Source organism: Nocardia sp. NPDC003963 (assembly GCF_053605105.1).
In genome coordinates, this window is sequence record NZ_JBSGIP010000039.1 from 1 (window position 1) to 55,428 (window position 55,428).

Below are 55,428 nucleotides of genomic sequence, written 5' to 3' on the forward strand. Positions count from 1 at the left end.
ACGCGCCGGCCGAGGTAGCCGATATCGATTCGATTCGTGAGGTCGGCACAGAACGGTGAACTGTACCGGCGTCCGGAAGACTTCTCGATCAGACATCAGGTTCCATCGATGTTCTCGAAACTCAGGGAGTCATCAGCGGCGAGGAGATGCTGGGCGACGGGAGCCGATTTGGGGCCGCAGATCACCACAGCGTCACCGGCCGGCACATCCTCGGCATCCGGGTCGATTTCGAACCGTGTGGAAGCCAGCGACAAGCGGGCAAGATCAACTTCGACACGCTCCTGAGCCGACTGGTCACTCACGTCGAAGTATCGGCGTTCGCGCCCGTCTTCGACCCCCACTCGGCGGGGAATCCCGACCGCGACCGGGCCGACACCGAAGAACGCGCGTTCGGGCGGCGGCGCGTTCGTCCTGATCTGGCTGATCCGGCCCTTCGTGATCCCGAGCCGCTCGGCGATCTCGGTATAGCTGAGACCGGTCCGGTGGGCTTCTTCGATCGCTTCTTTCCGGAGCCGCGCCAGTTCGACGGCCCGCTGCTGGTAGCGCGTGATCAGTTCGGTGGCCCGCTGCCCACGGCGTACCGGGTCCGGATCGCTTCGGACCTCGTCGAACTCGTTCGCGCCATCCACGCCGTCGAGTTTAGAGCGCCTTGACGACAGGCGGGCGGCGGCCGTATGGTCGTGTTTATACCCCCTCAACCACGCGGGGGCCTTCTCGATTCGGTGTTTATAGCCCATAAACATCGAGCAGTTGCGCGCTCACCCAGCCTTCGTCGGCCCTCGACGCGGGCCGGATATCCCTGTTCAGCACATCGAACCCGCGAGGTCGCACGATGCCCGAACAACGCCCCCCGCTACCCAGCCGAACCGTCAACCGGGCCATGGCCGCAACACTGCGGCTCTGGGAGGACACCTGGTGCACGGATCCGGCGATCCTCGAACAGGTCGCCGCTGGATTACGCGAGTCGATCCGGCACGAACCCCGAAATCAACCATCGCCCAGCACTATTCGAGCCGAGTTGTGCACCGCAGCGAGTTCGGCCGCGCGGATTCCATCACGCCCGGACGAGAGCGGCACCCGGCGACCACCGATCACGGAAAGAACGACATGCCACTGCACGGCGAACCGGACTGCGGATGCCGAATCGCACCCTGGATCCACACCCGAATGCTCGTACCCAAATCATCCCCCGGGCTCTACTACTGCCCGGAAAAGCTGCACTGCCTGCGCGGCACCCGCCTCGAAGGCGGCCGGGTCGCCGACCACCAGCGAAACGTCCCCGGGGAATGCCCCTGGATCGGAATGAAGGTCACCGACAGCCGGGTGTGCGAATGCGGACGGGGGCCGTGGATCGACCTGCGACAGATTCGAATCGTCCTCCGCGAGCGGCTCATCGGACCCGTAACCGCCGTCGGCTGCCCGGGATTGTGTCCGAGAACCCTGGTCTCGGTCGTCGGTGAACACATAGCCGATCATCCGTACGACAGCCGCACCCGGTGCCCGTGGTCGGGTACACGGATCATCCCGACGGGAACTCCCCCACCGCTGTTTCCGCCGCCGCGCTGAGGTCCGGCCACCCGCGGCGCCGCGACCACACCGGCGCCACGGGAATCGGCACCGGGAGCGGGCTCCCGATGGTCCGGGGCGGAGCGTTCCGGCCCGCGTAAGTAAAGAGTAGGTATTGCCCATCCCAAAAATGGTAGTTACTGTCAGATGACAGTAACTACCATTTAGGAGAGGCTGTTATGTCGGCCCTGCTCTATCGAATCGGACGGTTCAGCTTTCGCACCCGGCGACTCGTACTCCCCGTCTGGGTACTGCTCCTGACCGTTCTGGGGGTGGGCACAGCGACCCTGGCCGCCCCCGCCGCGACCTCCTTCAACCTGCCCGGTACCGAATCGCAGGAGGCTTTCGATCTCCTGGAGGAGCGGTTCTCGGAAGTGCCCCTCGACGGCGGATCGGCCTTGATCGTGTTCGTCGCCGAGAACGGCACGGTGACCGATCCCGAACCGCGGCGGCGGATCGCCGAGGTGGTGCGGGAGGCCGCCGGAGCCGCCGAGGTCGCGGCGGTGAAAGGCCCGTTCGACACCGGGCTGATCTCGGCGGATCAGCGGATCTCCGTCGCCGAGGTGACCTACGCGGTGTCCTTCGAAGCGGTACGCGATTCGAGTCGCCAGGAAATGATGGACCTGGTCGAACGGAGCGGCTCGGCCGAGCTGCGCGTCGCGGTGAGCGGCGACGTGATGGAGTTGATGCCCGATGTGAGCAAAGAACTGCTCGGATTGCTCGTCGCCGCCGTGGTTCTCGTGGTCACGTTGGGATCGCTGGTGGCCGCGGGGATGTCGCTGATCGCCGGGATCACCGGTGTGGCGGTCGGCCTGCTGGGCATCCTCACGGCCACTGCCTTCATGGATCTCGGGGTCACGACACCGATCCTCGCGCTCATGCTCGGCCTCGCCGTCGGTATCGACTACGCGCTGTTCATCGTCTCCCGCTACACCCATGAGCTGACCCGGAATCCGGACCCCGAGGAAGCCATCGGACGCGCGGTGGCCACCGCCGGATCGGCTGTCGTCTTCGCGGGGTCGACGGTGGTGATCGCTCTCGCCGGACTCGCTGTGGTGGGTATCGGGCTGCTCACCGAAATGGGTCTCGCGGCGGCGGTCACGGTGGCCGTCGCCGTGCTCGTCGCGATGACGCTGCTACCGGCTCTGCTCGGGTTCGCCGGCCCGCGGGTTCAGCCGCGCGGACAGCGTCGGCGAGTGGCCGCCGAGGGCACCGGGAGCGATACGGACGGGCCGGGCACGGCCGCGCGGCGCTGGGCGTCCGTCACCACCCGCCGGCCGGTGGCGACCCTGATCGTCGCCCTGGCCGGACTCGCCGTCCTGACCCTCCCGGCCCTGGACCTGCGACTCGGCATCCCGGACCAGGGGACCTATCCGGAACACACCTCGCAGCGCCAGGCCTACGACGCCATCGCCGCGGGGTTCGGTCCGGGTTTCAACGGTCCCCTGCTGGTGGTCGCCGACCTGGCCGGCACACCGCAGCCCGCGGACGCCGCGCGGCGGGTCCACGAGCAACTCTCCGGAACCGCCGGGGTCGCCATGGCCGCCCCGCCGGAACTGAACCCGGCCGGTGATACCGCGCTCATCGGGGTCATCCCGCACAGCGGGCCCGACAGCGAACACACCGAGCAGCTGGTCCAACTGCTGCGCGGTGACGTCGCCGATACCGTCGAACGGTTCGGCGCGCGGATCGCCGTCACCGGAACCGCCGCCATCATCATCGATTTCAGCGATCGCATGGCGGATGCGCTGTGGACCTATCTGCTGGTGGTCGTCGGACTGTCGTTCATCCTGCTCACGGCCGTTTTCCGTTCGATCGTCGTCCCTCTGAAGGCCACCGTGGGATTCCTGCTCAGCCTGGGCGCGACCTTCGGCGTCATGGTGGCCACCTTCCAGTGGGGTTGGCTGGAATGGCTGGGCATCCACACCACCGATGTGGTGGTGAGCATGTTGCCGATCTTCATCATCGGTGTGGTGTTCGGCTTGGCCATGGACTACGAGGTGTTCCTGGTGACCCGGATGCGGGAGGAATACGTCCACGGCGCACCGGCGATCTCGGCGGTCCGGACCGGATTCGGGCACGGCGCGCGGGTGGTCGCCGCGGCCGCGATCATCATGGTGAGCGTATTCGCCGGGTTCGCCTCCGGCGACGCGAGCGATATCGTCCAGATCGGCGTGGCCCTCGCCGCCGCGGTCGCCGTCGACGCCTTCGTGGTGCGGATGACCATCGTCCCCGCGGTGCTCGCACTCGTCGGGGACAGGGCATGGTGGTTGCCGAAATGGCTGGACCGGATACTGCCCGACCTGGATGTGGAAGGCCGGAACCTCCCGGGCGCCGCGGCCGCGGATACCCCCCGGGGTGCGGTTGGCCGGCCCGTCGACCGTTCGGCAAGATAAAGGGCATGAGTACCGGTGGTCTTCGAGAACTCAAGAAGAAGCGCACGCGCGAAGCCATCCAGGACCACGCCCTGCGCCTGTACCGGGAGCAGGGCTACGCGAACACGACACTGGAGGAAGTGGCCGCGGCCGCCGAAGTTTCCCCGAGCACGCTGTTCCGCTACTTCCCCACCAAACCGGATACGGTGCTCTTCGACCGTGTGGACCCGCTCTTCATCGAGAAATTTCTCGCCGAGCCCGCCGATGTGCCGCTGCTCGAGGCCGCGCGCAACGCGCTGCTCGCGATCCTCGACAGCGCGGACATGGATATGGACGCCGTGGAGACCACCCGGATGCGGCTCATCGCCTCCGTGCCGGAACTCCGCGTGGCCGTGGCGCACAAAATCGAGACGGATCTGCCACCGTTCCTCGAAGCCGTCGCCCGGCGGACGGGCCGCGAACCCGACGATCCCCAGGTTCGATATTGGCTCGGCGCGGTGGCCGGCGTAGCTCTGATGGCCTATCTCCGCGCGGTCGACAGCGATCAGGACATCTACGCCGTCGTCCGCGAAGCCCTGGAATTCCTGGAGAACGGGATGCCGCTCTGAGGTAGGGAATGCGGCGCCTCCTACTACCGGATGCACGGTCGCCACCGCCGATCCCCGAAATCGCCTTCGACACGACCGAATCCATTGCCCCCGAGCCCGGGTAACGATCGATATGGAGGACTGTGCCGAACCGCTACCGGCACCGGCTTCGACTCCCTACGGCGGGTCTGTTCGCTCGAGCTTGGTCCAGCCGTTCCATCCTCGCTTCGTCAGTAGTTCGGTCAGTCGACGGGCCGGCGGCCAGGTGTCGAACGCCAGCTTGTCCAGCAGTTCGACCAATGGTGGCTCGATATCGGGTTCATCGAGATAGTCCTCGCCCTGTTCCTCGGCTATCTGCGTGATGTACGAGGCCATTTTGTCGGCCAGCTCAACAAGGCTTCGGTCATCGGCCTGATCCAGAGCCCGGCTCAGCGTGAGATAGAAGTCGATGAGCCGCGGGTCCGCGATCTGCTTCTGCTTGCGGGTGATCCACTCCGGGACCCGTTCCGGCGAACGCGCGACCAGCGGGATCCAACCGTCGCGTTCGACCTGGACGATCCGCTCGTCGACGCCGAGTGCCCGCAGTCGGTCGAGGAACTCGACCAGCTCCGGCGGGAGCGCCAAGCTGTCCCCGGCAGCGAGCCGGGCGATCCGTTCGCGCAGCCGCTGCCGCTGCCGGATTTCTGCCCGCAACTGCTTGTCGATATCGGCGACCGCGGCCGCGAATTCCGCTGTGCCGGCCTCGAGGAGCTTCCGCACGCGCGCCAACGGAACCCCGGCCTCGGCGAGCGTCCGGATCCTGATCAGCTCGACCACCGCAGCGGCGTCGTACCTCCGATAACCGGAGTGGTCGCGGTCCGGCTCCGGCAGCAGTCCGATGGCGTGGTAGTGCCGCACCGCTCGTACCGTCACTCCGGCGTAGGAGGCCACCTCGCTGATGGTCAGCATCGGACCGGTCTCCTCGATCCGGAAACTGTCAGGACGCCGGCCGGCACGCGGGGCCCTGCGTTTCCCGGATGATCCGGGCGATCTCCTGGGCGTGGGTCACGAGCAGCCCGTGCCCGGCGTCGAGCCACGTTGTGGAAATACGCGGCCGGTCGCGGACCAGCCGGTCGATACCGGCCCGCCAGTTCTGGTTGCGCCACGGTGCACGCCCTTCGCCGCTGTCGCCGGCCATCGACGCCGACATGATCATGCTGATAGGACAGTGGATCTTCCGATACCGGTCGAGGATTGCGGACCGCACCGCATCCACCTCGAGATTCAGGTCGAGGACGTCCCGCGCGGTGAGCAGCACCTGCCGCGGGGTTCCCTCGGCACCCTCGGTCCATGCCGTGAAGCCGTCGAACATTGCCCGCAACTCCGGCAGATCGGCCTCGGTGACGAATGGTTCGGGGACCGGGTTCGCCCCATCGACGAGAACAATCTCGGCGGCGGTGCCGGGATACTCGCAGGCATAGTGCACGACCAGGTCCGCCCCCAGCGAGTGACCCACGAGCACGGGCGGAGCGGGCAGGCCCAGGTGTCCCACTTCCGCCATCACCGCGACGAAATCGCCCAGGAACGCCTCGAAGGAGTACCGGGCGGCCGCCGAGGAGAGGCCGTGACCGCGCAGGTCGAAGGTCACCACATCATGATCGCGCCGCAGCGACTCGGTCAGCTCGTGCAGATCGGCCTGTGTCGTGAGAAGCCCGGGACACAGGACCAGCGGGCGTCCCCGGCCGCCACGGGACGCCGCGATCGTGACGCCGTCGTGGCGGATCATGAAGTGCTCGGTTTCGGCAGTCATGCCGACCATGCTGCAGGGTTGACCCCGCGTCAGGGTCAACTGCCGAAGCACGATGTCGTCAGCGCATCGCCGACCGGTGCCCCGAGCAACCGACAGCCCCACTTGTGGAGCAGCGATGAATTCGCCGATCTCGGGCAGTCCACCGAAGTATGGATATCGACTCCTTGTTCGTCGGCCTGGCCGTGACGGACTTCGCCGCGGCCGACAGCTGGTACACCCGCCTGTTCGGTCGCGCGCCCGATTTCGTCGTGACGCCGGGAATCGAGGCGATGTGGCAGCTGAGCGACACCGCGTTCGTCTACATCGTGGTCGATCCCGAACACGCCGGTCGGGCGCTGGTCGATACCGCCGTACCGGACCTGACCACCGCCGTGGCCGAAATAGGTTCCCGCGGTCTCGATCCCGGGCCGTTCGTCCTCGTCGGGCCGGGCGGAGCGGCAGGCCGGAAAGCACCGTTCATCGATCCGGACGGCAATTCGATCTTCGCCATCGAGATAGCCGGGGCCTGATCGCGCAACCGAGCCCGCATGCTCGCACCGGAGGGGTGAGCCCGGTGGCCGGGCGAAGCAGCAGCGCCGCTGGCACGACCAGCGCGAGCTGTTCCCGGATGATCTCTGAACACGCACATCCGGTGGGCCGCCAGCGGCGATTTCCCCCTGAACAGAGCAGTCCCCGGTAGTCTTGCCGAACCCTCGAGCATCAGTCGTCGCTGATGACTCCCGTGTTCGACCGGCTTGCCGGGGGCCTGGCCGGATTTCTGAAGTATGTCACCTGCGTTCTCCGGACGTCTCCGTCGAACGTGTCACATACCCCGGTTTTCCGGTGTTCTTCCAGTCTCCTCCGGATGGCACGTCAGTCAAGACCTCCAGCCCGATAATCGGGCGATTGTTCTGCCGGGCGGGACGGTCCGGCGATATCGTCCACCGGACGCCCAGCGCCGCTCAGGCGCTGTCGGGCACGGACCGGCCGACACCTTTCCGACGCGTCGGCGACCTCGGCGAATCGGGATGCCCGCAGCCTGCGTTGTCGTCCCACTGCTACCGGCGCCCGAGGCGTACTGCTCGCAGAACACCGCAGGCTCAACCCTGGAGAAAAGGCTGAACCCGCGGCGTTCCGGCCGGTGTCCGAGCGCGGCGGCTCAGGCCCCGGCCTCACCTAGGACACTGCCACCGTACGGCGGGTTGTCAAGGCCCTGCAGCTGCGGTATCGGGCCCACGTTCAGGGGCTACGAACTCGCGAAGAACGATCGCCATATCGTTCGATCGAAGAGAAATTCGGCGCCGGAACTTTGGCGCATTCTTGCCGATCGGCCGAAAAGAACAGCAGGTCAAGCCTTACTATCAGGCCTGACCTGCTGTTTACGCTCCCCCAACTGGACTCGAACCAGTAACCTGCCGATTAACAGTCGGCTGCTCTGCCAATTGAGCTATAGGGGATTGCTCGGTGACCCCGCCCGTACCGGGCTGGCCGAGAGGAAACTTTAGCGTATTGGTGCGCGCGCGCCCAAATCGCGGGGTCGCGCCGGTGCGAGACGTGGAAACAGGGTCCGAGCGGCGGGTGGGAGTCGGATCGACAGGTGTCGGTGCGGTCGGGCAGGATGGGTCAGCACGGACTACTGGGAGGAGCTCCACCCACATGCTGCGGTTGATCATCGGTATCGCTGCCGGTTATGTACTGGGCAGTAAAGCCGGGCGGGCGCGCTACGAGCAGATCAGCGCGAGTGCGCGCGCGGTCGCGGGGAGCCCGGTGACCCGCAAGCTGGTGCAGGTGAGCCGACAGCGTCTCTCCGACAGATTGAGCACCCGGCCGAAGCTGGAGCCGATGGAGCCACTGGACGAACGCACCACCGTGATGGTGCCGCACGATCAGCTGCGGCGGCGCTAACTCGCGCTGCCGTCCGTAGCCCGCGCACGGCCCGGACGCATGCGGGGGTTCGCGGCGCCCGGCAGCCGTCAGACGGTGCCGAATTCGCTGTTGCCCATGGCCTGTTCGAGCAGACTCTTGCGGTATTGCTCGAGCGCGACCAGGTCGGCGAACAGTGCCATATAGGTATCCGGTTCGTCGACCGAGGAGACCCGGTGCAGCCGTGATTTGAGTTCGGCGATCTGCCGCCCGACCAGGGCTGCCTGAGCGTTGGCGAGCACACCGGTGATGAACCGGGGAATATCGGCGGTGGTTTTCACCGGCAGCGGTTCACTGGCCAGTTCGGATATCAGGGCGCGCAGCGTGAGATCGTCGGTGAGATCGCTGATCGTCCCCACCCAGTCCGCGCCCGACAGCCCGGCCGATACTCCCCCGGCTTCGGCCATGAGGGTGCGTACCGCGATATAGGCCGGGTGGGTGAAAGCGTCGGATTCCAGCGCGTCGAAGGCCGGGCCCGCGATCTCCGGGTACTGGAGACCGGCGGCGATGGCCTGGCGCTGGGAACGCAGCACCGGATCGCGCGGATCGGGGCGGGCAGCCGGCCGGGAAGGACCGATATCGGACTGCTCGCCACGAGGTGCGCGGGTGGGTGGCGCCGCGGCCGCGCCGCGCAATTTACGGGCCTCTTCGTCGACCCGGCGATACACCAGCTGCGGATCCTGCCAGCCGGTCCATTCGGCCAGTTGGGTGGCATAGCGTTTGCGCAGGCCGTGGTCCTTGATCTGGGCGACTATGGGCACCGCCCAGCGCATCACCTCGACCTGGCTGTCGTAGGTGAGCGCGCGAGTGCGGCTGTCCTCGCGTTTGGCGATCTCCTGGCGCAGCGCGAAATCGAACAGGGGTTCGCGGCGGGCGACCATATCGCGCAGGGCCGCGTCGCCGGAATGCTGGCGCATCTCGCACGGGTCCTGACCGTCCGGCGACACCACCACATAGGTCTGCCCGGCCACCTTCTGATCGCCGAGGAACGCTTTGAGCGCGGCGGCCTGACCGGCGGCGTCGCCGTCGAAGGTGAAGATGATCTCGCCCCGCCAGAAGTTGTCGTCCATGAGCAGGCGGCGCAGGATCGCCAGATGGTCGTCACCGAAGGCGGTGCCGCAGGCGGCCACGGCGGTTTTCACCCCGGCCAGATGCATGGCCATCACATCGGTGTAGCCCTCGACGACCACGGCCTGATGCCCTTTGGCGATCTCACGTTTGGCGTGTTCGAGACCGAACAGCACCTGGGACTTCTTGTACAGCAGGGTTTCCGGGGTGTTGACGTACTTACCCGGCATCGTGTCGTCTTCGAAGAGTTTGCGCGCGCCGAAGCCGATCACATCACCGCCGAGGTTGCGGATGGGCCACAGCAACCGCCGGTGGAAGCGGTCGATCGGACCGCGCCGGCCCTGCCGGGACAGACCCGCCGCCTCGAGCTCCTTGAAATCGAACCCGCGGTTCAGCAGATGCTTGGTGAGGGTGTCCCAGCCGTCGGGGGCGTAACCGCAGCCGAACTGCGTCCACGCGGCCTCGTCGAAATTACGGTCGGTGAGATATTTGCGGGCCATGGTCGCATCGGGGCCGCGCAATCGCTCCACATAGAAATCGTGGGCGGCCGCGTTCGCGGCCACCAGCCGTGACCGGGTACCGCGATCGCGCTGGACGGAGGTCCCACCGCCCTCGTAGTTGATCCGGTAGCCGATCCGATCGGCCATCTGCTCGACGGCTTCCACGAAACCGATGTGCTCGATCTTCTGCAGGAAGGCGTACACGTCACCGCCTTCGCTGCACCCGAAGCAGTGGAACAGACCGTGGTTGGGCCGCACATGGAAGGACGGGGACTTCTCGTCGTGGAAGGGGCACAACCCCTTCATCGAATCCGGACCGCCCCGTTTGAGGGCCACGTACTCGCCCACCACATCTTCGATCCGGACGCGCTCCCGAATGGCGGTGATATCGCGAGCAGGTATTCGTCCGGTCACGGAGTCGAGTCTAGGCCAGCGCGGTCACGGCAGAATCCGAGCACCCTCGCGGTGGCGAACACGCCCGGAGGCGGGGAATCAAATACCTCGCGCGACCCGTTCCAGGCGGCTCTCGGTGTAGGAGGCGATCTGATCGACGATCACCCGCACCCGGGCGCTGTCGTCGCTCGCGGCATCCCACCAGGGCAACAGCAGCGCGTCGAGGGCGGCAGGGCCGGTGGCCAGCAGGTGTTCGGCGACAGCGGTGAGGATGTCGCGTTGCTCGGCCTGGCGCAGTTTGTGGTGGGCATCGGACATGACGTAGCGCAGGGCCACCGTTTTCAGCACGGCGACCTCGGCCGCCGCCACCGGCGGTACCACCAGGTCGGCGGAATAGCGGGCCGGCGGGCCGGGGTAGGTCTCGCGCGTCGCCACGACCGCCGCGTTCGCGAACCGGCCGACGAGTTCGCTGGTGAGCCGTTTCAAGGCCACCGAACTCCGCAGGGTGCCGTCGTAGACGAAGGCATCGGCCACCACCGGCAGTTCGGAGAGCCGCTGCGCGGCGGCCACCAGATCGTCGACCGCGAGGCCGCGGTGCTGCACATGTCCGAGTTCGGCGAGGGCCACCCGCTCCACCGGATCCGCCAGAGCCCGCAGGTCGATACGGCCGGCGAGGATACCGTCCTCCACATCGTGCACGGAGTAGGCCACATCGTCGGACCAGTCCATCACCTGGCATTCCAGCGCCGGCCGCCGGTCGGGGGCACCTTTTCGGACCCAGGACAGCCGGTCGGCGTCCGCTTCGTAGGCCCCGAATTTGCCACCGGCCTCGGTGCGGTGCCAGGGGTATTTGATCGCGGCGTCGAGGGCGGCGCGAGTGAGGTTGAGCCCGACGCTGCCGCCGTAGGAGTCGAGCACCTTCGGTTCGAGCCGGGTCAGGATCCGCAGATTCTGGGCATTGCCCTCGAACCCGCCGAAATCGGCGGCGAAGATATCGAGCGCCTTCTCACCGTTGTGCCCGTAGGGCGGGTGGCCGATATCGTGCGCCAGCCCGGCGAGCTCGGCCAGATCGGGGTCACATCCGAGACCGTCGGCGATCCCCCGGCCGATCTGCGCGACCTCCAGTGAATGGGTGAGCCTGGTGCGGGGGGTGTCACCGTCGCGGGGGCCCATCACCTGTGTTTTATCCGCGAGGCGGCGCAGGGCGGCGGAATGCAGCACCCGGGCCCGGTCGCGCGCGAATTCGGTGCGGTGCCCGTTTCCGTGGGCACCGGCCCCGGCCAGCCCGGCGGTTTTGGGCGCCTCGACGACCAAGCGTTCGCGATCGTGCTCGGTGTAGATCACCGCACCCAGTCTGCCACCGAGCGGTGACCGATCGGGGTGTCCGGCACCGGGTGCCGGATTCACTGTCCGGCGGTGTAGTTGAAATCCGCCGAGAAATGCGTGAGCTGATACCAGAGCAGTGCCGCGGTTTCCCGGGCGATCCCGTGGGCCTGCGATTCCCGGGTGTACACGGCGGGGCCGGTGCGGGTGGGCGCGGTCCAGGCGTCCAGTCCGGCGTCGCGGGCCATGGTGCGGGTTCGTAGCGAATGCCACGGATCGCTGACGAGCACCGCCGAACCGAGCCCGCGCTGGTGCATGGCCGCGGCCACGGCCTCGATACTGCGCAGGGTGTCGGAGCCGGTTTCCACCGCGAGGATCGCGTCTTCCGGAACGCCCGCGTCCATCAGGTACATCTTTCCCGAGGCGGCCTCGGTGTACAGGTCGCCCTCCTGTTTCCCGCCGACCGTGACGACCAGATCGGATACGCCCTGTTCGTACAGCTTGGCCGCCTGGTACAGCCGCGCCTCGAACACCGACGACGGGGTCCCGGAGTACTGCGCCGCGCCCAGGACCACGATCGCGTCGGCCCGGGTGTAATCCTCGATCCGAGCGACCTGCCACACCCGCACGGCGGTACCGCACACCAGGATCAGCCCCACCACGAGAGCGCCGCCGATCAGCCGGCCGCCCCAGCGCAGGATCCCGGCGCCGATCCCGCGCGCAGCACCGGAGTCGGCACGCGAATCCGGTCGTGTACGCACTGGCGTCCAAGTCACGAGACAAGTCTGCCAGGCAGGTTCCGGGCCGCGGACACCGCGCGATCGCACGGGCTCCGGACCGCCGCGGCGCGATGGGAATCCGTTCTCGCTGGTCAGCGGACCGCGAATCGGCGGGCGCCGCCGGATATCAGGGCAACCGGACGGTGCGCGGGCGCGACCACCCGCTCGACGAGCGCACCTTGTCGCCCGAATCGTTATCAGCGAACCCTCCCCTGGGCGGGAATGGACCCCTCCGTGGTTCACCCGGCCGTGCACGACCGTGCGGCGATCGGGATCCGCACCGGCCGGTCCGCTGCGTCCTATACGTGGACCTGCACGGTGGACGGTTCTACGAGATCCGGCCACTCCGCCCGGCAGCCGCCACCATCTCCCGAACCACCGAGCAGAGCCACGGGCCCGGCGACCGGACCACTCCCCCGCGGCCACCCCGCGAGCGGCAACCGAACGAGTTGCCCCGGTTGTCGAGCACTCCGCGACACCGAACGAGCGCGGCGCACCGGCCGGACGCCGAAACCGCCGCGAGTGGGCGAATTTCGTGTCGAACCACCGTCCGACGGTGAATATCCCGTTGATCAGGACCGAACACCGGTAGATTCGACTTCCGGAACGGGCGCGGATGTGCTTGGCTATCCCTCGGCGAGATCTGCTGTGTCCCCGATCGATCCATCGGTGTCCACGGACTCGCACCCACACGTCACACCACAAAGGCGTGGCATGCCCGTCGACGGTTTTGGGAATCCTGGGAACAGGTGAACGGCCGGTGGCCGTCTCGGTGAGCACATGGAGTACACGATGTTTTCTGGATGGAAGAGCGCCACCGCCGGAGTAGCGGTAACCCTCGCGTCGGTCCTCGCGCCCGCCGTGGCGACGAATGCCCATGCGGCGCCCGAAGGCTGCCCGAGCCTGTACGTGGTGGCGATCCCCGGCACCTGGGAGACCTCGAAAGCCGAGCCGGGCCGCGGAATGCTCGCCTTGGCCGCCGACAACCTGCCGGGCGACGCCCAGACCGACTACGTCGCCTACACCGCGACCGCCTTCCCCTGGGAGGGCGAGGTCTACGGTCGCTCCAAGAACGAGGCGGTAGCGGGCGCGCGCGGACTGATCTCCGATGTGGCGCGGCGCTGCGGCAACACTCGTTTCGCGCTACTCGGCTACAGCCAGGGCGCCGACGCCGCCGGTGACCTCGCCTCCGAGATCGGTACCGGACTGGGCGTGGTCCCCCCGGATCGGGTGGGCCTGGTCGGACTCATCGCCGACCCGCGCCGTTCTCCGCTCGACAACCTCGTCGGCCCGCCCGTCCCGGGCGCCGGAGCCGGCGGCCCCCGGCTCACCGGATTCGGCTGGCTCAGCAACCGCACCTACACGTTCTGCGCGGTCGGCGACCTGTACTGCTCGACCCCCGACGGCGATTTCGCGGCCCGGATCGCCGGGTTCTTCGCCCAGGTCTCCAACGCCGACCCCACCCAGCTCGGCAACTATCAGACCCTCGGCATGCAGTTGCTCAACGACGCGTTGGCGGCGGGCGGGCTCGGTCTGCTGCACGACCAGCTCAACAACAACGCCTACGAGGAGCGCAAGAAGCAGGTCGACGACTTCGTCAAATCCGGTATCCACCAGAGCTACCCGCGCTACCAGGTAGCCGGCGGGGCCACCGCCCTGAGCTGGCTGCGCCAGAAACTCGACGAACTGTCCTGAACCACCCCGGCCCGGCGGTCGTCGCTCCGGTCACGGCTGCCGGGTTCGGTGTGCGTCGGGTCGCTGATCACTGTCCGAGCGAGCAGTCCGAACCGGCCGGTGAACGGCTCGGATCACGGTCCCGGACGGCTGCAGCGTGCGTGCGAGCCGGTGAGAACCGGGGATCGCCGCAGGTCAAACCGCTCCGTACTTGTCTTCGCCGGAAGCATCGAAGCGGATCATCCCCAAGAGCGTGTCTTTCAACTCCAGTCCGGCGACGGGCTTCACGGCATGCGCGTACATATTCTTGTTGCCGGGGTCGGCCGATATTTCTTCCTTGGGTACCGTTCTCAGCTTGTCGCCGTCGTAGATGAACAGGACACCGGGATCGCGACCGGCCGCCATGATGTCTTGGACAACATTGCTCCCGATATGCGTCCAGGGGACACTGGGATCCGCTCCTCCGTTCACACGAGCGTCTTCCACGAGCTTCGGAACTGCGAGTTCTCGATCCGCCCGGACCCATCGGAATTCCAGATTCGAATCCTCCAGCTTTCCACCTTGCTGCGCCTGCATTTTGTCCAGGAGTCCGATGAGTCTTTTCTCGGAGGCCGAGAACGGTGTACCGCGGCGAATTTCGTCGTGCGCCGCAAAATTCTTGACCTCACGGAGCATGCACGAAAGGCTGAGCCTGTCGGCGAGGCTCGCAAAGCTGCTTCTGTCCTCTTGGGTGAGTCGCAGTACGAAGTGTTCGGACCGGCCGGATACCGGCTCGTCGCTGCGGGATCCGGTGACCGGGGTGGGAGTTTCCAATTCGGAAGAGGTCGATACCGGTGACCGGTCCACCGCACGCGAGCCGGTCGGGATCCCCCGCTCGGCGAGTTCGGAGGCGGCTCGATGCGTATCGGCCGCGTGGGCGGCACCACCCGAGACGCCGTCCACACTCTTATTGAGGTGGCCACCGGTTTTCCGGCTGAGCAGCTCTACCAGATCGTCTCGTAACCGCTCGACAAGCTCGCGGGCGCTGTGGTCGGAGAAGAATCTCACTGCGGGGCACCCCGATCGACGCGGTGGCGGAGCTCGAGCGCGGACCTCGTGCCGGATCGGGAACGGTGGGTAGCCGCCCGCGGACCGATCCGCGGCGGATACCGAACTCCGCCGACGCGCCGGCTCCCGATATCTCCTCTATCGGCACGACCGACCGGTTTCGGCAGTATCCGGACCCGCCCCATCGACCGACCTCCCCTGCGCTACCGCAGATAGTTCCCCGAGTCGTGCCCTTGGTCGCGGTCGCATCGAGCCGAGAGGTTCCAGAAGTTACCGCATACGGTGTCGCCGCCGCGTACCAGCACACATCTACGGTACCGAGCGATACGCGGAACCGGACCGGTTATCGGTGACTCTCGGCCACAGGTGTCACGGTCGCCTCGGCAGATCCGCGACAGCTCGCGACCCGCTCACCAGCCCCGACTCTTCCACTCCGCCGGATTCGGCCGATCGGCCCCGAGGGTGGTGTCGTCCCGTGTCCCGGATACACGACGGTATCGTCGCCGTAGCGGTCGAACAGTTCGGTCGTAACCCCGTCCAGCAGAGTGGTGAAATCCCCAAGCCGCCAGGTCTTCCCGACACCGCCAGGAATGCCGAGGGCCCTGAGCGGGCACCACGAACGCGGGCAGACATTGGAGCGGCCCCTCATGCAGGTGTGCGCGGAGGTCGCCGTAGCTTCGCCCCGCCACCATGGTCCAACTTCCCCGAACACGACGACGACGGAATTGCCCTCTTACCTATCCAGCGATAAATTGTCAAACAAGCCTTATCGGATACAGCGAAGCAAGCTTGTTCGACATAATCAACGCACTACGGCATAAGGGGCCGCGGAAACCTCGCAAGATCTGCGCCGGCAATAAAACCATCGGAACTGGCGGCACTGATCCGACGTTACGTCGACCTTCCGTCGAAATAGGCACCACACTGTGCCCGTAGTCGGCGACTACCTCACCATCCACGGCTCCTCCACTCCTGTAACTGCGGCCGTTCGGCGCCGAGGGTGGTGTCGTCGCCGTGACCGGGGTAGACCACGGCATCGTCGGCGAAGCGATCGAACAGTTTGGTGGTCACACCGTCGAGCAGAGTAGTGAAATCTTCCGGGCGCCAGGTTTTTCCGATTCCTCCTGGAAAGAGGCAGTCGCCGGTGAACAGATGGGTTCGTCCGGAGCCGTCGGTGAGTGCGAGGGTGACCGATCCCGGAGTGTGCCCGACCAGGTGGATCACCTCGAGGGTGAGGTCGCCGACGGTGACCGTATCCCCTTCGGCCAGGATGCGTTGCGGGACGACCGGGAGTGGTTCGGCGTCCAGGGCGTGCGCCGCGGTGGGGGCACCGGTGGCGGCGGTGACGGCTTCGAGGGCCTGCCAGTGGTCGCCGTGCTGATGGGTGGTGACGATCAGGCCGACCCCGCCCGTGGTCTCCTGTTCGATCAGTTCGATGATCCGGTCGGCCTCGTTGGCCGCGTCGATCAGCAGGGCGGCACCGGTGGTGGCGCATTGGACGAGGTAGGTGTTGTTGTCCATCGGGCCGACCGACATCTTGGTCACCCGGGCACCCGGGACCTCGCGGCGCTGCGGCGCGGAACCCTGGGCGACATGTCCGGTGTAGGAAGTATCGATGGTGATCACACCCCGATGCTAGCGAGGACCGGTACGCGTCCGACCCGTCAGCCGCTCGCGCGGTCTTCCAGGCCGCCGGCGGCGAGCAGTTCGCGCCGGGCCCGATCCGGGAGGGGATGGTGGCCGGCACGTCGGCGAGGCCTTCGGCGATGACATTCGGTTTCCGCTGAACCGCGTCGTCGGCACCACGATCGGCACCGCGCCGTGAAATGCCACGAACGCGATACCCGGCCACCGGCCCCGACCGGCGAACCGGTCGAATACCGAGATACTGCCGCGGACATCGGCGGCATCACCGCAGTGGGCCGCTCCTGTCGCCTTCCGGGGTGGACCTGCTCCTTCCGCTCCTGCCGGCGAGCTACCCCGATCGAGGTGGCGGATACGACGCGGAGCGGAAGGAGCGCGGGTCAGCACCCGATGAGGCGTTGCGCCAGGTAGCCCTCGACCTGGTCCAGCGCGATCCGCTCCTGGGTCATGGTGTCGCGTTCGCGGACCGTGACCGCCTGGTCGTCGAGGGTGTCGAAATCGACCGTGATGCAGAACGGCGTGCCGATCTCGTCCTGGCGGCGGTAGCGGCGGCCGATGGCGCCGGCGTCGTCGAATTCGACATTCCAGTTCCGGCGCAGCCGGGCGGCGAGGTCCTTGGCCTTCGGGGTGAGGTCGGCGTTACGCGACAGCGGCAGCACGGCGGCCTTGACCGGCGAGAGCCGGCGATCCAGGCGCAGCACCGTACGGGTGTCCACACCGCCCTTCGCGTTCGGGGCCTCGTCCTCGGCGTACGCGTCGACCAGGAACGCCATCAGCGAACGGGTCAGACCGGCCGCGGGCTCGATCACGTACGGGACGTAGCGTTCCTCGGTGGTCTGGTCGTAGTAGCTCAGTTCCGCACCGGAATGCTTCGCGTGCGTGGACAGGTCGTAGTCGGTGCGGTTGGCGATACCTTCCAGTTCGCCCCATTCACCGCCCTGGAAACCGAAGCGGTACTCGATATCGGTGGTACCGGCCGAATAGTGCGAGAGCTTCTCCAGCGGATGCTCGAAGAGGCGCAGGTTCTCCGGGTCGATACCGAGATCGGTGTACCAGGAGAAACGGGTGTCGATCCAGTACTTGTGCCATTCGGCGTCCTCGCCCGGTTTGACGAAGAACTCCATCTCCATCTGCTCGAACTCGCGAGTACGGAAGATGAAGTTGCCGGGGGTGATCTCGTTGCGGAAGCTCTTGCCGATCTGGGCGATACCGAACGGCGGCTTCTTACGCGCGGTGGTCATCACGTTCGCGAAGTTCACGAAAATGCCCTGGGCGGTCTCCGGGCGCAGGTAGTGCAGGCCCTCTTCGTCGTCGACCGGGCCGAGGTAGGTCTTCAGCAGGCCGGAGAAGTTCCGGGGTTCGGTCCAGCTGCCGGGCTGGCCGGTTTCGGGGTCGTTGATATCGGCGAGGCCGTTCGCCGGCGGGCGGCCGTGTTTGGCTTCGTAGGCCTCGAGCAGATGGTCGGCACGGTAGCGCTTGTGGGTGTGCAGGGATTCGACGAGCGGATCGGAGAAGGTCTCGACGTGGCCGGAGGCCACCCAGACCTGGCGCGGCAGGATCACCGACGAGTCGAGGCCGACCACGTCCTCGCGGCTGGTGACCATGGACCGCCACCACTGCTTCTTGATGTTCTCCTTGAGCTCGACGCCCAGCGGACCGTAGTCCCACGCCGATTTGGTACCGCCGTAGATCTCACCGCACGGGTACACCAGGCCCCGGCGCTTGGCGAGGTTGGCAACGGTGTCCACCTTCGACTTGGGTGCCACGCGAGAATTCTCCATCCACTACGAATCGCCAGTAGTAACGCCGCCCGGATCGGGCTACGTGATCGCGGTTGCCCACGGTAGCTGCTCTGCCGTGCGCGGCTGATCGGGTACAGCCTAGTTGGTGCCCCGGACCGATCCCATCGGCAGCCTGCGCACGGTGCCGGAGCGAACCCGCCGGGTCCCCGTCCGAACACGATCGGCCCCACACCGGCACGGGTATTTGACATGCATACCCGTGCATATCAAAATGGGACCGGTTTCCAATAAGGAGTGGACCATGACAACGCACACCGCCGCCACCGGCCAGCACAATCCCTACCGCTCCCCGGCACCGGTTCCGATCCCCACCCGGACCGTACTGGAGAACGCCGGTGAACTGCTGCGCGCACTCGCGGCTCCCGTTCGTATCGCCATCGTGCTACAACTGCGGGAGTCGCCACGTTGTGTGCACGAACTGGTAGACGCCCTCGGTGTAACCCAACCGCTGGTCAGCCAGCATCTGCGGATTCTCAAATCGGCCGGGGTGGTACACGGTGAGCGTTCGGGCCGGGAGGTCCTCTACGAACTCGTCGACGACCATCTGGCGCATATCGTGGTCGACGCCGTAGCGCACGCCGAAGAAGAAGGGTAATTCGTGTCCGAGAACCTGGTCACCACAAAAGGGACCGCCACACAGAAAGCAGTCGGTATTCGCACCACGCGGCAACGCAACGCGATCGCCGCGCTACTGGAGGATATCGACAGGTTCCGGTCGGCTCAGGAGCTACACGACGAGCTACGCCAGCGCGGCGAGGGGATCGGACTGACCACCGTCTACCGCACTCTGCAATCACTCGCCGACGCCGGAATGGTCGATGTCCTGCGCACCGACAACGGCGAATCGGTCTACCGGCAGTGCTCGACCGGCCATCACCACCACCTCGTCTGCCGCCACTGCGGCCGCACCGTCGAGGTCGCCGGACCCACCGTGGAGGCATGGGCGGCCAGCACGGCCTCCAGTCACGGGTTCACCGAAGTCAGCCATACGCTGGAGATCTTCGGCACCTGCCACTCCTGCTCCGCGGCCGGACGAGCCTAGGCGAAACCTCCGCATTCGCTCCGGCCGTGCGCGCCGTGCGAAACCTCCGCATTCGCTCCGGCCGTGCGCGCCGTGCGAAACCTCCGCATTCGCTCCGGCCGTGCGCGCCGTGCGAAACCTCCGGATCCGCTCCGGCCGTGCGCGTTCTGCGAAACCTCCGCATTCGCTCCGGCCGTGCGCGTTCTACGTAGCTCCGCATACGCTTCCGGCCGTGCGGTCCTTACCTCCGCATACGCACACTTCGCATACCTCCACGTCCGCTCCGGACGTACGCATTGTGCGAAACCTCCGCGTGCGCCCCGGCCACGTGCGATCTGCGTAGCTCCGCATTCGCCGCGGTCGGGGATGCGTGCCGTGGATGAACTGCACCCGGCCGCGCCTATCCGCATGCCGGAGAAATCACCGAATCGGCGAGGGCCGCTACCACCGAGTGGTAGCGGCCCTCGCCGGTGCCGGCTCCCGCGTCACGCGGTGACCGGTACCGCCGCGGCCGGTTCGGCGGGGGGCGCGGGTTCGAGGCGATTCCGGTCACGGATCGCGCCGACCCCGAGCAAGACCAGAGCCGCCCCCGCCCAGACCAGCAGCACCAGCAGCGGGCGCTGCGCCCCGGCTCCGTCGAAGAACGCGACCGAGCGGAGCAGTGAGGCCGCGGCGCCCGGAGGCAGCAACTGCCCGATCGCGCCCCACGGCTGCGGCAGCAACTCGGGTGCGGCGGTGGCGGCGGAGAAGGGGTTACCGATGAGCAGCATGGTCAGCGCGGCGATCCCGATACCGGCCCGGCCGACCACGGTGGCCAGGCCGGTGACCGTACCGGCGACCGCGAACGAGACCAGCCCGGCGACCACCGACAATTCGAGGTAATCGCCCGGCACGATGGACAACCACGTCTGCGTGACCAGCATGCTCAGCAGGCCGCCCGCGATTCCGAAAACCAGTACACCGAGCGCGCGACCACCGGCCGAGGGAACCAGGAGCGTGAGCAGGACACCGCCCGCGATACCGGCCATGACGAGCGGAAGTGCCATCGCACCGAAACCGGCGCCGCGCGGATCGTCGGGGTCGGCCGGAACCACATCCTCGACGGGCGCGGCGGGTACGCCGGACATCTGCTGACCGATCTGGGTGAGCTGCTGGGCCACCGCCGGGGCGGCACCGGAGGCGACCAGTACCCGGGGCGCACCGTCGCCGGTGACGATCGCGCCGTAGACCTCGCGATCACCGATCGCCGCGCGGGCCGCGGCTTCGTCGGGTACGACGGTCAGTTCGAAGGCGCCGGGATTCTGGCCGGTGAGGCGGGCCTCGACCATGGCGGCCTGCGGACCGGACACCGCCAGGGGTAGGTCACGGGGCGCGATATTGGTCGCCGGCCACGCGAAGGCGATCAACATCAGCGCTTGCAGCAGGGCCGCGCCCAGCCCGAGTGCCACAGCACGCTGGATAACGTTCATGACGTTCTCCCGGTAAATCGAAGGCTCGTTCTTTTTGATGGTTCTCACCGTCGCACCGGCCGCCGCGGCTTGTCAAGAACGAACATTCGTTTTAGTTTGGAGCCATGCCCCGAGTCAGTGACGAACACCTGGAACGCCGTCGGCAGCAGATCCTGGACGCCGCGCGGATCTGCTTCGTCCGCAAAGGCTTCCACCAGACTTCCATGCAGGACGTATTCACCGAATCGGGTCTGTCCGCGGGCGCGGTCTACCGCTATTTCAAGAGCAAGGACGAGATCGTCATCGCGCTGGCCTCGACGGCCGCCGGGGATATCCGTACCCAGATGACCGCCGCCATCCGCAGCGACCCGCTCCCCACCCCCGCCGAACTGGTCGGACGGATGACGGACTGGATCAGCGCCCAGAGCGGCCCCGAGGGCCGGATACGTCTCGCACCCCAGGCCTGGTCACTGGCCCTCATCGACGAGGAGGCCGCGGAACCAGTACGCAAGACGATGGCGGGTATCCGTGAGATGTGGCGCGACTACGCCGAACGGATGCGCACCGTCGGATGGCTACCGCCCGATGCCGACCTGGACGCTGTCGCCGCCGCACTGTTCGGACTGCTCCCCGGATTCGTCCTCCAGCACCTGCTCCTGGGCGACCTGGTCCGCGACCAGTATCTGCGCGGCGTGGAAACACTCTTCCCCTTCGGGCACTCCGCGTCTCGGGAGCAGCCCGGCCCCGCGGATCCGGGCTGACCGGATCAGGGCAGCAAACCCTTCCGGGACTCACCGGCGCCGCCGAGCACCAGCAGCAGCATCGTCGTCAGCGCCGGATCGTCCAGCCCGGCCGCCGGGAAGGTGTATCGCAGGATCACATCGGCGAGCTTGCCGTGCGAGATCACCGCGATAGAACCGAACTGCAGCGAGGCGTTACGTTCGGCCACCCGCTTGTGCAGCTGCGGTTTGAGCGGACGGTCCCAGGCCAGTACGCAGGTCAGCGACAGCACATCCAGACCCGGCGTCAGCGTGAACGCACTCAGCGAGCACAACGCACCCTGGAAATCGAAACGCAGCGAACCGTCGTTGTCGACCCGGACGTCGATATCGTAGAGCCCCAGCCCCGCCCCGGCCCGGGCCTGCAACTCCAGATCCGGTGCCAGCGCACCCGATTCGGCCTCGCCGCTCATTTGGCACCCCCGAACCGGCGATCCCGCCGCGCGTACTCGAGACAGGCTTCCCACAGATTGCGCCGGTCGAAATCCGGGAACAGAGTCGCCTGGTAGACGAACTCCGCGTACGCCGATTGCCAGATCAGGAAATTCGAGCTGCGGAACTCCCCCGAGGGCCGCAGGAACAGATCCACATCCGGCATATCCGGCTCGTCGAGGAAGCGCGCGATCGTATCCTCACCGACCTTCTCCGGATCGATCTCCCCTGCCGCCACCCGGCGCGCGATCTCCCTTGCCGCATCGGCGATTTCGGCGCGCCCGCCGTAGTTGACGCACATGGTCAACGTCATCACGCTGTTGTCCCTGGTGAGTTCCTGCGCGGTCTCCAGCTCACGGATCACGCTGCGCCACAGTCGCGGTCGCCGCCCCGCCCAGCGCACCCGCACGCCCATCTCGTGCATCTCGTCGCGGCGGCGCCGGATCACATCCCGGTTGAAGCCCATGAGAAACCGCACCTCGTCGGGACTGCGCCGCCAGTTCTCGGTGGAGAACGCGTACGCCGACAACCACTTCACACCGATCTCGATACAGCCCTCGACGGTATCCATGAGCACGGCCTCACCACGCTCGTGCCCCGCGGTCCGCGGCAATCCCCGCTCCTGCGCCCACCGGCCGTTACCGTCCATCACCAGCGCCACATGCCGGGGAACGAGCTCCGGCGGAATCTCCGGCGGACGGGCCCCGGAAGGATGCGGTGCCGGCGGGCGGACAGTTCGTACACCGTCGGACGCGGGCGCGTCCGAACCGGCGGAGTCACGACGCAGGATCACGTGAAAAGACTAGCTGTGCCGACAGTGCACGGGGGCCGCGGGCCCGAGTCCCGCCGTTCGGCGCCCGGACTCCCGCCCGCGGCGCGTGCCCGGCCGCGCGGTCGCACGACTACCCGGACCCCGCCGCGCCGGCCACCCGATCCACCTCGCGCAGCTCCGCGTCGATACCCGCCGATGTTTCGGTACGGGGCGTCCGGCTACCGCGTTCCACCAGCGGCAAGGTGCGGAGTTTGTGCTCCAGATGCCATTGCAGATGGGCCGCGATCAGGCCGCCGGCCTGCCGCCGGGCCGATTCCGGGATCGTCTCGACCCGGTCCCAGCGACCGTGACGCAGGGCCAGCAGCTGATCGAAGACCGCGGGAGCGGGGGTGACGGCGCCGGGCGGGCGGCAATGGACGCAGACCGCACCGCCGGCGCCCACATGGAAGGCCCGGTGCGGGCCGGGAGTGGCACAGCGGGCGCATTCGTCGACGGCGGGGGCCCAGCCGGCGTAGTCCATGGCACGTAACAGGAAGGCGTCGAGGACGAGTTCGGGCGGCCGCTGCCCCTCGGCGATCGCGCGCAGGGCGCCCGCGGTGAGGGTGTGCAGGCGGGGCACGGGAGCGCGTTCCTCGCCGGCCAGGCGTTCGGCGGTCTCCAGTACGGCGCAGGCGGTGGTGTAGCGGCCGTAGTCGGCGATGATGGCGGACGCGTTCGCCTCGACGGTGTGGACCTGGGTGACGATATCGAGGCTGCGCCCGGGATGGAGCTGCACATCGATATAGGCGAACGGTTCCAGCCGCGCCCCGAACTTCGATTTGGTACGGCGCACTCCTTTGGCCACGGCGCGCACGAGACCGTACTGCCGGGTGAGGAGCGTGACGATACGGTCGGCTTCGCCCAGCTTGTGCTGGCGCAGCACGACGGCATGGTCACGATACAAACGCACGCGACCAGTCTTGCATGTATCGGATCACGCCACGCCCGGCGACCGGCCCGAGTCGGCCGGCGCCCTTCTCCACCGGGTATCGCACCGCATCGCGGCACAGCCTCGATACCACCAGCAGCCGCACCCGGCCCGAACGGATAGATTGCGGTGAGGCTCGCACGCGGGCCGGCCCGCGGAGCGCACGGGCGGCGAGACAGAGGATGAGAGCGATGGATCCGGCACCGATTGTCACCCGTACCTGTGATCTCGTTCTCGCCGATTCATCCGCTACGGCCGAGTACCCGTCGTTCGCCCGGCCCCACGCAACCGAGATGTCTCGCGATACCCTCTGCCGGACCGCAGCGGAACGGGCGCCGGGACTCGAGACGCGCGCACGATCCGCACAATGTCGGATTCCAGCCGCCGCTTCGCGCACCGGAGTCCGCGACCGGCACCCGATGGACTGGTGATACGGCAGTCCGGGCCACCGACCTCGGATCTCGGGACCGGCCGGTGAAGGACCCGTTACGCCCCGTTATGCGTGAAGCCGCCGAAACCCTGAGCGAAACCCTCGACCAGGGCAGCCGTTCGATAGCCGGTGCCTACCGCCGAGCGGGTGGCACCGCGGAGGACGGTAGCGGGCAGATATCCGAGGCATCACACCGTGGCGAGGACGATATCGGCGACTCCGTCGGCACCGCGCAGGCCCAGCGGGCCGCATCGGCACCGGAATCGGGCTACCGGCCCAGCAGTACCGAAACAGCGATGGCGGCCCGCCGGATGACCACCGAAGTCGAATTCACCGGCGATTCACGAGATATCGTCGCGAACAGTTCGGCGGCGGTGCACAAAGTGCGTTCCGGTGACGGCGAAATGAATATCTACAAACCCGTTGACGGGGAGCTGAACGAACAGCACAACGTCATCCTGCCCTTCATAATGTCGCCGGGCGCACTCACCGGCCGAGAAATCGCCGCGTATCGCATCGACGAGATCCTCGGCTTCGGCCGCGTTCCGCCGACCGCTCGAACCGACGGGTTCACCGGGGACGACGGCCGGACCCGAGGTCCCGGCATGATCCAGCAATTCGTCGAATCCGGACCGGCCCGCGCTCTCACGGACTATCCCCTGGTACAACGGCAGCAGGTCGCCGTCCTCGACTACATCATCGGCACCTTGGACCGCAGCGCCGCGAACTTCCGCACCGTCGAGCGCGGGGACCACCGCGACCTCGTCGCGATCGACCACGGCAGATCGTTCCCGCTGGCCCACCCGGACCACCTCCGGGTCGAGATCGACTCCCCGTTTGTCGCCGAACAGCGTGGCGACAAACTGGAAAAGGAAGTTTTCGATGCCTTGAAGAGCGTCGATGTCGATCGGCTACGGGCAGCGATCGAGGATGCGGGCAATATTCACCGCAACGCAGTCGACGGGGCGATGGCCCGATTCGCGGAAGTGCTGAGAACCGGCCGCATTCCCGCCGATGTCGCACTCTCGCCGGACGCCGCGGCGTTCGCGATCGTATGAAGGCAGCCGCGTACCCCACGACCGCACAGCCGTCACCGTCGCCTGTGCCGGTATGCGGACTACGGCCGATCACCGAGCCGGATCGGGAAGGCCGCGGGGTCGTTCTGAGTGAGGACCGGCAGGTTACCGATCTCGCTCAGCGGCATGGCGCACTGCAGGTTCGGGAACCGGTCGAACAGCGCCGGTAGCGCGATCGCGGCCTCGAGCCGGGCCAGGGCGGCACCCGGGCAGATATGCGGGCCGAACCCGAAGGAGATATTGCGGTTGGCGGTGGGGCGGGTGATGTCGTAGGTATCGGCATCCGTGCCGTGCAGGTTCCGGTCGCGGCCGATCGCGCGGTAGGACATGACGACGCCGTCGCCCTTCTCGATGGTGAAATCGTCGATCGTGATGGCTTCGGTGGCGAACCGCATCAGCAGATGGATGACCGGGCCGTCCCAGCGCAGCGTCTCCTCGATCGCCTCTTCCCAGGTACGCTCACCGGACCGGACGGCCGCCAACTGCTCCGGATGGGCGAGCAGAGCGCGCACGGTGGTGATGATCAGGCTGACGGTGGTCTCGTGGCCGGCGGCCACCAGAGCCTTCAGATTGCCGTGGACCTCGTCCGCGGACAGCGGGGTCTCCCCCGCCGCGACATCGTGGATGAAATCGGAGGTCAGATCATCGGCCGGATGCGCGGTCTTCTCCTTGATCAGACCGGTGTAGTAGTCGTCGAGTTCGGCGAAGACCCGCATCCGTTCGTCGTGCGGGGTCAACAGGGAGAAGAACGCCTTGTACGACTCCAGCAGCATCGTGTGATCCGCGCGCGGAACCCCCATCAGTTCGCTGACCACCCGCATCGGCAGCGGGTAGGCGAAAACCTGCTTGAGGTCCACCACCTCGTCCCCCGCGCCCGCCGCGGCGAGATCGTCGAGGAGTTCGGCGGTGAACTGCTCGATCTTCGGGCGCAGCGCGCCGAGCCGGCGCGGAGCCAGTGCGCGGGTGGTCTTGATCCGGAGCCGGCGGTGTTCGGCACCGTCCACGGTGAACATGGAACGCCCGGCGTCGATCATGCCGATCAGCGGCCAGTCCCGGGTCACCGCGCCGGACTGCCACAGATTCCACTGCGTGTGATCCTTCACCAGGCGGGTGTCGGTGAGCAGTTGCCGGGCCAGATTGTGCCGGGTGACGGTCCAGGCGGGTGCGCCGAGTAGTTCGATCCTGGTGAGCGCGGGGCCCTCGGACAGGATCCGGGTCTCCCCCGCGAGATCGGCGACCATCGGGTCGATGGTCAGGGCCGCGGTATGCGGGCATTGCTGGCTCACGAGCCACCTCCAACGGCGGGAACAGGTGTGAAATCGACGGGTAGCGAGGTGAATCCGCGCAGGAACGGGGAGGGCCGCCGCACCAGGGACTCGGCCGGGACCGCGAGATCCAGATCGGGCAACCGGTCGAGCAGGACCTCGATACCGGTCCGCGCGATGATCTCGGCGATCTGCTGGGCCGGATAGGGGCAGCGGTATTCGCCGTGCCCGAAGGCGAAATGGGCGGCATTGCCGGAATGGGCGGGTTCGGCACCGTCGCCGGAATACTGGCGGATATGCGGATCGGCATTGGCGGCGGCCAGCCCCAGCAGCAACATATCCCCGCGCCGCACCAGGGCCTCGCCGAGGCGGGTATCGCGGGAAACCCAGCGGCCGGCCAGGATCTGGGTCGGCGTGTCCTCCCACAGAACCTCGGTCATCGCCTGGCCGATACTGTGCCGGGCGGCGCCGAACGCGGCGGCGAACCGGTCGTCGACGAGCATGAGCCGGATCGAATTACCGATCCAGTCGGCGGTGGGCAGATGGCCCGCCGCGGTCACCGACTGCATGTTCAGCACATATTCCTCGTCGGCGAACGGTTCGGGATGCGCCAGCATCCGCGACACCAGATCCTGCCCCGGCGCGGCCTTCTTCTGCAGCAACAACTGCTGCATGTATTCGGCGAACCGCTGGTAGGCGGCCGGGGCCTCCGGACCACCGTCGCAGAGAGTCTGCATGGTCTGCGCGAGATAAGGCCCGTCCGCTTCGGGGACACCCATGATCCAGGCCAGGGTCAGCACCGGGAGCAGTTCGGCGAATTCGGTGACGACATCGGCACGGCCCCGCCCGCAGAACCGGTCGATGAGCCCGTCGGCGAGTTGTTCGCAGGCGGTGCGCAGCGCGAACGGGTCCACCGATTCCAGCGCCGGTTCGACCAGACTCACATGCCGGGCGTGCGCGGCACCGGCGGTGAAATAGATACCCGGCTGCGGTCTGCCGACCATGGGCAGCAACGGCCAGTCCGGCGCGATCGCGGGCCACTGATTCCACAGGCTCGAATCCCGCGGGAACAACAGCCCATCCGTGGTGACCTGGTGCAGTTCCCGGTAACCGATCACCAGCCACGCCGGGATCCCGCCGATGAGCTCCACCGCGACCACGGGTCCGTACTCGGCCCGCATACGGGTGTAGAGCAGCGCGGGGTCGCTGTGGAAACCGGGACCGTCCAACGTGACCGCACCATTCGGCGCGACCGGGCAGCCACCGGGTGAGATTCCGGTGGTGTAATCGGAACGGGTCACGACCGCACCTCCGCCACCGCCGGGGGCGCCTGCCGCTCGATGAGGTGTTCGACCAGGCCGATCAGCACCTGTTTGCTCGAGGCCCGCGACCGCGCGTCGCAGGAGAACAGCGGCACATGCGGATCCAGGTCGAGGGCAGCGCGGACCTCGTCCAACGCGGGCGGTATCGGTTCGAAGGAATTACAGGCCACCACGAACGGCGTGCCCTGATGCTCGAGCCGGTCGATCGCGTACCAGGAATCGCTGATCCGGCGCGGATCGACCAGCACCACCGCACCCAGTGTCCCGGTGAACAACCGGTCCCACAGGAACCAGAACCGTTCCTGGCCGGGCGCGCCGAATACGTACAGCACGTATTCCTCGCCGAGACTGATCCGGCCGAAATCGAAGGCGACGGTGGTGGTCGTCTTCCCGGTCACCCCGGACAGATCGTCCACGCCGACACCGGCGTTGGTCATCACCGCCTCGGTGTCCAGCGGCTGGATCTCGCTCACCGCGCGGACCATGGTCGTCTTCCCGACCCCGAAGCCGCCGACGACGACGATCTTCAGGGCGTGCCGCACCGAACTGCTCAGTGGCGCCCGGGCGCGCGTGGGGCGGTCGTCATAGGCTACGGAGTCCAACTAGCACCTTCTCGAGCATGTCGATATCGAACGTGTCACCGTAAGGGCCCGTATCGAGTTCGGGATGGCGGACGGTGACTTTGCCTGCGTGCAACAGATCCGCGACCAGGACCGTCGCGATGCCGATCGGCAGCCGCAGTTCGGCCGCGATCTCCACCACCGCGGTCGGCTGCAGGCACATGGACAGGATCGCCGCGTGTTCGTACTGCATCGCCGGCGCCGGCGCGCATTCGCTGACCACCAGGGTCACCGGATCGAACTCCTCGGTGGTGGGAGCGGCGCGACCACCGGTGAGCGTGTAGAAACGGTCGGGTTCGTCGTCGCGACCGGGGCGGTTCACAACAGCCTCGCTCGGCTCCCTCGCGGCGGTGCGGACAGATACTCCCCGACCTGCTCTATCAACGCCGCCATCTGGGCGCCGACCAGTCCGGCGTCGGCATCGTCGTCGGCCAGCACCGCGATCTGGGCGCCCGCTCCGGCCCCGACGATGAACAGGATCCCCCCGTAGAACTCGGTCATCGACTGACGGACCCCGCCGCGGCCGTTCCCGAACTCCGCCGAGGCGCTACCCGCCAGGGCCTGCACACCCGAGGCGATCGCGGCGAGCCGGTCGGCCTGGTCCATGGACAGTCCCGCGGTATGGCACATCTGGATACCGTCCGCGGCCAGCAGTACCGCGTGCCGCGCGCCGGCGGTCTCACTGAGCAGCCGCTGCAACAGCCAATCCAGTTGCGCTGGGTCCGATGTCATCGTCATCGATCGTTCTCCCGGTCGGTTGTCATGGAATGACGGGATACTCGCGCGGCACCGTTGCCAGGCGAGTGGATCGGTCCGCCGAACGGCTGGGACTCGTCACCGGCGCGGCCGGTGACCGCACGCTGGAACGCACCCAGTGACGATGCCGACGTCCGGTGTTTCGCAGCCGAATCGTGCGCGGCGTCATCATCGAATGACGCGGGGTCGGGCAGACCTTCGGGATGTGCGGCGGCCAGGGTGCTGCCCCGGCGCCGCTTGGGCAGCACGGTGGTGGTGGTCGCGTCGGTTTCGCCGGCGGCCGCCATCGGGAACTCACCGGAGCCGGGCTGCGCGACACTGTGCCGACCCGAGATATGCCGGTCCGGCGCGGTATTCGCGGAGCCGTAGCGGGCCGAATCGGCCGCGGCGGCGGAGGTGGGGGCAGGGGCGGCGCGGAACCGCGCTCCGGTCTCGGATATCACGGCGAAGGGACCGGAATCGGGGGCATCACCGGAGCCGGGCGGCAGTCCCGCCTGACCGGCCGAACGCCCGGTGGGCAGCGCCGGAGTCGCCGGTGGTTCGATCCGCGCGGTGAGTTCCCGCGGGATCATCACGACCGCCGCGGTCCCGCCGATGGCGGACGGCCGATAGCTGACGGTGAGGCCGTGTTTGCGGGCGAGCCGCCCCACGACGGCGAGCCCGAACCGGGTGCCGTTGAGCGAGGAGAGGCCCTCGGCGGCATCCCCCTCGGCACCGGAGACGGTGACCTGCGCGCGGTGCAGCGAGGATTCGCTCATCACCAGGCCGCTGTCCTCGATGGTCACCACCAGGCCGGCCGGGATCTCCGCCGCGTAGATATGCACTTCGGTGGTGGGCGGGGAGAACCGGCACGCGTTGTCGACCAGTTCCGACAGTGCGTGGATAACACCTTCGGCGGCGTGTCCGGCGATGGCGATATCGACGATCGCCCGCAGCCGCACCCGCTGATAACCGCCGACCCGGCCGATCGCGGCACGCAGGATACGTTCCATGACAATGGGTTTGGCCCAGCGGCGGCCGGTACGCGCACCACTGAGGATGGCGATACTGTCGGCGAGCCGCCCGGCCTGAGCGGTGGCGTGATCCATCTTCAGCAGATCGGTGAGCACCGCCTGATCGGCGTACCGGTGCTCCAGTTCCTGGAGATTCGCCAGCATGCTGGTGGTCATGGCCTGCATCCGGCCGGCCGCGTTCGCCAATGCCGCGATGGCCGCCGACCGGCGGCGTTCACTGCTCGCGCTGACTTCTTTCTCCGCCGCCACGGCCTGTTCGGCGACAGCGGCGCGTTGTTCGGCGCGGACGAGCAGGTCGAGCAGTTCGGCACCGCGGCGCTGCTCGGCGGTGACCAGCCCGCGGAAGTACACGGCCGTGGCGATCGCGGTACAGGCCGCCACCACGGCGATCGATACCCAGACGGCCGTGATCATCCGGTCCGCCGGAGACACCGACAGAATGGCCGCGGCCAGCAGCCCGATCCCCACCGTGACCGAGATCCCCAGAGCCAGTACCGGAGCCAGCAGCTGCCGCCGGCTCATTCCCCCGGCCGAGGCCACCGGCACTGATTCGTACATAGGTCGGGTACCCCCGCTCGCGCTTGGTCCTGCCGACCCAAACCCGAGCCCGCATCCGGCACCGCATCGTGCCGTTACCGAATCGTCGGACGAAAACCGGTTTCGCCCCGGCCGATTCGGGTACGGGTCCGAAGCATATCGGTCTGGTCCAACCTCCGCCACCGGGAGGAAGCCAATCCTCAGCTAACTTTCAGTGTCCGGCGTGTGCTGCCGGACCCCCTCAGAACCCCAGTTTGCCGAGCTGTTTGGGATCGCGCTGCCAGTCCTTGGCGACCTTCACATGCAGATGCAGGTAGATCCGGCTGCCCAGGATGTGCTCGATCTGCTTGCGCGCATTGGTGCCGACCTCCTTCAGCCGGGCACCCCCCTTGCCGATGATGATCGCCTTCTGACTCGGCCGCTCCACATACAGCAGCGCGTGCACATCGAGCAGGTCCTCGTTCTCCTCGCGCGGCAGCACTTCCTCGATCACCACCGCCAGCGAATGCGGGAGTTCGTCGCGCACCCCCTCGAGCGCCGCCTCCCGGATGAGCTCGGCCATCAGGGTTTCCTCGGGCTCGTCGGTGAGCTCACCGTCCGGATAGAACGCCGGACCCGGCGGCATCCGGGAAGCGATCACATCGATCAGGACATCGACCTGTTCCCCCGCGGTGGCCGATACCGGCACCACATCGGCCTCCGGGCCGAGCAATTCGGAAACCGCCATCAGCTGGCGGGCGATCTGGTCCTTGCTCACCTTGTCGATCTTGGTGACCACCCCGAGCAGCGTGGTCTTCGGCGCCATCTGCCGCACCTGCTGCACGATCCACCGATCGCCCGGACCGATCTTCTCGTCCGCCGGGATGCACAGCGCGATCACATCGACCTCGGAATACGTATCGCGCACCAGATCGTTGAGCCGCTGACCGAGCAGGGTCCGGGGCCGGTGCAGACCGGGAGTGTCGACCAGGATCAGCTGGGTGTGCTCGCGGTGCACAATGCCGCGGATGGTGTGCCGGGTCGTCTGCGGACGCGAACTGGTGATCGCGATCTTCGCACCGACCAGTGCATTGGTCAGCGTCGATTTCCCGGTATTGGGCCGGCCGACGAAACAGACGAACCCGGAACGGAACTCACCCTCGGCGGGGTCAGGCATCGGTGGCCTCGTAACCCTCGGCGATATCGAACACCGCGCCCGACGCGTCGGCGAAGATGATCTTCGCGCCCGCGGACACCTCGCGGACCGCGGCCACCCCGGCATCGGCGAACTTCCCGCCGATCACCACCGCGGCCTCGAAAGCCTCCGCCCCACTGGAGATCGCGGCCGCCACGGCCGACTGCAGTGCGGTCAGCCGCAGCGCCTGCAACGCGACCTCTCCGGCGGCGTAGGTGCGGCCGTCGGTATCGCGGATCGCCGCGCCCGCCGACCCACCCGTACGACCGAGCGCGCCCCGGGCGAGTACCAGCAACTTGTTGTCCTCGGCATCCAGTTCACTCATCGCCTGCTCCCTCGTCGTGCCGGGTGGACGGGTGTTCCCGCTCCGATCCCGTGTCGGTTTCCGTATTCTGCTCGGGCGCCCGGCTCACCACCACGGTGTGTACCCGTACGCGCCCGCGCGCGTCGGCTCCGCCCTCGCCGCGCAACTCCAGACCGTGCGCGACCACCTCGGCACCCGGAAGCGGCACCCGGCCCAGCTCGTGCGCGAGCAACCCGCCGACGGTGTCGACTTCCTCTTCGTCGATGGGCAACCCGTACAGCTCCCCCAGATCGGCGATGGGCAACCGCGCCGACACCCGGTACCGCCCGGGTTCGATCTCCTCGATGGGTGGCGTCTCGTCGGTGTCGTATTCGTCGGCGATCTCCCCGACGATTTCCTCGAGTACATCCTCGATGGTCACCAGGCCGGCGATCCCGCCGTACTCGTCCACCAGCAGCGCCATATGGTTGCGCCGCCGCTGCATCTCGTCGAGCAGATCGTCGAGCGGTTTGGAATCGGGCATGAACACCGCGTCGCGCATGACCTCGCGCACCCGGACGCTGCGTCCACGATCGCCGTAGGGCACCAGATCCTTGAGGTAGACGACGCCGAGGATATCGTCGACGTTCTCCCCGATCACCGGGATCCGGGAATGCCCGCTGCGCACGGCCAGCGACATGGCCTGCGCCACGGATTTATCGGATTCGATCCACACCATCTCGGTACGCGGCACCATCACCGCACGGGCCGCCGTGTCACCCAGTTCGAATACCGACTGGATCATCCGGCGCTCGTCATCGGCGACGACACCGCGTTCCCTGGCCATATCGACCACTTCGCGCAGTTCGATCTCCGAGGCGAACGGGCCGTTACGGAAACCCTTACCCGGCGTGATCGCGTTACCGAGCAGGATCAGCAGGCGGCTCACCGGCCCCAGCAGGGCACCGATGAACTGCAGCGGCAGCCCCGCGGCGAGGGCGATCGTGTACGCGTGCTGCCGTCCCAGGGTGCGCGGGCCCACCCCGATCACCACATAGGAGACCAGCACCATCACCACCGCGGTCACCAGCAGCGCCCAGCCGCTGTCCATGAAACTGCTCAGCGCGGCGGCCAGCAGAACGGTCGCGGTGATCTCGCACAGGATGCGCAACAGCACCATGAGGTTGACGTACCGGGGCCGGTCGTCCACGATCCGGCCCAGCCGCACCGCACCCGGCCGATCACTGCGCGCCATATCGTCGAGCCGCGCCGGTGACAGTGTGTTCAAGGCCGAATCGACCGCGGCGAAGACACCACCCACGGCAGCGAGCAAAACGGCGACCAACAGCAGGGTCATCTCGTTCACGCGTGTGCGTCACCCGGCCAGGAGCGATCGCCCTCCGGTGCCGCGAAACCGGTTTTGCCCAGCAGACGGGCATCACGGGCAGCCAGTTCGGCTCGCCGCTGCTCCTCCCGCAGCTCCTCGTACCACTGTTCGAGCAACCGGCCCTGCAAAGCGAACATCTCTTTTTCCTCGGCCGGTTCCGCATGGTCGTAACCGAGCAGATGCAACACCCCGTGCACCGTGAGCAGGGCGAGTTCGTGATCGAGCGAATGACCGGCCTTGGCCGCCTGATCCAATGCGAATTCCGGGCACAGCACGATATCGCCCAGCATCGACGGCCCCGGTTCGGGACTGTCCGGCCGGCCGCCGGGTTCGAGCTCGTCCATCGGAAAGGACATCACATCGGTGGGGCCGGGCAGGTCCATCCAGCGCATATGCAGATCGGCCATGGTGTCGAGATCCACCAGCACCATGGACAGTTCGGCGGCCGGGTGCACATCCATCCGGTCGATCACGAACCGGGCGACACCCACCAGGTCTTCTTCGGGCACTTCCATGCCCGACTCGTTGGCGATCTCGATACTCACCTGGTCAGCCTAATGGGTGGCGCCGAGCAGAGCCCAACAGCACTCTCAGCGCCGCGTCGTCCGCCCCGCCGCCCGCCGCTGCGCCCGGTTCCCCGCCATATGCGGCGGCCCGACCGGCGGACGGGTCTCGGCCTCGAACTTCTCGTAGGCGTCGACGATATCGGAGACCAACCGGTGCCGCACCACATCGCTGCTGGTGAGCTGGGAGAAATGGATATCCTCGATATCGGTGAGGATCTCCGAGGCCGCACGCAACCCCGACCGCGCGCCGTGCGGCAGGTCCACCTGGGTGACATCGCCGGTCACCACGATCTTCGATCCGAACCCGAGCCTGGTCAGGAACATCTTCATCTGCTCGGCCGTGGTGTTCTGCGCCTCGTCGAGAATGATGAACGAATCATTCAGGGTACGGCCACGCATATATGCCAGGGGCGCGACCTCGATAACCCCCGCCGCCATCAGCTTGGGAATGGCCTCGGGGTCCATCATGTCGTGCAGCGCGTCGTAGAGCGGGCGCAGATACGGGTCGATCTTCTCGTTGAGGGTGCCGGGCAGGAAGCCCAGCCGCTCCCCCGCCTCGACCGCGGGACGGGTGAGAATGATCCGGTTGACCTGCTTGGTCTGCAGCGCCTGTACCGCCTTGGCCATGGCGAGGTAGGTCTTTCCGGTACCGGCCGGACCGATCCCGAAGACGATCGTGCTCTCGTCGATCGCGTCGACATAGCGCTTCTGGTTGAGCGTTTTCGGGCGGATCGTCTTACCCCGGCGGGACAGAATATCCAGGCTCAGCACCTCCGCCGGAGCCTCCGAACTCCCCTCGGTGAGCATCGAGACCGTATGGCGAACCGCCTCGGGAGTGATCACCCGGTTGCGACCGGTCAGCGCGGCCAGCTGCTCGACGACCCGCTCGGCCAGTGCCACATCGCCCGCCGGACCGGTGAGGGTGACCAGATTGCCACGCACATGGATATCCGCGGCGAGCAGATCTTCCAGTTCGCGGAGGTTCGCGTCGGCGGAACCCAGAAAGGGGAAAACCGATTCGGGAGCGAGCTCGATACTCGAACGGACGGTGCGTGCCGCGGACTCCGGGCCCCCGACCCCGGCCGCAGAGGAGTTCTGATCGCCGCTATCGCCTTGTGATCGCACGTAGTCGCTATGGCCTGCTTTCCGGTCTCGGAGCTGCGGTGATGCGTCGCTGGTGGAACTGGGTGCGAATGCTCTCGCTGCCCAGAGTCTAGCTCCCGGCCCCGACAGGTCCCAGTGGAATTACGCCCGGCCACCGCATCGCGCACCGGTCGTACCGGGCGTTCACCCGCCGGTCACCACCGGGGAGTGAGTACTCCCAGCGCGCCCAGGGCCACGGCGGCGGCGGTGGAGGTACGCAACACGGTGGGTCCCAGGCGGACCACTTCGGCACCGGCCGCGGCCAGTGCGGTCAACTCCGCGTCGTCGAGGCCACCCTCCGGGCCGACGATCAGGGTGACCGCCGCGGCGGACCGCCAGGCCAGCCCGGTGAAGCTCGCCGTACCGGATTCGTGCAGGGCCGCCACCACCGCGCCCTGGGCCGTCGCCGCCCGGACCGCGGCCACCACCTCCGGTGTGCGTTGCAGGGCGGTGACCTCGGGAATGTAGGCGCGGCGCGACTGCCGGGCAGCGGCCCTGGCCGCCGACCGCCATTTGGTCACACCCTTATCCGCTTTGGCCTCCCAGTTCGAGACACAGCGGGCCGCCTGCCACGGCACGATCACATCTGCCCCGGCCTCGGTCATCAGCTCGACCGCCAGCTCCGAACGCTCCGATTTGGGCAGTGCCTGGACCACGGTGACCGCCGGCGACGCCGATTCGGCCCGCTGCCGGTCACGAACCAGCAGGTCGAGCTGATTCTTCTGCGCGGCAACGACTTCGGTCTCCGCCACCACACCACGGCCGTCGGAGAGCGTGACGGCCTCGCCGACCCGGATCCGGCGCACGGTGGCCGCGTGCCGCCCCTCGGCGCCGTCCAGCACCGCCACGACCCCCGGCTCCGGGATCTCGTCGAGGTAGAAGACCGTAGCGGCCACCGGGTCAGCGTCCGCTGAAGGAAGCGCGCAACCGGGCGAACAGACCACTGTTGTGCTCGGACTGCGCCGACATCACCTCGGCCTTGTCCTTCACCCGCAGGCCCTTGTACTTGCGCAGCAGATCGGTCTGCTTACTGTCCAGCCGGGAGGGCACGACGATATCCAGATGCGCCATCAGATCGCCGCGGGCGCTGGAGCGCAGCCGGGGCATACCGTGCCCGCGCAGCACCGAGATCTCCCCGGGCTGGGTACCGGGGCCGATGCTGAGTTCGGTCGGGCCGTCCATGATGGTGTCGATCACCACGGTGGTGCCCAGTGCCGCGTCCACCATCGGGACCCGGACCGTGCAGTGCAGATCGTCGCCGTCGCGCACGAACACGTCGTGGGGTTGTTCCACGATCTCCACGTAGAGGTCGCCGGCATGCCCGCCACCGGGGCCCACTTCGCCCTGAGCGGCCAGGCGCACCCGCATACCGTTGGCCACACCGGCCGGAATCGGCGCCGCGATCTCCCGCCGCGCCCGCACCCGGCCGTCCCCACCGCATTTGTGACAGGGGTCCGGGATGGTCTCACCGGCTCCACGGCAGGTCGGGCAGGGACGTGAGGTCAGGACCTGACCGAGGAACGACCGCTGCACCGACTGGACCTCACCGGCGCCGCCGCAGGTCTCGCAGCGCACCGGGCTGGAGTTGCCGTTGGTGCCCGCGCCCTGGCACAGATCACACAGGATCGCGGTATCGACGGTCAGATGTTTGGTCACCCCCACCGCGCACTCCGCCAGGCTCAGCCGGGTCCGCACCAGCGAATCCGCGCCCGGCTGGACGCGGCCACGCGGTTTGCGGCCGGCACCGCCGCCGCCACCGTTCATTCCGCCGAAGAATGCCTCGAACACATCGCCGAGGCCACCGAACCCGGCGCCGCTGAAACCGCCCGCGCCGCCACCGCCGTCCAGCGGGTCACCGCCCATATCGACGATGCGGCGCTTCTCCGGATCCGAGAGCACCTCGTACGCCGCGGAGACCTCTTTGAACCGGGTCTGCGCCGCTTCGTCCGGGTTCACATCGGGATGCAGTTCGCGAGCCAGCTTGCGATAGGCGCGTTTGAGCTCTTGGTCGGAGGCGTCCCTGCCCACACCGAGCAATCCGTAGTAGTCGCGTGCCACTTGAGTTCTCTTAGTCCTTGGTCGCTGTCCACGGCTCCGGCTCGCACGGCCGGCCGCGTGGCTCCTGATGGGTGAGCCGCCCGCCCGTGAGGTTAGTCTGGTCGACTCAACTTTATATCGGCGGAGAACACGAGCCTAACAGCGAGCTGTCCATGGCCCTTTTCCCGGCGGTGCCGGGCCCGGGACCTGCGACATGTGCCGGCCGACGCGAATTCACCGCGGACGCAGGTCCGGACGGGGGTTCTGCCCGGCCAGGTGTCCCCGGCCACGAGGACTCGGCGCCCCGCGCCATGAAGACTCAGCGCTCCGCCAGCACTTCGCCGATGTACCGCGCCACCGCGGCGACCGAGGCGATGGTGCCCGGGTAGTCCATCCGGGTGGGCCCGAGGACACCCATACCGCCGAGGACGGCGCCCGCGGCGCCGTAGCCGGTGGTGACGACGGAGGTCCCGCGCATTTCCTCGACCTGGGTCTCTTCGCCGATCCGCACCGTCACCATCCCCGGCTGCTGGGCCGCGGCCAGCAGTTTCAGGACCACGACCTGTTCTTCCAGCGCCTCCAGCACGGTGCGCAGCGACCCGTGGATACCGAAATCTCCGGCATTGCGCGTGAGATTGGCGGTGCCGCCGAGGACAAGACGTTCCTCGGGATGTTCGACCAGCGTCTCGACCATGACCGTCGACACTTTGATCAGGACGTCGCGCAGTTTGAGCGGGGCCTGTTCGGGCAGTTCGGCGACCGCCGCGGAGGCGGCGGCGAGGCGTTTACCGTCCATGGCGGCGCCCAGCATGCCGCGCAGCGCGGCCAGATCGTCGTCGTCGACGACGGTGCCCAGTTCGACGATGCGCTGGTCCACCCGGCCGGTATCGGTGATCACCACCAGCAGCAACCGCGCGGGGTTGAGCGCGACCACCTCGAGATGGCGCACGGTGGACGCGGAAACCGTCGGGTACTGGACGACCGCGACCTGACGGGTCAGCTGGGCGAGCAGGCGGACACCGCGGCGCAGGACGTCGTCGAGGTCGACTCCCGATTCGAGGAACTGCATGATCGCTTTGCGTTCGGCCACGGACAGCGGTTTCACCTCGGCGATCCGGTCCACGAACTGGCGATAGCCCTTGTCGGTGGGAATACGGCCGGAGCTGGTGTGCGGCTGGGCGATGTAGCCCTCGGCTTCCAGCACCGCCATATCGTTTCGTACCGTCGCGCTGGAAACACCCAGGTTGTGCCGTTCCACCAGGGTTTTCGAACCGATGGGTTCCTTGGTGGAGACATAGTCGGCGACAATCGCTCGCAGGACCTCGAACCGCCGATCCTCGGTGCTCGACATCGACCCCACCTCCTAGCTTTACCGCGCGTCGATGTGGTCGTCCGGCGCACCGCGTCCTGTGAATCCGGCGCACGTACCACCGGGTCCGTTACCCAGTGTAATTGCGCCCGGCGAATTCACCCGGTGCCCGTCGTAGCGCGCATGTCAGCGTCGGATCCGCACGATCAAGATACACAGCGGGGCGGAAACGCTCCCGGTGGATCTGTCCACGCGATTCCGTGCGGCGCGCAGGCGACGAATTCCGCTGCGGACAGCAACAACTGATGCCCTGCCGGACCGGGGTCCGCACGATCCGACGATCAGCCGACCAGATCCCGGACCACACCGTCGGCCAGCAAGCGCCCGCGATCGGTGAGGATCAACCGATCGCCGGTGAGCGTCACCAGTCCGGCGGCGGCGATCCGGCGCGCCGCGGCCGTTCCTTCCGGATCGAGGTCGGTCAGCGGGAGACCCGTGCGCAGACGCAGCGCGAGCATGACGCGCTCGAGATAGCGGTCGGCGGCGGTGAGGTCTTCCCAATCGGCGGCCGGTAGCCCGCCGTGGCCGACGCGGTCGGCGTAGCGGGCGGGATGTTTCACATTCCACCAGCGCACTCCCCCGAGATGGCTGTGCGCGCCCGGTCCGGCGCCGAGCCAGTCACCGCCGTCCCAGTAGCCGAGGTTGTGCCGGCAGCGGGCGGCGTCACCGGCCGCCCAGTTCGACACCTCGTACCAGGTCAGGCCCGCGGCCTCGAGCCGCGAGTCGATCCGTTCGTAGCGGGCGGCGAGCACATCGTCGTCGGGGGCGGGTAGTTCACCACGCCGCACCCGGCGGGCCAGTGCGGTGCCGTCCTCGACGATGAGCGAATACGCCGAGACGTGGTCGACACCCGCGTCGAGTACCGCGCCCAGGCTCGCGTCCAGATCGCTCTCGCGTTCGCCCGGAGTTCCGTAGATGAGGTCGAGATTCACATGGTCGAATCCGGCCGCGCGCGCCTCCCGGGCGGCCGCAACGGCCCGGCCGGGCGTATGGGTGCGGTCCAGCACGGCCAGCACGTGCGGGGCCGCCGATTGCATACCGAGCGAGATACGGGTGAATCCGGCCGCGCGGATCGTGTCGAAGAATTCCGGTGAGGTCGATTCGGGGTTCGATTCGGTGGTGATCTCGGCGTCCGGGGCCAGCTCGAATTCGGCGCGGATCGCGTCGAGCACCTCCGCGAGACCTGCGCCGCCGAGCAGGGAGGGGGTTCCGCCGCCGACGAAGACCGTCGCCACCGGCGGTGTCGCGGTGGGCAGCGCGGCGAACTCCCGGGCGGCGGTCGCCAGTTCCCCGCGCAGCGCCGCGGCCCATGATTGCGTCGAGGCCGAGGTGCCGAGTTCACCGGCGGTGTAGGTGTTGAAATCGCAGTATCCGCAGCGGGTCGCGCAGAACGGTACGTGGATGTAGATGCCGAAGGGGCCGCCACCGAAATCGCGCAGCACCGGAGCGGCGGCGTCGGTGTGCGATGCGGTGGTGGCGGCGGGACTCACTCCTCCAGTGTGACCGTGGGTGGATCAGCCTTCGACGATCGGGGTGTTCTGGTTCGCGGTGAGCACCCAGCGGCCGTCCTCTTCGGTCATAACAGAGCGTGCAACCTCGACCGGACTTCAGGTCAACACCGGAGGCCGTGACTCGGCCGGCCCGCGGATACCCCCGCCGATGAAAATATGACAGGCGTCACAAATAGACCCGGCAAACCAGGGAATTTCCCGCTTGTTCGCGGGAAATACTGGTAGGGCGGTCGGAACGCACGGATCGGCATGGCACAATGGGTCGCATGCGCGCATCAGGAGTACGACTTGTGGCACGGCGCCACGTCGATTACAAGCGCGTCTGCAGCGCCTGTTGTCTGCCCGGTTCCGCCCGGTAGCTCAGCTGCGCCCCTTCCCGGATTCCCGGTGATTCCGATTCGGATTTCGGCCCGCTGACACCGCGGGTGCGAGTCAGCCCCTCGCGCCCTCAGCACGGACGTAAGCCCAACCCAGCAGGAGCGACTTCATGACGTCGAGCACCGACGCCACCACCCCCGCGAAGGCCGAGGCCCCCGCCGCCCGGCCCACGCGCGCCCGCACCGGCAAACCGGTACGCCGCCGCGCCGAGGGCCAATGGGCGCTCGGCTACCGCGAACCGCTGAACCCGAACGAACAGTCCAAGAAGGACGACAATCCGCTCAACGTCCGGTCGCGGATCGAGAACATCTATTCCAAGAACGGTTTCGACAGTATCGACAAGGGCGATCTGCGCGGCCGTTTCCGCTGGTGGGGTCTGTACACCCAGCGCGAACAGGGATACGACGGCACCTGGACCGGTGACGAGAACATCGATCTGCTCGAAGCGAAGTACTTCATGATGCGGATCCGCTGCGACGGCGGCGCCCTGAATGTCGCGCAGCTGCGCACGCTGGGCGGTATCTCCACCGAATTCGCCCGCGATACCGCCGACCTCTCCGACCGCGAGAACGTCCAGTACCACTGGATCGAGATCGAGAACGTTCCCGAGATCTGGCGGCGGATCGAATCGGTCGGCCTGCAGACCACCGAGGCCTGCGGCGACTGCCCGCGCGTGGTGCTCGGTTCCCCACTGGCCGGGGAATCGCTCGACGAGGTCCTCGACCCCACGCCCGCGATCGACGAGATCGTGCGCCGCTATATCGGTAAGAAGGAGTACTCCAACCTGCCGCGCAAGTTCAAGACCGCGATCTCGGGCCAGCAGGATGTGGTGCACGAGATCAACGATGTCGCGTTCATCGGTGTCGAGCATCCCGAGCACGGTCCCGGCCTGGACCTCTGGGTCGGCGGCGGACTGTCCACCAACCCGATGCTGGCCCAGCGGGTCGGCGCCTGGGTACCGCTGGACGAGGTGCCCGAGGTCTGGGAAGCGGTGGTGAGCCTCTTCCGTGACTACGGCTACCGCCGCCTGCGCACCAAGGCGCGGCTGAAGTTCCTGATCAAGGACTGGGGTATCGAGAAGTTCCGCGAGGTTCTCGAGGAAAAGTATCTGAAGCGCAAGCTGATCGACGGCCCGGCACCCGAGCAGCCGAGCCGCCCGATCGACCATGTCGGTGTACAGAAGCTGCGCAACGGTCTGAACGCCGTCGGCTTCTCCCCCATCGCCGGCCGCGTCTCGGGCAGCATCCTGACGAAGGTTTCCGACGCGGTCGAGCGGGCCGGATCGGATCGGATCCGGTTCACGCCCTATCAGAAACTGATCGTGCTCGATATCGCCGACGACAAGGTCGAGCAGCTCATCGCCGAACTGGAACCCCTGGGCCTGCACGCGCGGCCGTCGGTCTGGCGGCGCAACCTGCTGGCGTGCAGCGGGATCGAATTCTGCAAACTGTCCTTCGTCGAGACCCGCAAACGCTCCCAGGTGCTGGCACCGGAGCTGGAACAGCGGTTGGCCGATATCAACGCCGAACTCGACGTGCCGATCACCGTCAATATCAACGGCTGCCCCAACTCCTGTGGCCGGTCGCAGATCGCCGATATCGGCTTCAAGGGCCAGCTCGTCGACGACGGCGACGGGAATCAGGTCGAGGGCTTCCAGGTTCATCTGGGTGGCAGCCTCGGCCTCGACAGCGCCTTCGGACGCAAACTGCGTCAGCACAAAGTGACAAGCGCCGAACTCGGTGACTACATCGAGCGCGTGGTCCGCAATTTCGTCAAACACCGCGAAGGGGGCGAACGGTTCGCGCAGTGGGCCGTCCGCGCCGAGGAAGCCGATCTGCGATGAAACCCGCGAGCGTGGTGACGGGAGAACCCACTGTGACAACCGAGCAGAAACAGCTGCCGACCAAACTGAGCACCGAGGAACTGAAGGCACTCGCCGAGCGCGGCGCCGCCGAACTCGGCCCGGACGCCTCGGCCGAGGAGCTGCTGCGCTGGACCGACGAGAACTTCGGCACCGGCTATATCGTCGCGTCGAATATGCAGGACGGGGTGCTGGTCCAGCTGGCCGCCCAGGTCCGGCCCGGCGTGGACGTGCTGTTCCTCGATACCGGCTACCACTTCGCCGAGACCATCGGTACCCGCGATGCGGTGGAAGCGGTGTACGGGGTGAACGTCGTCAACGCCCGCCCGGAGCAAACGGTGGACCAGCAGGATGCGCTGCTGGGCAAGGATCTGTTCGCCCGGGACGCGAACGAATGCTGCCGCCTGCGCAAAGTGGTGCCGCTGACGAATTCGCTCGCGCCCTACAACGCGTGGGTCACCGGAATCCGGCGGGTCGAGGCTCCCACCCGCGCGAACGCGCCGCTCATCTCGTTCGACGAGGGCTTCGGGCTGGTGAAGATCAACCCGATCGCACCCTGGTCCGACGACGAGATGCAGGACTACATCGAAAAGCATTCGATTCTCGTCAATCCCCTGGTGGAGGAGGGATATCCGTCCATCGGCTGCGCTCCGTGCACACGGAAACCGGAGCCGGGATCCGATCCGCGAAGCGGCCGCTGGGCCGGCCTCGCCAAGACCGAATGTGGGTTGCACGCCTCATGACCGACGTATTCACCACCGAACGCTCCGTCGGACTCTCGGATTTCGACACCCTGGCCGCGCTGGAATCGGAAGCCATCCATATCTTCCGCGAGGTCGCGGGCGAATTCGAACGCCCGGTGATCCTGTTCTCCGGCGGTAAGGACTCCACGGTCCTGCTGCATCTGGCGTTGAAGGCCTTCTGGCCGGCACCGCTGCCGTTCGCGCTGCTGCACGTGGACACCGGGCACAACCTGCCCGAGGTCCTGGAGTTCCGCGATCACGTGGTCGAGAAGTACGGCCTGCGGCTGCATGTGGCCGGCGTCGAGGACTACCTCGCCGACGGCCGCCTCACCGAACGCCCGGACGGTATCCGCAACCCGCTGCAGACCGTCCCGCTGCTGGACGCCATCACCGAGCACCGCTTCGACGCGGTGTTCGGTGGCGGCCGCCGCGACGAGGAACGCTCCCGGGCCAAGGAGCGGATCTTCTCGCTGCGCAACGCCTTCGGCCAGTGGGATCCCAAGCGGCAGCGGCCCGAACTGTGGAACCTGTACAACGGCCGGCACGCGCCGGGCGAACACGTCCGGGTGTTCCCGCTGTCCAACTGGACCGAACTCGATATCTGGCGCTACATCGCGCGCGAGAACGTGGAACTTGCCACCATCTACTACGCGCACCAGCGTCCGGTGTACCAGCGCGACGGCATGTGGATGACGCCCGGTAGCTGGGGTGGCCCGAACGACGGCGAGGTCCTGGAAACCCGTTCGGTGCGGTACCGCACCGTCGGCGACGGTTCCACCACCGGCGCCATCCTGTCCGACGCCGCCGACAACGCGGCCATCCTGGCCGAGGTCGCCGCCTCCCGGCTGACCGAACGCGGCGCGACCCGTGGCGACGACCGGGTCTCCGAAGCCGCCATGGAAGACCGCAAACGAGAGGGTTACTTCTGATATGTCCGACCTACTGAGGCTGGCCACCGCCGGTTCTGTCGACGACGGTAAGTCCACCCTGGTCGGACGTCTGCTCTACGACACCAAATCCGTACTCGCCGACCAGATCGACGCCGTGACCCGGGCTTCGGTGGACAAGGGGCTGTCCACCCCCGATCTGTCGCTGCTGGTGGACGGTCTGCGGGCCGAACGCGAGCAGGGCATCACCATCGATGTCGCCTACCGGTACTTCGCGACCCCGCAGCGTTCGTTCGTCCTGGCCGATACCCCGGGGCATGTGCAGTACACCCGCAACACCGTCTCCGGTGCCTCCACCGCCCAACTGGTGATCCTGCTGGTGGACGCGCGCAAGGGCGTGATCGAGCAGACCCGCCGCCATGCCGCGGTGCTGGCGCTGCTGGGGGTACCGAAGCTGGTGCTGGCGGTGAACAAGATCGACCTGATCGGTGGCGACGAGCCGAGCGAACAGGCGCAGCAGGCCGCGGCCGCCAAGGTCTTCGCGGAGATCTCGGCGGAGTTCTCGCATCTCACCCGGACGCTCGGCTGGCCGGACGAGGATGTGCTGGAGATCCCGGTCTCGGCGCTGAACGGCGACAATATCGCCACCCGCTCCGACCGGACCCCGTACTACAGCGGCCCGTCGCTCATCGAACATCTCGAATCGGTGCCGGTGGACGCGGACAACTCCGGCGAGCACGCGGTGGGCCTGCGGTTTCCGGTGCAGTACGTGATCCGGCCGCGGACACCGGAGTATCCGGACTACCGCGGCTACGCGGGCCGGATCGCGGCGGGGTCGGTGGCACCCGGTGACGAGGTGGTGGTGTTGCCGTCCGGTATCCGCACCACGGTCGAACGGATCGATACGCCCGACGGCGAACTGGCCGTCGCCCAGGCCGGCCGCAGTGTGACGCTGGTACTGGCCGACGAGGTCGACATCTCGCGCGGTGACACCATCGCCTCCCCCGCCGACGCACCGGAACCGCTCGACACCTTCGACGCCACCGTCTGCTGGCTCGGCGACAAACCGCTGCGCCCCGGCGCCCGGTTACTGCTCAAGCACGGGACCCGCACCACGCAGGCGATCGTCGGCGCACTCACCGAGCGATTCGACGAACAACGCCTGGCGGCCGATCCGAATCCGGAAACGCTGTCGCTCAACGATATCGGCCGTATCTCGGTACGGGTCGCCGAACCGATCGCGGCCGACGACTACCGGGCCAACCGGCACACCGGCAGTTTCCTGCTCATCGACCCGGCGGGTGGGAACACGCTGGCGGCGGGCCTGGTCGGCGATGTGCTCACGGCGGTCGAGGTCGGAACCGAGGCCTGATGCCCGGTAGTCCCACACTGGTGGCGGTGGCACACGGCAGCCGGGACCCCCGGTCGGCCGCCACCGCCGCCGCACTGCTGGACCGGGTCCGGGCGGCACGTCCGGACACCCCGGCCCGCCTGGCCTTCCTCGATCTGAACGCACCGGCGGTCGGACAGGTCCTCGATTCGCTCGCCGCGGGCGGTGAAACCCGTGCGGTGGTGGTCCCGCTGCTGCTGGGTAGCGCGTTCCATGCCCGGGTGGATCTGCCCGCGCTGCTGGCCGGTGCCGGCGACCGCCACCCGCGGCTGCGGCTCACCCAGGCCGAGGTCTTCGGGGCCGACCCGCGACTGATCGAGGTACTGCACGAGCGGGTGCGGACGGCTAGCACCGAACGCGGCTGGCACACCGCACCCGAGCGGCTCGGTATCGCGCTGGCCGCGGTCGGGTCGTCCGCGGCCGCCGCCAACCGGCAGACCGCCCGGCTGGCGCGCCGGTTCGCGGCCCGCACCGGTATCCCCACCGAAATATGCTTCGCCACCGCGGAACCCACGCTCGGCCTGGCGACGGCACGCCTGCGGGCCCGTGGTGCCGACCGCGTACTGGTCGCGCCCTGGTTCCTGGCGCCGGGTCTGCTCACCGACCGGCTACGCGACCAGGACCCGCTGCTACCGCATGCCGCGGTACTCGGCCCGGACCCGGCCCTGGCCGCGATCGTCTGGGACCGCTACGACGCCGCGCTCGCGCGGACACTGCCGTTGTCGGCCTGAGCCGCACCACCGCCCGGGGCACGTTCACCGTCGCCGGTTCGGGCCCCCGGAACTCAGAACCAGCGTTCCAGTACCGACGCCACACCGTCGGCGGCGACATCGTCGGTGACCTCGTCGACGAGAGCGTGTAGTTCGACCGGTGCGTTTGCCATCGCCACCGAATGCCCTGCCCAGGCGAACATCTCGCGGTCGTTGAAACCGTCGCCGATGGCCAGGGTGGCCTCGCGCGGGATATCGAGCAGGCGACGCAGATGCTCCAGCGCCCATCCCTTGGAGATACCGTGCCGGGAAATGGTCAGCCAGGGCCCGAATTCACCGTAGACCCAACTGATCTCCGGCAGCGCCAGACCCTCCAGCAATCTGTGCATCTCCTCCGGCGCGCCCTCGGGCCACCAGCAGTTGAGACGCGGTGTCGGTTCACTGCCCAGCGTGAGATCGTCGACCACCAGGTATTCGCCCCCGGCGTAGTACTCCCCGGGACTCATACCGGTCGCCCAGAATCCCCGGCCGACCCGCTCGGCCGTGAAGATCATGTCCGGGAACAATCGCCGCAGCGCGGTCACGGCGGGCGCGGGGTCGAAATGGTGCACCGCCACCGGGACCGCCTGCTCGATATCGATGTGCACCGCGCCGTTGGAGCAGATCGCATGGCCCTGTACGAGGCCGAGTTCGTCGAGCACCGGACGGGTGGAGACCACGGTCCGTCCGGTACTCACCACGACATGCGCACCGGCCCCGGCCGCCGCGCGCACGGTGGCGGCGACCCGGTCGCTCACCGGCGCGCCGGTCTTCAGCAGTGTTCCGTCCACATCGAGTGCGATCAGCCGCGGCGGGTCCCCGTCCGTGTCCACCTCACCGATTGTGCCGTGTGCTGCCATCGGATCGCACCGCATTATGCGGAAAAGCTCGTCTCGTCACCGCGTATCCCGGCGCTTCAGCGGTCCGACCCGCCGCGCGACGAGCCACCCCGCGAGGACCCGCCCCGCGACGAGCCACCGTCACCGGACCGGGAGCCACCGGAATCCGAACTCCGGGAATGCGCACCACCGGAGGAGTCGGAACCGCTCGCGGCGGAGCCACCCGAGTCCGAATCGCCGCGGAAACCACCGGCACCCGAAGGCCGGCCGCCGAACCCACCGAACCCGCCCGGACCACCCGAGCCGCCCGGAGCCGAGGAATCGGACCTGCCGCCGGAGGGCTTCCCGCCCGAACCGCTGTCGTCTCCGGAGTCGGCACCACTGTCACCGCTCCCGAAGCCGCCCGAATCACCGGCGCCGAAGCCACCCGGCCCGCCGTATCCCGCTCCGGGGGTGCCGGCACCCGGTGCAGACCATCCGCCACCGGAACCATCGCTCTCGTCCGTACCGCCGATCCCCGGCGGGGACCAGCCGCCACCGGACTCGTCACCCGCGTCCGGCTCGCCCACGCCCGGCGGAGACCAACCGGACCCGTCGCCCTCGTCCGCCCCGCCGGCACCCGGCGCAGACCACCCACCACCGGAGCCGTCACCCGCACCGGGTACTCCGATATCCGGCAGACCGGATCCCGGCGACCATCCACCGGGGCTGCTTCCCGGATCCTCGTCTCCGCCCGGCTGCCCGCCCGGCCCTTCCACCACCGGCGGAAGGCCTGGCCCGGGGCCGCCGCCCGGCGCCTCGGCCCCCGGACCGGTGGGTTCGCCGGGATTCGCGCCACCGGTGTCGGGGCGGCCCCCGCCGGGATGTCCGAACGGTATCGGGGGATCGAATCGTGCCGGGCGCTCGTGCCGCGGCCCGGGAGCGGGGTGTTCGTCGAACGGGGCGTGGTGTGTCCCGGGCCTGTTCGCGGCCGGGTGATCGTCATCCGACCGGGACGGAGCCGGCGATGGTGCGGGCATCGGCGGGCCGTACGGTCGCGTCGCCGCTGCCGGAGTGATGAGCGACGGGGTACCCAGCGGCGCGTAGGACACCGTCCAGCCGCTGCGACCGGACCGTTCGACCTGCGCCTCCCCGTGGATTTCGTACAGAACCGCGCCCGGACTCTGCAGCGGTGGCCGATCCTCCGGCAGTTCGGTATCCGCCGGACCGGTGCCCAGGATCGTGGCCGCGGACATCGCCACCGCGGAGAAGAGGGCAGCGCCGGAGAAGATCGGCGGGTGCTTGATCCCGGAGGATCCCACTGGCGTCACGCTCTCCGCGGCCATCGCGGCAGCGCCGAGCGCGACGCACTGTCCGGAGTCGGCGGCCACGGTCACCGGCAGGCCGAGTTCGGTGAGGGTTTCGGCGATCTGCGGTGGCCGCGCCGCACCGCCGACCACCAGCACCCGTCCGATATCGGAGAGCCCGACCCCGGCCGAACGTACCGCTGCCCGTACCACTTCCAGGGAATCGCGCACATGTTCGCGCCGCAGCCCCTCGGGATCGACGAACGATACGAGCGATACCGCGCCGGTCTGTGGTTCGGCCGGCCCGATCGCCCGGTCGCCCGCGCAGCGCGCGATCAGGGCGCCCAGGGGCCGGGCGCCGAATTCGTAGGAACGCACCGGTTTCCCGACCACCGGATGGTTCGGCCAGTCCGGACCGGTGCGGACCACCGATACATCGAGACTGTTCCCACCCAGGTCGTAGACGAGGACGAACCCGCTGTCGAGTGGGCCGTGTTCGGTATCGAGCCAGTGCGCGGCCGCCACCGGTTCCGGTACCAGCTGGACGTGACCGACACCGGCGAGGTCCAGACTCTGCCGGAGCAGATCCAGTTGTTTGGCGGTGTAGCCGGCGGGGTGGGTGACGACCACCCCGGTCGCCTGTTCCGCGGCCACCAGTCCCTGCACCACCGAGGCGAAGATGGTGGCCGGCGACCAGATCCGCCCGTCCACATACACCGATTCCGGGTTGCGCCCGAGATCGGCGAATTCGTTGACGGTCGTGGAGAATCGGGTGATCCCGCCCAGTCTGGCGGTCCCCCCGCTGTCGAATCCGACGGCGGTCCGCCGTGTCCGTACCACCGGTCGCGCGTCCTGCGCCCCGACTCGCGCCGAGACCACGTTCACCGTGCCGATGCTGATACCCAGCCCAGAAGTCAATTTGCTATCCCGTCAACGCACCGAGACCACGTCCTTGTGAAAGAGCCATGGGCGCGGTCGTTTTCCAAACAGCGTCCACAGGTTAGCTGCAACAGGTCCTCGAAATCGAATAATCGGCAATGAAAGTTACTGTTACAGAACGAATCCCCGGTCGAACCCATGGAAACAAACCGTCGGCTCGTTACGTAGAATCATCATAAATCGCCTCTGAACAGCTCTTATGTCGCAACAATGAGAGTACGGCGGAGCGTCCCCACCCCCGCCCACAGGTAAGCCCCGATGACATGATTTTCCCGATAGAACCGCGACTACCAGTCGGTAACCGATCAATAGCCAACGAATCTCCCGCGTTCACCGCAAACAGTGTCCACCGGTCCGGCGCAATGCGCCGCCGGCCGAAAGCTGCGCAGTAGCCGGGTAAGTACCGATGGAGCCTCGTACCGACCGGCCGCCACGGCACCGTCGCCGGCGGGGATCCGGATTCGACCGGATTCCGCGCGGACGCCCCTGTCGTGCAGGTCCGAGCGCGCAGTCGCCGTTGTCGGGCGGCGGTGACGGTCGTCCACGCCGGGTACGAGCCAGCGATCCCGGCTCCCCGAACCGCACCCGCCGGGTCTCGCCACCGCGTACCGTCTCGAACCGAGCACCGCCCGGCCGATTCGACCACGCGCCAGGAGTTTTCGCGCTCGGTTCGCCGCCCGACAGCAGCGCGTAGCGATCCACGATCGCGGCGTACTCGGAAACGGCGGCCCCACCAGCACCGAGTACCGTCCTATCCTGAGCCGGTGGATTCGGTCACGCTCGACACTCTCGACCGGTGTTTGCTGCACGCCTTGCAGATCGACGGCCGCATACCGTTCAGCCGGATCGCCGCCGTCCTGGATGTCTCGGACCGGACCGTAGCCCGCCGATTCACCCGGCTCCGGGCGGCCGGCGCGGTGCGCGTCAGCGCCGTCCCGCACAGTCACCTCGGAGCCGACACCTCGTGGCTGGTGCGCCTCCGGGTCCGGCCCCGGGCCGCCGCGGCCGTCGCGCGCACGTTGGCGGCCCGTCCCGACACCGCCTGGGTCACCGAATTGTCCGGCGGCACCGAGATCGCCTGCCTGTTCCGGGTTTCCGGTGCGGGCACGGTACCGACGGCGCTGCTCGACGGTCACCCCGATGTCGTCGAGGTGACCGCGCAGCGAGTGCTGCGCCATCTGATGGACCACCGCTGGCGCGGGCGCACCTCCGCACTCACCGAGGAACAACTCGCCGGATTAGATCCGGGCGATCCGGCGGCACCCGATTCTATTCGGCTCACCGACCTGGACCGGCGGCTCTTCCGCACGCTGGCGGCCGACGGCCGGGCTGCCTACGCGGATCTGGCCCGGCACGTGGACTGGTCGGAATCCGCGGTACGTCGGCGTCTGGCCGAATTGCGGGATGCCGGCATGCTGCGATTCGACGTCGAAGTGGAGCCCGCGCTGTTCGGCTTCGCCATCCAGTGCGTGCTGTGGCTGTCGGTCGCCCCGGGACTACTGGCCACGGTGGCCGCGAGCCTGGCCACGGATACCGAAACGGCCTATCTGGGCGCGACCACCGGCAGGCACAATCTGCTCGTCGTGACGATCTGCCGGGATGCCGGCGCCCTGTACAGCTACCTCACCGAGCGGATCGGGGCGCTGCCCGGTATCGAGCTGGTCGAGACCGCGCCGATCACGGCGTACGCCAAACGTTTCGCTCCGGTCCGGCCGAGTCGGCCGGACCGGCCGGCACCGCGCTGATCGGAAGCGGTCAGCTCGCGCGGTCGTAGCGTCGCTGGGCGGAAACGACATCGCTCGTGTGCAGCCGGATCCAGTCCAGGAACCGCTGCAACGATTCGGTGAGACTCCGGCCGAGATCGGTGAGCTCGTAACCGACCCGGACCGGTGTGGTCGGCTCCACCGAGCGCGAGACGAGCCCGTCACGCACCAGCGTGCGCAGCGTCTGCGACAGCATCTTCTCGCTGATCCCGCCGATCGCCGCATGCAGTTCGGAGAACCGGAGCGCACCGGGTACGAGCGCTGTCAGGATCAGCACTCCCCAGCGGCTGGTGATGTGGTCGAGCACCTCTCGTGCGGGGCAGTCGCTGTTGAATGCGTCACTCGTCAAGGGCCACTCGGCCTTACGGTCCTGCGAACCTACTCCCATATCAGAAGCTTACCCAAAGGTATGCTCTTACTCTCAGTAAGCTCCACGCTCTACGCTTCCCCCATGGTCACAGTTGTTTTCGGAGCCAGAGGCAAGGTAGGCCGCCACGTCGCGGCCGGACTGATCGCGCAGGGCGGCCGGGTCCGCGTGACCGGCCGGGATCCCGATCCGGCGGATTTCCCGACCGGCGCACAGGTCATCGCGGCCGATCTGGCACGTCCCGAAACATTGTCCGCCGCACTCGAGGACGCCGAACGCGTATTCCTCTACGCCGTACCCGACGGGATCGACGAATTCGTGGCCGCGGCCGAGACCGCCGGAGTCCGGCACGTGGTCCTGCTGTCGTCCGGGGCCGTCCTGCCGGACGAAGCCCAACAGAATTCGGTCGGCCGGATGCACCGCGTTGTCGAAACCGCCATCGAGAAGTCCGGTCTGGACTGGACGTTCATCCGGCCCGGTATGTTCGCCACGAACGCACTGTGGTGGTGGCGGCGGTCGATTCGCGACGAAGGCCGCGTCCGCATGCCGTATCCCGAAGCGCGCACGGCGCCCGTCCACGAACGAGATCTGGCGGCACTGGCCGTGGCCGCGCTGACCGAACCGGTCCATGCGCATCGTGCCTACTCGGTATGGGGCCCCGAGGCCCTCACCCTGCGGCAACAGGTACAGCATATCGGGGCCGCCGTGGGCCGGGAGATCGCCGTCGAGATGATCTCCGTCGAACAGGCACGCGCGGAACTGCGCGAAACCGTGCCCGCGATCGGCGTCGAAGCGGTGCTGGCCGGATGGCAGGCCGGAACAGCCGGTACACCGGCGACATCGACCGTCGTCGAGGAGGTCACCGGGAATCCGGCACGCACATTCGCGCAGTGGGCGGTGGACCACGCGGACGACTTCCGGTGACCCGGCCGGTCGCGGAATTCCGGGACGCGGAACCGAACCGTAGGGCCGGGGATGCGCTCAGGCGCGGCTGAAGAATCCCCGGCGTGATCTCGCGGGCCGCAGTACCGCTCCCGCCGCGCGCGCTTCCGGTCGCCGAGAGCGCAGCAGCCGGTCGAACGCCTCGGCGCTTCCGGCGGGTTCGGGAAGGCGGCCGGCATTGAAATCGTCGGCCAACTGCTGCACCGTCTCCTGAGCGCAGGACTTGTTGGTGCCGATGAAACCCGTGGGTCCGCGCTTGATCCAGCCGGTGACATAGGTGCCCGGGAACACTGCCCCGGCCGGATTCTCCAGCACCCGCCCACCCTGGTTCGGGATGACGCCGCGCTGTTCGTCGAACGGCAGACCCGGCATCGGCACACCCCGGTACCCCACCGAGGTGAGCACGAGTCCGGTCTCCAGCAGGTCCAGATCGCCGGTGCCGACCGCGCGCGCCCGACCGTCCGCACCGGTCACCAGTTCGGTGCGCTCCACCTCGATACCGGTGACGGCGTCGGGGCCGAGGATTCGACTCGGCGCACTCTGATAGCGGAATACTATGCGCCGCTGCCGGCCCGTCGGCCGCTCGGCGATCCCGCGCAGCAGATCCAATTTGCGTTCGACCTGATAGGGCAGGCCCTCCGCGGGCGCGGGCAGTTCACCGTCCACGACGATATCCACATCGGCACCCAGCAGTCCGACGAACTCCGGGACGGTGAACGCCGACTCGGCCGGTCCGCGCCGCCCGAGCACCACGACCTCTTCCACACTGCTGTGCCGCAGCGCCTCGAGCGCGACCGGTGAGATATCGGTACCGGCCAGCTGTTGGGGATCGCTGGTCAGGATGCGCGCCACATCGAGCGCGACATTGCCGTTGCCGACGATCACGACCCGGCGCCGGGACAGATCGAAATCATGATGCTGATGGTCGGGGTGACCGTTGTACCAGGCCACGAAATCAGTGGCCGAGACATTTCCGGCCAGACCTTCGCCCGGGATACCGAGTTTGCGGTCCGTCGACGCGCCGACCGCGTAGACGACGGCGTGATGGTAGGCGAGCAGTTCCTCGTGCGAGATGTGCTTACCCACCTCGACGTCGAAGTACGAGCCGAAACCCGGCTGCGCGGACATCGTGTCGAAGAGGTCGGCCACCTGACGGGTTTTCGCGTGGTCCGGCGCCACACCGTAGCGGGCCAGTCCGTACGGGACCGGCAGCCGGTCGAAAACGGTGACCCGGACGTCGGGCTGGGTGAGCAGTTCGTCCGCGGCGTACATGGCCGACGGCCCGGAACCGACCACCGCCACCCGCAGCGGTCCACGACCGGCGGTATCGATCGCGGCGGCGGGTACCGGCGGCGCCAGTAGCGGACGCGGTCGCGACTGGCGATAGAAATCGGCGTTGATCTCGATGAACGGCTGCTGCTCGGCGGTCAGTTTCTTCGAGGAGGTGATGGCGTCCACCGGGCAGGCCGAGGCGCAGGCGCCACAGTCCACGCAGGCGGCCGGGTCGACATACAGCATCTCGGCGGTCCGGAAGTCGGGTTCGTCCGGAGTCGGATGGATGCAATTGACCGGGCAGGCGTACACGCACGAGGCGTCGCTACAGCACGACTGGGTGACGACGTAGGGCATGGAGGTGCTACCCGCCGCTCAGGCGGCTTTGCCGGTGACGGCACGCAGCGGCTCGGACCGGTACCGGGTGGTGTGCCCGTCGATACCCAGCGCCTTCCAGACCCGCTTGGCGACCGGGTTCATCAGGCCGATCTCCGTGGCCAGCGCGCGGACATCGGCGAAATAGTCGCTGAAGGTCTGCTTGGCGTCGTCGGAACCGTGGAACAGTTCCTTGCGCACACTCTTGGGGATATCGAATTCGTCGAAGAACGCCTTGGGCGGGGTCACGATGGCACGACCGAGGATCCACATGACGATCGGCATGGCCACCGACAGCACGAACTTGTTGCGGGCCGAGGACTCCGGGACATGCTTCTTCAGGAATTCGTGGGCGAAGGAGATGTGCCGGGCCTCTTCGGCCACGTGGATGGCCATCACGCCGCGCATGATGGGATGGACTTCCTCGCCCGAACGCAGCACATCCTTCTGGATGTGGTCGATCGGCTCCTCGCCGCCGAGCACGGCCATGAAGAACAGGTTCGGGAAAGCCACGGCGACCGGTACCGCGATATGCCGGAACTGGCGTACCAGCGGACCCATCCCGGGAACGTCGACGCCGATCCGGTTGACCATCTCCTGGAACATCAGGGTGTGGTTGTGCTCCTCGATCATCTCGTGGGAGCAGTACCGGAACTCGGGGTCACCGTTGGGTAGGCCGAAGATGTGCTGCATCATGCCGCTGATCAGGATGGCCTCGAACTGCAGGCCCACCTTGGCGACATTGGCCTGCCGGTACTTGCCGAGGGCGATCTTCTGTTCGTGCGTCAGCGCCTGATACCAGGGGTGGCGGCCGACGGTATCCCCGGATTTCGGCAGGATCCACCGCTCGGGCCGGGTATCGGCGGCGAAGTCGGGGTTATCCCAGTCGATATCGGTGAACGGATCGAAATTCCGATTGACGGAGCCCTCCGACAGCAGCAACAGCTTCTCCGCGTATTCCTGAGCCTGCGCGACCAGTTGGTCGTCGGAGACCGTGGTGGCTGAAGACGTCATCGTCACTGCCTCTCGTCGAAAATCGGGCTTAACTGTTTCCCATAGTTACAGCTACAGCGGGGTACGTCAACAGGACTGTCCGGGGTGGGCGGGTCACAGGAGGGATATGGGGTGTATCACTCCAGCTCAGTGGGGTATGGCGGCGTCGGCCGCGACGGTGCTGTGTTTTTGGCGCGCTGGCGCGCGCGGGGGTTGAGGCCCCCTGGTGTCCCGCCGTTCAGGCCTCGAGACTCGCGCTTCGCGCCTTCAGATCGGAATATCACAAC

50 protein-coding genes, 1 tRNA gene and 1 pseudogene are annotated in these 55,428 nt (G+C 67.7%); 17 read left to right on the forward strand and 35 right to left on the reverse strand.

What is annotated here, in order from left to right; translation table 11 throughout:
* Nucleotides 1-95 precede the first annotated feature (95 nt).
* Nucleotides 96-737 (reverse strand): sigma factor-like helix-turn-helix DNA-binding protein, encoded by a 642-nt coding sequence (locus tag ACWEWT_RS31810; protein ID WP_452564544.1) that lies wholly within the window; start codon nt 735-737, stop codon nt 96-98.
* A gap of 1,008 nt (nt 738-1,745) precedes the next feature.
* Here ACWEWT_RS31810 and ACWEWT_RS31815 point away from each other — a divergent pair.
* Together ACWEWT_RS31815 and ACWEWT_RS31820 are read left to right on the forward strand one after the other, a co-directional pair.
* Nucleotides 1,746-3,962, forward strand: a complete 2,217-nt coding sequence (locus ACWEWT_RS31815; RefSeq protein WP_452564545.1) for an MMPL family transporter — start codon at nt 1,746-1,748, stop codon at nt 3,960-3,962.
* 5 nt (nt 3,963-3,967) lie between these two features.
* Nucleotides 3,968-4,549: a TetR/AcrR family transcriptional regulator gene (locus tag ACWEWT_RS31820; protein ID WP_452564546.1), complete on the forward strand. Its 582-nt coding sequence runs from the start codon at nt 3,968-3,970 to the stop codon at nt 4,547-4,549.
* 156 nt (nt 4,550-4,705) lie between these two features.
* Here the strand turns inward: ACWEWT_RS31820 and ACWEWT_RS31825 are convergent, their stop codons facing one another.
* Complete coding sequence (locus ACWEWT_RS31825) at nt 4,706-5,476, reverse strand: MerR family transcriptional regulator (RefSeq protein WP_452564547.1); 771 nt, start codon at nt 5,474-5,476, stop codon at nt 4,706-4,708.
* A gap of 28 nt (nt 5,477-5,504) precedes the next feature.
* Nucleotides 5,505-6,317 (reverse strand): alpha/beta fold hydrolase, encoded by an 813-nt coding sequence (locus ACWEWT_RS31830; protein WP_452564548.1) that lies wholly within the window; start codon nt 6,315-6,317, stop codon nt 5,505-5,507.
* 149 nt (nt 6,318-6,466) lie between these two features.
* Here ACWEWT_RS31830 and ACWEWT_RS31835 point away from each other — a divergent pair, with 149 nt between their 5' ends.
* Nucleotides 6,467-6,826, forward strand: a complete 360-nt coding sequence (locus tag ACWEWT_RS31835) for a VOC family protein (protein WP_452564549.1) — start codon at nt 6,467-6,469, stop codon at nt 6,824-6,826.
* 854 nt (nt 6,827-7,680) lie between these two features.
* Here ACWEWT_RS31835 and ACWEWT_RS31840 read toward each other — a convergent pair.
* Nucleotides 7,681-7,753 (reverse strand) — tRNA-Asn (locus tag ACWEWT_RS31840).
* 199 nt (nt 7,754-7,952) lie between these two features.
* Between ACWEWT_RS31840 and ACWEWT_RS31845 the strand changes: the two genes are divergently transcribed.
* A complete protein-coding gene (locus tag ACWEWT_RS31845; protein WP_452564550.1) occupies nt 7,953-8,201 on the forward strand; it encodes a hypothetical protein in 249 nt (82 codons plus the stop codon).
* 68 nt (nt 8,202-8,269) lie between these two features.
* Here ACWEWT_RS31845 and dnaG read toward each other — a convergent pair whose 3' ends face one another.
* The 3 genes from dnaG to ACWEWT_RS31860 all read right to left on the reverse strand — a co-directional run bounded on the left by dnaG (nt 8,270) and on the right by ACWEWT_RS31860 (nt 12,204).
* A complete protein-coding gene (gene dnaG, locus ACWEWT_RS31850) occupies nt 8,270-10,201 on the reverse strand; it encodes a DNA primase (RefSeq protein ID WP_452564551.1) in 1,932 nt (643 codons plus the stop codon).
* Between the two features lie 78 nt (nt 10,202-10,279).
* Nucleotides 10,280-11,521: a deoxyguanosinetriphosphate triphosphohydrolase gene (locus ACWEWT_RS31855; protein ID WP_452564587.1), complete on the reverse strand. Its 1,242-nt coding sequence runs from the start codon at nt 11,519-11,521 to the stop codon at nt 10,280-10,282.
* A gap of 62 nt (nt 11,522-11,583) precedes the next feature.
* On the reverse strand, nt 11,584-12,204 hold the full coding sequence (locus tag ACWEWT_RS31860; RefSeq protein WP_452564588.1) for a YdcF family protein: 621 nt from the start codon (nt 12,202-12,204) through the stop codon (nt 11,584-11,586).
* An 870-nt stretch (nt 12,205-13,074) separates the two neighbouring features.
* Here ACWEWT_RS31860 and ACWEWT_RS31865 point away from each other — a divergent pair.
* Nucleotides 13,075-13,977, forward strand: a complete 903-nt coding sequence (locus tag ACWEWT_RS31865; RefSeq protein ID WP_452564552.1) for a cutinase family protein — start codon at nt 13,075-13,077, stop codon at nt 13,975-13,977.
* Between the two features lie 174 nt (nt 13,978-14,151).
* On the opposite strand, the gene ACWEWT_RS31870 is transcribed toward ACWEWT_RS31865, so the two are convergent.
* From ACWEWT_RS31870 to ACWEWT_RS31885, 4 genes and pseudogenes are all read right to left on the reverse strand, one after another.
* Nucleotides 14,152-14,631, reverse strand: coding sequence for a hypothetical protein (locus ACWEWT_RS31870; RefSeq protein ID WP_452564553.1), 480 nt, complete (start codon nt 14,629-14,631; stop codon nt 14,152-14,154).
* A 782-nt stretch (nt 14,632-15,413) separates the two neighbouring features.
* Nucleotides 15,414-15,592 (reverse strand): annotated as a pseudogene (locus tag ACWEWT_RS31875) (MBL fold metallo-hydrolase); the annotation flags it as partial.
* Between the two features lie 359 nt (nt 15,593-15,951).
* A complete protein-coding gene (locus ACWEWT_RS31880; protein ID WP_452564554.1) occupies nt 15,952-16,629 on the reverse strand; it encodes an MBL fold metallo-hydrolase in 678 nt (225 codons plus the stop codon).
* Between the two features lie 398 nt (nt 16,630-17,027).
* Entirely contained in the window at nt 17,028-18,428 is a 1,401-nt protein-coding gene (locus ACWEWT_RS31885; RefSeq protein WP_452564555.1) for a glycine--tRNA ligase, read from the reverse strand.
* Nucleotides 18,429-18,690: 262 nt separating this feature from the next.
* Between ACWEWT_RS31885 and ACWEWT_RS31890 the strand changes: the two genes are divergently transcribed.
* Together ACWEWT_RS31890 and ACWEWT_RS31895 are read left to right on the forward strand one after the other, a co-directional pair.
* Nucleotides 18,691-19,044 carry an ArsR/SmtB family transcription factor gene (locus ACWEWT_RS31890; RefSeq protein WP_452564556.1) on the forward strand — a complete coding sequence of 118 codons (354 nt, stop codon included), beginning with the start codon at nt 18,691-18,693 and terminating at the stop codon, nt 19,042-19,044.
* A gap of 3 nt (nt 19,045-19,047) precedes the next feature.
* The gene (locus ACWEWT_RS31895; RefSeq protein ID WP_452564557.1) at nt 19,048-19,491 is read left to right on the forward strand and encodes a Fur family transcriptional regulator; all 444 of its coding nucleotides are present in this window, start codon (nt 19,048-19,050) and stop codon (nt 19,489-19,491) included.
* A gap of 464 nt (nt 19,492-19,955) precedes the next feature.
* On the opposite strand, the gene ACWEWT_RS31900 is transcribed toward ACWEWT_RS31895, so the two are convergent.
* A complete protein-coding gene (locus tag ACWEWT_RS31900; RefSeq protein ID WP_452564558.1) occupies nt 19,956-20,939 on the reverse strand; it encodes a hypothetical protein in 984 nt (327 codons plus the stop codon).
* A gap of 104 nt (nt 20,940-21,043) precedes the next feature.
* On the opposite strand from ACWEWT_RS31900, the gene ACWEWT_RS31905 reads away from it, so the two are divergent.
* Complete coding sequence (locus ACWEWT_RS31905) at nt 21,044-21,679, forward strand: TetR/AcrR family transcriptional regulator (protein ID WP_452564559.1); 636 nt, start codon at nt 21,044-21,046, stop codon at nt 21,677-21,679.
* Nucleotides 21,680-21,684: 5 nt separating this feature from the next.
* Here the strand turns inward: ACWEWT_RS31905 and ACWEWT_RS31910 are convergent, their stop codons facing one another.
* From ACWEWT_RS31910 to recO, 3 genes are all read right to left on the reverse strand, one after another.
* Nucleotides 21,685-22,110, reverse strand: coding sequence for a hypothetical protein (locus tag ACWEWT_RS31910; RefSeq protein ID WP_452564560.1), 426 nt, complete (start codon nt 22,108-22,110; stop codon nt 21,685-21,687).
* Nucleotides 22,107-22,922: an isoprenyl transferase gene (locus ACWEWT_RS31915; RefSeq protein ID WP_452564561.1), complete on the reverse strand. Its 816-nt coding sequence runs from the start codon at nt 22,920-22,922 to the stop codon at nt 22,107-22,109. The genes ACWEWT_RS31910 and ACWEWT_RS31915 overlap by 4 nt, the downstream gene beginning before the upstream one ends.
* A 109-nt stretch (nt 22,923-23,031) precedes the next feature.
* A complete protein-coding gene (gene recO / locus ACWEWT_RS31920; RefSeq protein WP_452564562.1) occupies nt 23,032-23,850 on the reverse strand; it encodes a DNA repair protein RecO in 819 nt (272 codons plus the stop codon).
* Nucleotides 23,851-24,342: 492 nt separating this feature from the next.
* Between recO and ACWEWT_RS31925 the strand changes: the two genes are divergently transcribed.
* The gene (locus tag ACWEWT_RS31925; RefSeq protein ID WP_452564563.1) at nt 24,343-25,356 is read left to right on the forward strand and encodes a hypothetical protein; all 1,014 of its coding nucleotides are present in this window, start codon (nt 24,343-24,345) and stop codon (nt 25,354-25,356) included.
* 59 nt (nt 25,357-25,415) lie between these two features.
* On the opposite strand, the gene ACWEWT_RS31930 is transcribed toward ACWEWT_RS31925, so the two are convergent.
* The 15 genes from ACWEWT_RS31930 to hemW all read right to left on the reverse strand — a co-directional run bounded on the left by ACWEWT_RS31930 (nt 25,416) and on the right by hemW (nt 40,336).
* Nucleotides 25,416-26,660, reverse strand: a complete 1,245-nt coding sequence (locus ACWEWT_RS31930) for a cytochrome P450 family protein (RefSeq protein WP_452564564.1) — start codon at nt 26,658-26,660, stop codon at nt 25,416-25,418.
* Nucleotides 26,657-27,940, reverse strand: a complete 1,284-nt coding sequence (locus ACWEWT_RS31935) for a cytochrome P450 (RefSeq protein WP_452564565.1) — start codon at nt 27,938-27,940, stop codon at nt 26,657-26,659. Before ACWEWT_RS31935 ends, ACWEWT_RS31930 begins: the two co-directional genes overlap by 4 nt.
* Nucleotides 27,937-28,563, reverse strand: a complete 627-nt coding sequence (locus tag ACWEWT_RS31940) for a GTP-binding protein (RefSeq protein ID WP_452564566.1) — start codon at nt 28,561-28,563, stop codon at nt 27,937-27,939. The genes ACWEWT_RS31935 and ACWEWT_RS31940 overlap by 4 nt, the downstream gene beginning before the upstream one ends.
* Nucleotides 28,544-28,903 carry a DUF742 domain-containing protein gene (locus ACWEWT_RS31945; RefSeq protein ID WP_452564567.1) on the reverse strand — a complete coding sequence of 120 codons (360 nt, stop codon included), beginning with the start codon at nt 28,901-28,903 and terminating at the stop codon, nt 28,544-28,546. The genes ACWEWT_RS31940 and ACWEWT_RS31945 overlap by 20 nt, the downstream gene beginning before the upstream one ends.
* The gene (locus ACWEWT_RS31950) at nt 28,900-29,313 is read right to left on the reverse strand and encodes a roadblock/LC7 domain-containing protein (protein ID WP_030523153.1); all 414 of its coding nucleotides are present in this window, start codon (nt 29,311-29,313) and stop codon (nt 28,900-28,902) included. The genes ACWEWT_RS31945 and ACWEWT_RS31950 overlap by 4 nt, the downstream gene beginning before the upstream one ends.
* Before the next feature lie 2 nt (nt 29,314-29,315).
* Entirely contained in the window at nt 29,316-30,908 is a 1,593-nt protein-coding gene (locus tag ACWEWT_RS31955) for a sensor histidine kinase (protein ID WP_452564568.1), read from the reverse strand.
* 220 nt (nt 30,909-31,128) lie between these two features.
* Complete coding sequence (era, locus tag ACWEWT_RS31960; protein ID WP_452564569.1) at nt 31,129-32,043, reverse strand: GTPase Era; 915 nt, start codon at nt 32,041-32,043, stop codon at nt 31,129-31,131.
* A complete protein-coding gene (locus ACWEWT_RS31965) occupies nt 32,036-32,386 on the reverse strand; it encodes a cytidine deaminase (protein ID WP_452564570.1) in 351 nt (116 codons plus the stop codon). Before ACWEWT_RS31965 ends, era begins: the two co-directional genes overlap by 8 nt.
* The gene (locus tag ACWEWT_RS31970; protein ID WP_452564589.1) at nt 32,379-33,701 is read right to left on the reverse strand and encodes a hemolysin family protein; all 1,323 of its coding nucleotides are present in this window, start codon (nt 33,699-33,701) and stop codon (nt 32,379-32,381) included. Before ACWEWT_RS31970 ends, ACWEWT_RS31965 begins: the two co-directional genes overlap by 8 nt.
* A gap of 5 nt (nt 33,702-33,706) precedes the next feature.
* Complete coding sequence (gene ybeY, locus ACWEWT_RS31975) at nt 33,707-34,276, reverse strand: rRNA maturation RNase YbeY (protein WP_452564571.1); 570 nt, start codon at nt 34,274-34,276, stop codon at nt 33,707-33,709.
* Nucleotides 34,277-34,321: 45 nt separating this feature from the next.
* Nucleotides 34,322-35,332, reverse strand: a complete 1,011-nt coding sequence (locus tag ACWEWT_RS31980; protein WP_452564590.1) for a PhoH family protein — start codon at nt 35,330-35,332, stop codon at nt 34,322-34,324.
* A gap of 263 nt (nt 35,333-35,595) precedes the next feature.
* Nucleotides 35,596-36,336, reverse strand: coding sequence for a 16S rRNA (uracil(1498)-N(3))-methyltransferase (locus ACWEWT_RS31985; RefSeq protein ID WP_452564572.1), 741 nt, complete (start codon nt 36,334-36,336; stop codon nt 35,596-35,598).
* 4 nt (nt 36,337-36,340) lie between these two features.
* Nucleotides 36,341-37,498, reverse strand: a complete 1,158-nt coding sequence (gene dnaJ, locus ACWEWT_RS31990; protein WP_452564573.1) for a molecular chaperone DnaJ — start codon at nt 37,496-37,498, stop codon at nt 36,341-36,343.
* A gap of 298 nt (nt 37,499-37,796) precedes the next feature.
* On the reverse strand, nt 37,797-38,828 hold the full coding sequence (hrcA, locus tag ACWEWT_RS31995; protein ID WP_452564574.1) for a heat-inducible transcriptional repressor HrcA: 1,032 nt from the start codon (nt 38,826-38,828) through the stop codon (nt 37,797-37,799).
* A 299-nt stretch (nt 38,829-39,127) separates the two neighbouring features.
* Nucleotides 39,128-40,336: a radical SAM family heme chaperone HemW gene (gene hemW / locus ACWEWT_RS32000; protein WP_452564575.1), complete on the reverse strand. Its 1,209-nt coding sequence runs from the start codon at nt 40,334-40,336 to the stop codon at nt 39,128-39,130.
* 287 nt (nt 40,337-40,623) lie between these two features.
* Between hemW and ACWEWT_RS32005 the strand changes: the two genes are divergently transcribed.
* From ACWEWT_RS32005 to ACWEWT_RS32030, 6 genes are all read left to right on the forward strand, one after another.
* Nucleotides 40,624-40,716 carry an Ms4527A family Cys-rich leader peptide gene (locus ACWEWT_RS32005; RefSeq protein ID WP_357054283.1) on the forward strand — a complete coding sequence of 31 codons (93 nt, stop codon included), beginning with the start codon at nt 40,624-40,626 and terminating at the stop codon, nt 40,714-40,716.
* Nucleotides 40,717-40,844: 128 nt separating this feature from the next.
* Nucleotides 40,845-42,578, forward strand: a complete 1,734-nt coding sequence (locus ACWEWT_RS32010; RefSeq protein WP_452564576.1) for a nitrite/sulfite reductase — start codon at nt 40,845-40,847, stop codon at nt 42,576-42,578.
* A 14-nt stretch (nt 42,579-42,592) separates the two neighbouring features.
* A complete protein-coding gene (locus ACWEWT_RS32015) occupies nt 42,593-43,339 on the forward strand; it encodes a phosphoadenylyl-sulfate reductase (RefSeq protein WP_452564591.1) in 747 nt (248 codons plus the stop codon).
* Nucleotides 43,318-44,268, forward strand: coding sequence for a sulfate adenylyltransferase subunit CysD (gene cysD, locus ACWEWT_RS32020; protein WP_452564577.1), 951 nt, complete (start codon nt 43,318-43,320; stop codon nt 44,266-44,268). Before ACWEWT_RS32015 ends, cysD begins: the two co-directional genes overlap by 22 nt.
* A 1-nt stretch (nt 44,269) precedes the next feature.
* Nucleotides 44,270-45,598, forward strand: coding sequence for a sulfate adenylyltransferase subunit 1 (locus ACWEWT_RS32025; protein WP_452564578.1), 1,329 nt, complete (start codon nt 44,270-44,272; stop codon nt 45,596-45,598).
* Nucleotides 45,598-46,347: a sirohydrochlorin chelatase gene (locus ACWEWT_RS32030; protein ID WP_452564579.1), complete on the forward strand. Its 750-nt coding sequence runs from the start codon at nt 45,598-45,600 to the stop codon at nt 46,345-46,347. The genes ACWEWT_RS32025 and ACWEWT_RS32030 overlap by 1 nt, the downstream gene beginning before the upstream one ends.
* Before the next feature lie 53 nt (nt 46,348-46,400).
* Here the strand turns inward: ACWEWT_RS32030 and ACWEWT_RS32035 are convergent, their stop codons facing one another.
* Nucleotides 46,401-47,198 carry an HAD family hydrolase gene (locus ACWEWT_RS32035; protein ID WP_452564580.1) on the reverse strand — a complete coding sequence of 266 codons (798 nt, stop codon included), beginning with the start codon at nt 47,196-47,198 and terminating at the stop codon, nt 46,401-46,403.
* A gap of 83 nt (nt 47,199-47,281) precedes the next feature.
* Nucleotides 47,282-49,408 carry an Hsp70 family protein gene (locus tag ACWEWT_RS32040; RefSeq protein WP_452564581.1) on the reverse strand — a complete coding sequence of 709 codons (2,127 nt, stop codon included), beginning with the start codon at nt 49,406-49,408 and terminating at the stop codon, nt 47,282-47,284.
* A gap of 785 nt (nt 49,409-50,193) precedes the next feature.
* Here ACWEWT_RS32040 and ACWEWT_RS32045 point away from each other — a divergent pair.
* Nucleotides 50,194-51,174, forward strand: coding sequence for an Lrp/AsnC family transcriptional regulator (locus ACWEWT_RS32045; RefSeq protein WP_452564582.1), 981 nt, complete (start codon nt 50,194-50,196; stop codon nt 51,172-51,174).
* Between the two features lie 10 nt (nt 51,175-51,184).
* Here the strand turns inward: ACWEWT_RS32045 and ACWEWT_RS32050 are convergent, their stop codons facing one another.
* Entirely contained in the window at nt 51,185-51,580 is a 396-nt protein-coding gene (locus ACWEWT_RS32050) for a winged helix-turn-helix transcriptional regulator (RefSeq protein ID WP_452564583.1), read from the reverse strand.
* Nucleotides 51,581-51,643: 63 nt separating this feature from the next.
* Between ACWEWT_RS32050 and ACWEWT_RS32055 the strand changes: the two genes are divergently transcribed.
* A complete protein-coding gene (locus tag ACWEWT_RS32055) occupies nt 51,644-52,483 on the forward strand; it encodes an NAD(P)H-binding protein (protein WP_452564584.1) in 840 nt (279 codons plus the stop codon).
* Between the two features lie 57 nt (nt 52,484-52,540).
* Here the strand turns inward: ACWEWT_RS32055 and ACWEWT_RS32060 are convergent, their stop codons facing one another.
* Together ACWEWT_RS32060 and ACWEWT_RS32065 are read right to left on the reverse strand one after the other, a co-directional pair.
* Nucleotides 52,541-54,130 carry an FAD-dependent oxidoreductase gene (locus ACWEWT_RS32060; RefSeq protein ID WP_452564585.1) on the reverse strand — a complete coding sequence of 530 codons (1,590 nt, stop codon included), beginning with the start codon at nt 54,128-54,130 and terminating at the stop codon, nt 52,541-52,543.
* A gap of 18 nt (nt 54,131-54,148) precedes the next feature.
* The gene (locus ACWEWT_RS32065; protein ID WP_452564586.1) at nt 54,149-55,162 is read right to left on the reverse strand and encodes an AurF N-oxygenase family protein; all 1,014 of its coding nucleotides are present in this window, start codon (nt 55,160-55,162) and stop codon (nt 54,149-54,151) included.
* Nucleotides 55,163-55,428 lie beyond the last annotated feature (266 nt).

Coding starts and splice junctions, on each gene's coding strand:
- ACWEWT_RS31810 (WP_452564544.1), bottom strand. CDS start 737: ATGGGCTATAAACACCGAATCGAGAAGGCCCCCGCGTGGTTGAGGGGG.
- ACWEWT_RS31815 (WP_452564545.1), top strand. CDS start 1,746: ATGTCGGCCCTGCTCTATCGAATCGGACGGTTCAGCTTTCGCACCCGG.
- ACWEWT_RS31820 (WP_452564546.1), top strand. CDS start 3,968: ATGAGTACCGGTGGTCTTCGAGAACTCAAGAAGAAGCGCACGCGCGAA.
- ACWEWT_RS31825 (WP_452564547.1), bottom strand. CDS start 5,476: ATGCTGACCATCAGCGAGGTGGCCTCCTACGCCGGAGTGACGGTACGA.
- ACWEWT_RS31830 (WP_452564548.1), bottom strand. CDS start 6,317: ATGACTGCCGAAACCGAGCACTTCATGATCCGCCACGACGGCGTCACG.
- ACWEWT_RS31835 (WP_452564549.1), top strand. CDS start 6,467: ATGGATATCGACTCCTTGTTCGTCGGCCTGGCCGTGACGGACTTCGCC.
- ACWEWT_RS31845 (WP_452564550.1), top strand. CDS start 7,953: ATGCTGCGGTTGATCATCGGTATCGCTGCCGGTTATGTACTGGGCAGT.
- ACWEWT_RS31865 (WP_452564552.1), top strand. CDS start 13,075: ATGTTTTCTGGATGGAAGAGCGCCACCGCCGGAGTAGCGGTAACCCTC.
- ACWEWT_RS31870 (WP_452564553.1), bottom strand. CDS start 14,631: ATGCTCCGTGAGGTCAAGAATTTTGCGGCGCACGACGAAATTCGCCGC.
- ACWEWT_RS31885 (WP_452564555.1), bottom strand. CDS start 18,428: ATGGAGAATTCTCGCGTGGCACCCAAGTCGAAGGTGGACACCGTTGCC.
- ACWEWT_RS31890 (WP_452564556.1), top strand. CDS start 18,691: ATGACAACGCACACCGCCGCCACCGGCCAGCACAATCCCTACCGCTCC.
- ACWEWT_RS31900 (WP_452564558.1), bottom strand. CDS start 20,939: ATGAACGTTATCCAGCGTGCTGTGGCACTCGGGCTGGGCGCGGCCCTG.
- ACWEWT_RS31905 (WP_452564559.1), top strand. CDS start 21,044: ATGCCCCGAGTCAGTGACGAACACCTGGAACGCCGTCGGCAGCAGATC.
- ACWEWT_RS31910 (WP_452564560.1), bottom strand. CDS start 22,110: ATGAGCGGCGAGGCCGAATCGGGTGCGCTGGCACCGGATCTGGAGTTG.
- ACWEWT_RS31950 (WP_030523153.1), bottom strand. CDS start 29,313: ATGACATCGGACCCAGCGCAACTGGATTGGCTGTTGCAGCGGCTGCTC.
- ACWEWT_RS31955 (WP_452564568.1), bottom strand. CDS start 30,908: ATGTACGAATCAGTGCCGGTGGCCTCGGCCGGGGGAATGAGCCGGCGG.
- era (WP_452564569.1), bottom strand. CDS start 32,043: ATGCCTGACCCCGCCGAGGGTGAGTTCCGTTCCGGGTTCGTCTGTTTC.
- ACWEWT_RS31965 (WP_452564570.1), bottom strand. CDS start 32,386: ATGAGTGAACTGGATGCCGAGGACAACAAGTTGCTGGTACTCGCCCGG.
- ACWEWT_RS31970 (WP_452564589.1), bottom strand. CDS start 33,701: ATGACCCTGCTGTTGGTCGCCGTTTTGCTCGCTGCCGTGGGTGGTGTC.
- hrcA (WP_452564574.1), bottom strand. CDS start 38,828: ATGTCGAGCACCGAGGATCGGCGGTTCGAGGTCCTGCGAGCGATTGTC.
- ACWEWT_RS32005 (WP_357054283.1), top strand. CDS start 40,624: ATGCGCGCATCAGGAGTACGACTTGTGGCACGGCGCCACGTCGATTAC.
- ACWEWT_RS32010 (WP_452564576.1), top strand. CDS start 40,845: ATGACGTCGAGCACCGACGCCACCACCCCCGCGAAGGCCGAGGCCCCC.
- cysD (WP_452564577.1), top strand. CDS start 43,318: ATGTGGGTTGCACGCCTCATGACCGACGTATTCACCACCGAACGCTCC.
- ACWEWT_RS32025 (WP_452564578.1), top strand. CDS start 44,270: ATGTCCGACCTACTGAGGCTGGCCACCGCCGGTTCTGTCGACGACGGT.
- ACWEWT_RS32030 (WP_452564579.1), top strand. CDS start 45,598: ATGCCCGGTAGTCCCACACTGGTGGCGGTGGCACACGGCAGCCGGGAC.
- ACWEWT_RS32050 (WP_452564583.1), bottom strand. CDS start 51,580: ATGGGAGTAGGTTCGCAGGACCGTAAGGCCGAGTGGCCCTTGACGAGT.
- ACWEWT_RS32055 (WP_452564584.1), top strand. CDS start 51,644: ATGGTCACAGTTGTTTTCGGAGCCAGAGGCAAGGTAGGCCGCCACGTC.
- ACWEWT_RS32060 (WP_452564585.1), bottom strand. CDS start 54,130: ATGCCCTACGTCGTCACCCAGTCGTGCTGTAGCGACGCCTCGTGCGTG.
- ACWEWT_RS32065 (WP_452564586.1), bottom strand. CDS start 55,162: ATGACGTCTTCAGCCACCACGGTCTCCGACGACCAACTGGTCGCGCAG.